Source organism: Nitrosospira multiformis (genome assembly GCF_003050865.1).
GTDB classification, from domain to species: Bacteria; Pseudomonadota; Gammaproteobacteria; order Burkholderiales; family Nitrosomonadaceae; genus Nitrosospira; species Nitrosospira multiformis_E.
Genome location: NZ_QAOK01000023.1, coordinates 1 through 54,062 on the forward strand (window position 1 = coordinate 1; position 54,062 = coordinate 54,062).

A 54,062-nucleotide genomic window follows, 5' to 3' on the forward strand; every position below is an offset into this window, starting at 1 on the left:
CGATTCCATAACCCGCGAAAACGGCGACAGCTGGAAATGCATCAGAAGCAGGATTTAGGCTTAACCAAACCGTCCGGAGAAATGGGGTAAAACCCCAGATACATCTGGCTTTAAAAGCACTTGATCTATAAGTCCCTTGTTTGTCTTAAACTTAGCCGAGAACGTATCCCAGTTAGCTGAAAGCACCAACTTAACGCCATGAAGGAATTTAAGAAGATCTCCTTTACCAATGGTCTTTGTTCCATTTCCGTGCCACTTAGATTGGACAAAAACTAGTGTATTTTTACTTTCATCATAAAAACATCCGTCTATACCTTGGTCGCGCTCGCCATCTAAGACTGCTAACGCCGCTTTATTGATTGGAATTCCGGTCAATCCACTAATTGCGAACGCAGTAAGTGCTCGGCTTAGTGCGGCCTGTCGGATTTCATTCGCTGGTTTCCCACTGAGATCAGTAACATCTATTGAAGGTATTATTGAATTCAGAAAGTACTGCTCTAACTGCCTAACATGAACATCTGACATATCGCTTCCTTAAGAACATTAGTTTGGTCCGTAAGGACGCAAGGTGGAATAGCCTCAAAGAATCTTGGATAAAGAAAACAATAAATGGGATCACAATCACAACCCCAACTCGCTCCAAATCCCGTCCACCCTCGCCTTCACTCCCTCATCCATCGCAATCGGCTTGCCCCATTCGCGGCTGGTTTCGCCCGGCCATTTATTGGTGGCATCCAGTCCCATTTTTCCGCCTAGGCCGGATACAGGGCTGGCGAAATCGAGATAGTCGATGGGCGTGTTTTCGACGATGAGCGTGTCCCGCGCGGGATCGACTCGCGTGGTGATGGCCCAGATGACTTCCTTCCAGTCACGGATATTGACGTCATCATCCGTGACGATAATGAATTTGGTGTACATGAATTGCCGTAAAAAGCTCCATACGCCGAACATGACGCGCTTGGCGTGGCCAGCATATTGCTTTTTCATGCTCACCACCGCCATGCGGTAGGAGCAGCCTTCCGGCGGCAGGTAGAAATCGACGATCTCGGTGAACTGCTTCTGCAGCAGGGGAACGAACACTTCATTGAGCGCCACGCCGAGTATGGCAGGCTCATCCGGCGGTTTACCGGTGTAGGTGGAGTGGTAGATCGGATCGCGGCGCATGGTGATGCGCTCGATAGTGAATACCGGGAAGGTTTCCTGCTCGTTGTAGTAGCCGGTGTGGTCGCCGAACGGGCCTTCCACCGCTGTCTCATCGGGATAGATGTATCCCTCCAGCACGATTTCGGCACTCGCGGGAACCTGCAAATCGTGCGTCAGGCATTTGACGATTTCGGTTTTGGCCCCGCGCAGCAGTCCGGCAAACTGATATTCGCTTAAACTATCCGGCACGGGTGTGACGGCGCCGAGTATGGTCGCCGGGTCCGCTCCCAGGGCTACTGCAATTGGATAGGGTTGTCCCGGATTGGCGAGAGTGAAGTCGCGGAAATCCAGCGCGCCGCCGCGATGCGCGAGCCAGCGCATGATGACTTTGTTGGGCGCGATCACCTGCTGGCGGTAAATGCCGAGATTCTGGCGGGTCTTGTGCGGCCCTTTGGTAACGGTCAACCCCCAGGTGATCAACGGGGCCGCGTCGCCCGGCCAGCAGGTCTGGATCGGCAGCTTGCCGAGGTCTACGTCTTTGCCTTCCCAGACGATTTCCTGGCAGGGCGCCTTTGAGAGCTCCTTCGGCGCCATATTGAGCACCTGTTTCAGTACGGGCAATTTCTCCCATGCGTCTTTCAGGCCTTTGGGGGGATCGGGTTCTTTCAGATAAGCGAGGAGCTTGCCCACCTCACGCAGCGCCTCGACCGAATCCTGCCCCATGCCCATCGCGACGCGCTTTGGCGTGCCGAACAGGTTTGCGAGCACCGGAATGGCGTGCCCCTTGGGTTTTTCGAACAGCACTGCGGGACCACCCGCTTTCAGCAGGCGATCGCAGATTTCCGTCATTTCCAGATGAGGATCGACCTCGACTGCTACACGTTTCAGCTCGCCCTGTCTTTCGAGTTGCGCCAGAAAATCGCGCAGGTCCTTGTACTTCATTTACGCCCTTTACGTCCTTTACGTTTTGGGTCCCGGGTTCCGGTGCCTCAATAAGTCGCTCTTACCAGGTAATCGCCAGATAATCCAGCGCGATACCGGCAAATATCGTCGCGCCTACCCAGTTGTTGTGAAGAAAAGCCTTGAAACAGCGCGCACGGTCGCGGTCGTGGATCAGGCCGTATTGATACAGGATCAGCCCCAGCGCTGTCACAAGACCGATGTAATAAACGGTGCCGAGATTGTGGATCAGGCCGATGGCAACCATGCTCCCGAGGAAAACCGCGTGGCACAGCATCACACCGGCCACGTCGAAACGTCCGAACGTGATGGCGGAAGTCTTGATGCCGATCTTGAGATCGTCCACCTTGTCCACCATGGCATATTCGGTATCGTAGGCGATCACCCACAAGAGGTTTGCACCCATCAGGAACCAGGCAAGGAACGGCACTTCCCCGGTCTGGGCCGCAAATGCCATCGGGATGCCGAAGCTGAAGGCAATGCCGAGGTAAGCCTGCGGCATGGCGAAAAACCGCTTGGTGAAAGGATAGCTGGCAGCGAGGAACAGGGCAACGAACGAAAGCTCGATGGTAAGCCGGTTCAGCGGCTGGATCAGCAGGAATGCCACGAGGCTCAAACCTGCGGCCAGCAGCAACGCTTCCCTGGTGCTCACCACTCCAACTGCGAGGGGCCGGCTCCGGGTGCGCTCGACATGCCCATCGAAATTGCGATCAGCATAGTCGTTGACGACACAACCGGCGGAACGCATCAGCACCGTGCCCAGCACGAATATCAACAGGATATCCAGCCGTGGCACGCCTTCCGCCGCCAGCCACAAGCCCCACAGCGTGGGCCACAGCAGCAGCAGAATGCCGATAGGCTTGTCCAGCCGCATCAGCTTTTCGTAATGCACGAAACGTTGAGTGAGTGTCACGCGAACTCCAGGATGGAAGGAAGAAGCACTTCAATAACCGATATAAAATTCACTTCCCGCACCAATGCCGGTTCAGTTAGCGCTGCCATAGATTCGCCATGGCATCTCATTGGCTATCTCATTGGCCAACTCATCGCCGCACGTCACGTCCAGCGACTGGAACACAGCCTTGACACTGAGTTCCCCCATAGCAGCGGCATTGAATAATGCTGGGTAAGCAAGGCGCGATTCTGCAGCCAGCGCGTGCGGAAAGAAAAGGGTGAATTATGCCGCATTATCCCCTGCAGCTGAATCTCCAGCCCCTTGGAGCCGAGGAAAAGTGATCTCTCTTTCAAATAAACGGCCTTTTCGGATTCATTACATTGAAATTCCCGCAGGATTGACTAAATTCAAAATGCAGAGCACCAGATAGACGAGCGGGACGTGTCCCAAAGGAAGAGCGTTGGATGATGGAAAAAGCCGCAAGATCGATGCCAACCACGAATAGCGAAACTTTCCTTTTTCCCACCTCGTTTGCCCAGCAAAGGCTATGGTTTTTCGAGCAACTGTATCCTGGCAGTACGGTTTATCACCTGAGCACAGTGTTGCCGTTCGACGGCCTGCTGGATCGCAAGGCCCTGGAAGAGAGCCTGGGCGATCTGCTCGACCGCCACGAGGCGCTGCGCACCACCTTCACTGCCCTGGACGGAGCCCCGGTACAGCTCATTGCACCGCATCTGCGCATTGAGATGCCCCTGGTGGATGTCAGCAAGCCAGCGGACGGGTGTCTGGAACGCGCCCGGGAAGCAGCCCGCACTGCACTGGCCGAGCCCTTCGATCTGGTCCGCGGTCCGCTGCTGCGCGCCACTCTGGTGCGGCTTGAGCACGATTATCACTGGCTGGTGCTGGTGCTCCATCATATCGTTGCCGATGGCTGGTCATTCGAAGTGCTGCATCGCGATCTGCGCGCGCTCTATGAAGCCAGGTGCCGACATGAGCAGGCAGCATTGCCGGCACTTCCTGTCCAGTACGCAGACTTTGCCTGCTGGCAGCGGCGCATTCTGCAAGGGGAGCGGCTGGATGCCCTGTTTGCCTATTGGCAGGCGCAACTGAAGGATGCTCCGGCACAACTCGCCCTGCCTGCGGACCGGCCGCGCCCGGTTCAATCCAGCTATCGCGGGGGACGGTGCGGCGTATCGATCGATGCAACACTGACAGCCCGGCTGCGCGCGCTGGGACAATCGCAAGGGGCAACCTTGTTCATGACACTGCTGGCTGCCTTTGGCGTGCTGTTGTCCCGCTACAGCGGCCAATCCGACCTGGTGATCGGCACTCCCATCGCCAACCGCACCCGCAGCGAACTGGAAGGATTGATCGGGTTTTTCGTCAATACGCTGGCCTTGCGCCTCGATCTCTCAGGCAATCCCTCGTTTACCACTCTGCTCGAGCGCGTGCGCAACGTGACAACCGCTGCTTACACCCATCAGGACATGCCTTTCGAGATGCTGGTCGCAAGACTCGCTCCCAAACGACACTTGAGCCAGACCCCGCTCTTCCAGGTAATGTTCAATCTGCAAAATGTTCCTGCTCCGGAGCAGGAGGAAGAGGTGGCAGACAAGCCGGGAACCCGCTACCGTGATGAGTTCGTCACAGCCAAGTTCGATCTTCTGCTTTCACTGGTAGACGATGGACACCGGGTGACAGGGTACTTTGAATACGCTGCAGACCTTTTCGACATCGAGGCCATCCACCGGATGGCGGTTCATCTCGAAACCCTGTTGATTGCCGTCGCCGCTGATCCGGCTGGATCGGCCGGTTCGGCTTGTGGCATCTCGAGCCTGCCTATTGTTACGCAGGCTGAACGGGCCCAGCTTCTGGTCGAATGGAACGCCACGCATACGGAATATCCCCGCAACGCATGCATTCAAGGGTTATTCGAAGAGCAGGCCGCTCGCCGTCCGGACGCCGTTGCCATTGTCCTTGAAAAGGATTGGCTCACGTACGGCGAACTCAATCTCCGTGCCAATCGACTGGCACATCGCCTGCGCCGGTTCGGCGTCGGCCCTGAGACCCTGGTTGGGGTCTGCCTTGAACGATCCTTTGAATTGATCATCGCGCTGCTCGGAGTTCTTAAAGCCGGGGGCGCATATCTCCCACTGGAGCCCGGCACCCCCCAGGCTCGGCTATCGGCAATGTTGCACGATGCAGGAGCGAAAGTTTTGTTGACTCAGCGAAAGTTTGCGGACGTATTGCGGGGGGTATTGCAGGGGGAAACCAATCAACTGATTTGCCTTGATGATGAGTGCGAAGAAACGGAGTTGGAATCCGCGAGTGATCCCGCAAGCGGCACCCGCCCGGACAATCTCGCCTACGTATGTTACACCTCTGGCTCCACCGGCGTTCCCAAGGGCGTAGCCGTCGAACAGCGCGCCGTGGTACGACTGGTAAAAGGCACGGACTATGCCACGTTCACTCCTGATGACGTGTTTCTTCAGTTCGCGCCGATTGCCTTCGATGCGTCTACGTTCGAGATCTGGGCATGTCTGCTCAATGGTGGAAAACTTGTGATCATGCCACCGGAGGCGCCATCTCTCGAAAAACTCTCGAGTGTCATCGCGCACCAGCGGATCAGCACTCTGTGGCTGACATCCGGGCTTTTTCACCAGATGGTCGATAATCATTGCGAAGAGCTGAATGCAGTGCGACAGCTTCTCGCGGGAGGTGATGTATTGTCGCCCGATCACATTCGCAGGATGGGCCAGCAAAATCCCCAGTGCATTCTGATCGCCGCTTACGGGCCCACGGAGAATACCACTTTCACGTCCTGCTACCGGGTGCCCGCGCCAGAACGGATTCACTGCCCCATTCCCATAGGTCGGCCGATTGCCAATACTGAAGTGTATGTGCTTGACGACAGGCTCCAGCCGGTGCCCATCGGTGTGACCGGGGAACTCTATATCGGAGGCGAAGGACTGGCACGCGGCTACCTCAACCGTCCGGAACTCACCGCCGAGCGCTTCATTGCCCATCCCTTCCGTCCCCAAGGCCGCGTATACCGGACCGGGGATTGGGTGCGCTACCTTCCCGATGGAAATCTCGAATTCATCGGCCGCCGCGACCAGCAAGTCAAAGTGCGGGGATTCCGCGTCGAACTGGGCGAGGTGGAGGCAGCTCTGCACGCATATCCCGGCGTGCGCGAGGCAGTGGCGACAATGCGCGAAGATGCGCCCGGCGACAAGCGTTTGATCGCCTATGTGGTAGCGGATGCGGAAGAACCGCCTTCTGCGAGTGAGTGGCGGCGTTTCTTGCAGGAACGGCTGCCCGGCTACATGGTGCCTTCGGCATTCGTAGCCATCCCTGCCTTGCCGCTCACCCCGAATGGCAAGCTCGACCGTGCAGCACTGCCAGCACCTTCGATCGTGAGGGAAACCGAAGCCGTTGCGCCGCGAACACAGGACGAGCAGCGCCTGGCGGATATATTCGCCGAGCTGTTGCGAATCCCAAAGGTCGGCATTCACGATAATTTCTTTGAACTGGGGGGTCATTCCCTGCTGGCAACGCGTGCAGTTTCGCGAATCCGCGACGTTCTGCACGCCACGGTCCCACTTCATGTCCTCTTTGACGCCCCCACGGTTGGAGAACTGGCGCTACGGCTGGGACCCCGCACAGCGTCACAGCCAATTCAGCGCCGTCCGGAAGGACCGTGCCCACTTTCTTTCTCCCAGCAGCGTCTGTGGTTCCTCGATCAGCTTTCACCGAACAGTGCTGCCTATAACATTTGCACTACGTTTGCCTTTAAGGGATTGCTGGATGCGACAGTACTCAGGCAGAGCCTGGGCGAGATCGTGCGGCGTCACGAAATCATGCGTACCACCTTCACTGCCATTGATGGGCAGGGCATCCAGGTGGTCATGCCGCCTTCACCGCCCCAGCTTACCGTCATCGATCTTCGCGAAGCGTCAGCGGCCGAGGCGCGCAGGATAATCAACACGGAAGCCGAAATACCGTTCGATCTCGTAACAGGACCGCTTTTTCGCACGACGCTGTTGCGCATCGGAGAGCTGGATCACCTGCTCGTGCTGGCAATGCACCATATCATTGCCGATGGCTGGTCCCTCGGCATTATTAAACAGGAACTGGCCGTTCTTGTTGAATCTTATTCCAGTCATGAAGCATCACCGCTGCCGGAGATTCCGATCCAGTATGGAGATTTCGCCTGCTGGCAGAGGCGGACACTCCAGGGAGAGCAGCTCAACGGTTTGTTTGGGTATTGGAAAAAACAGCTGGAGGACGCGCCGGAGCAACTTTGTCTACCAACAGACTACCCGCGCCCCGCGGTACAGAGTTTCCGCGGTGCTTCCTTGTCGGTGACACTGCCACCCAGATTGGCGAGAGGTCTGCAGGACCTTTCGCAGCGGAAAGGCGTCACTCTGTTCATGACCCTGTTGACAGCTTTTGGCGTGCTGTTGTCGCGCTACAGCGGACAGTCCGACATAGTGGTCGGCACTCCCATCGCAAACCGCACCCGCAGCGAACTGGAAGGGTTGATCGGATTTTTCGTCAACACGCTTGCCTTACGCCTCGATCTTTCCGGGGATCCGTCATTTGCCGTGCTCCTTGAGCGCGTGCGCAACGTGACAACCGGTGCTTACACCCATCAGGACATGCCTTTCGAGATGCTGGTCGCCAGGCTCGCCCCGGCACGCCATCTGGACCATTCTCCGCTCTTTCAGGTCATGTTCTCATTGGATAAGGAGAATTCCGGCAGCGAAACGCTATTACCCATCATGCCCATCAGCAGCGCCACAAGCGATTTCGTGGAAGCCCGGGGCGCTGCGAAGTTCGATCTCACCCTCGCAATGACTGAGTTCAATGATGGCATCACCGCTTCCTTCGAATATGCCACGGATCTCTTTGAACCAGCCACCATAAGGCGAATGCTCGACCATTTTCTGGTACTGGTAGACGGAATTATCAATAACGTGGAGCAGCGTCTATCCGGGCTGCCTCTGCTTTCCGCGATGGAGCAACAGCAACTGCTCGTGGACTGGAACGCTACCGCAACCCTGTTTCCGCGCGATTGCTGCATCCATACATTATTCGAACTCCAGGCAATGCGAAGCCCGGATGCCATAGCCCTCGAAGCGGATCATGAACGCCTGACCTACGAGCAACTGAATCATCGCGCCGATCAACTGGCCCGATGCCTGAGAGAGATTAAGCCTGGTACTCCGGTCGGGCTACTGATCGATCGCGGCATGGAAATGGCTGTCGGCATTCTCGGTATCCTGAAGGCGGGCGCAGCATATATTCCCCTTGATTCCAGGCTTCCAGCGGAACGCATCGCGTTCATTCTTTCCGATACTGCTGCACCCGCCGTTGTAACCCGGACTGAGTTCAGGCATCGGCTCGCAGGTTATAGCGGGAGGGTTATCTGCCCGGAGGACGCCAAGCCCGACGAAGCAGAAACAACGAGCGTCGAAGAGGCGGACGCCACGGGAAATGCCGGACCGGAGAATCTTGCATACATCATTTACACATCGGGTTCTACCGGAACCCCAAAAGGCGTCATGATTTCCCATCGGTCGCTGGTCAATCATGCCATTGCTATCTCCCGTTCTTATGAGCTTTGTTCCTCGGATCGGGTATTGCAAATCGCACCCCCCGCATTCGACGTGGCTGCCGAGGAAATTTTTCCTTCATGGCTGAGTGGAGCAACTGTCGTCGCATGGACAGATACAGGTCCTCCGGCCTTTTCGGATCTGATCGATCTGGTGGATAACCGTCACCTCAGCGTCCTGAATCTCCCGGCTTCCTACTGGCACGGATGGGTCGCCGAACTTTCCTCCCTGCGCTTGCCCGAAAGCCTTCGACTGGTTGTGGTCGGCAGCGAACCGGTGATTGCGGCACGGCTGGTGGACTGGCTCCGCCATACGCACGGAGACATCAATCTGATCAATGCCTATGGTCCCAGCGAAACCACAATCACAGCGATAATCTACAAAGTTCCGGCAGGCGGTGATTTCCGCAACCATACCGGAACCGGGTCTTCAAGCGTTGCGGTCTCTCCCGATCCCTCTGTCCGCTCTGTTCCCTCTGTCCCCATAGGGCGGCCGATTGCCAATACTGAAGTGTATGTGCTTGACGACAGGCTCCAGCCGGTGCCCATCGGTGTGGCCGGAGAACTCTATATCGGGGGCGAAGGACTGGCACGCGGCTACCTCAACCGTCCGGAACTCACCGCCGAGCGCTTCATTGCCCATCCCTTCCGTCCCGAAGGCCGCGTATACCGGACCGGGGATTGGGTGCGCTACCTTCCCGATGGAAATCTCGAATTCATCGGCCGCCGCGATCAGCAAGTCAAAGTGCGGGGATTCCGCGTCGAACTGGGCGAGGTGGAGGCAGCCTTGCATGCGTATCCCGGCGTGCGCGAGGCAGTGGCGACAATGCGCGAAGATGCGCCCGGCGACAAGCGTTTGATCGCCTATGTGGTAGCGGATGCGGACGAACCGCCTTCTGCGAGCGAGTGGCGGCGCTTCTTGCAGGAACGGCTGCCCGGCTACATGGTGCCTTCGGCATTCGTGGCCATCCCCGCCTTGCCGCTCACCCCGAATGGCAAGCTCGACCGTGCAGCACTGCCAGCACCTTCGATCGTGAGGGAAACCGAAGTCGTTGCGCCGCGAACACAGGACGAGCAGCGCCTGGCGGATATATTCGCCGAGCTGTTGCGAATCCCAAAGGTCGGCATTCACGATAATTTCTTCGAATTGGGGGGAGACTCGATTCTGGCGATTCAGATTGTCGCCAGAGCCCGATGCACAGGACTGCATTTCACGCCCCGCCAGATATTCGAGCAGCCAACGATTGCCGGATTGCTGACCGTCGTGAATACCGCCCCCATTCCGGCAGGAAAGGAAACAGTTCCGGGAACTGCCCCGCTTACGCCTATCCAGCACTGGTTTTTCGAGCAAAAACTGGCCAACCCACAGCACTATAACCAGGCGGCACTACTGCAAGTCTCTCCCGATATCGATGATGCTCGATGGGTATACACTTTCGCTCAGCTTCTGACGCATCACGACGCCTTGCGGCTGCGTTTCTTTCATACCGGGGAAGAATGGATTCAGACACTTGCGGATCCACCTGCCGAGATTCCTTATCGCCGCACCGACCTGTCGGAAATTACTCCACCGCACCGGGCCGCAGCTATAGCGACGCACGCAGCGAAGGTGCAGGCGAGCCTCGATCTTACCCGCGGGCCCCTGCTGCGGGCTGAGCTATTCGACTTTGGAGTGGACGAGAAACCTCTGTTGCTGATCGCAATCCATCATCTTGCCGTTGATGGCATCTCCTGGCGCATCCTGCTCGAAGACCTGGAAACCGTCAGCGCCGTGGCTGATCATCCGCCGCTTCTGCCATCCAAAACCACCGCTTTCACATTCTGGGCGCGCAAGCTTGCAGCATACGCGGGGTCAACGGAGCTTCGGGAAGAAGCGGCATACTGGCTAACCACGCTGCCTTCACATGCCGTCCAGTTGCCCACCGATCGGCCGGCCCCGCCTGAGGCCAACACAGCGGGCTCAAGCCGCATGGTGGTGGTTACTCTCGCACCGACGGAAACGGAACGCTTGCTGAGGGAGGCCGCCCAGGCTCATCACAGCACAGCGGAAGAAATACTGCTTACTGCTCTTGCCCTCACTCTTTCCCGGTGGACAGAATCGGACGTCACGCTTGTCGATCTGGAAGGACACGGGCGGGAAGCCATCTTCGATGAGGTCGACCTGTCCAGAACAGTCGGCTGGTTTACCACGATCTTTCCGGTGCCCCTTGATGTCAGCAGTTGCGCCGATCATGGCGCTGCACTGCGGCAAATCAAGGAACGCCTGCATGCGGTTCCCCGTCGGGGCATTGGTTACGGGCTGCTACGATACATGAGCGAAGGCGAGGCTGAACAATACCTGAAAAGACTGCCGGAAGCACAGATAAGCTTCAACTACCTGGGGCAGTTCGAGCATGCTGCCGATCCGGGCGCCAGGGAGGATGATCTCCGCGGACCGGCCTGCAGCGAAAGTGGTCGGCGCCGCTATCTTATCGATATCAACGGCGGAATTTTCGCCGATCGGCTGCACCTGTCCTGGATTTACAGCGAAGCGGTACATCACCGCGACACCATCGAGGCGCTTGCCACGGTATTCATGGAAAAACTGCGCGAATTGGTCAACTACTGCCCGTTCCAAGGGGAGAGCGCGCTTTCGCCAATGGATTTTCCACTTTCAAATCTTGACCACTCTCAGTTGAAGGGACTCCTCGCCGACAACCCGGATCTCGAGGATATTTATCCTCTCTCGCCAATGCAGGAGGGAATGCTCTTTCACACCCTTCTCGATCCGGATTCGGGAATCTATGTTGAACAACTCCATCATTGCTTCCAGAACGGTATCAACGTCGAAGCATTTGAGCAAAGCTGGCGGCGCCTGGTGGCCCGGCATCCCGTGCTACGAACGACGTTTCATTGGAAAGGCCTGAATACGCCCTTGCAGATCGTTCACCGGGATGCGCAACTGGACTGCCAATGCCTTGACTGGCGTGAAAGTCCACGAAAAGGAGAACAACTCCAAGAGTTCCTTCAAAACGACCGGAAGCGGGGTTTCGATCTTTCCAAAGCGCCGCCGATGCGCATCGTTCTGATACGCACCGCTGAAAATCAATTCGAGTTCATCTGGAGCCACCATCATGTTCTCCTGGATGGGTGGAGCGTGCCTGTTCTCTTCTCCGAACTGGGAGATTTCTATGACGCGATGGAACGGGGAATTCAGCATGATCCTCCGCCGCCGCGCCCCTACCGGGATTATATTGCCTGGCTGCGGGACCAGGACCGGAATGCTGCGCACGCTTACTGGAAGCGAAGGCTCGCAGGTTTTTCCGCAGCGATACCTTTGACCGTTGACCGGGTCCACCCAGGAGCCAAGGCAACTGAGGGATATGATGAAAAATATATTCGTCTGTCGACAGCCTTAACCTCCCGCCTGGAAACTTTTGCGCGCGAAAACCGGCTTACTTTAAATACACTGGTCCAGGCCGCCTGGGCGCTGCTGCTGAGTCGATACAGCGGGGAAAACGACATCGTGTTTGGTGTCATCGTGGCAGGAAGGCCCGCAGCCATTCCTGGTGTCGAATCGATGGTGGGTCTTTTCATCAATGCGCTGCCCTCGCGCATTTCGGTTTCCAGTTCCATGACCGTCCTCAACTGGTTACAGGAATTGCAAAAACACCAGCTCGAAGACAGGGAATACGAATACAGCCCCCTTGCGGAGGTGCAGCGCCTGAGTGAGGTCGCTGCGGGAATGCCGCTTTTCGAAAGCCTGCTGGTCTTCCAGAACTATCCGCTGCGCGGACCCACGAAGGGAAGTGAAACCGACGGCAGAACACGCTCCGTCGAACGTACCAGCTACCCACTGACGGCAGTTGCGGCGCCCGGTAAATCCCTCCTGCTCAAGCTCCTGTATGACCGTGCACGTTTTACCGACGACATAGTCATGCGCATACTCAACCACTGGCGCATGCTGCTGGAAGGCCTAACGGCAAACCCATCTGGTTCTGTGGCCGATCTATCGTTGCTCTCGAACGCCGAGCGGCGGCAGTTCATGGACTGGAACCGTAACGAGCGCAAATATCCGCACACCTGCTGCATACACGAGCTTTTTCTGGAACAGGCTGCGCGTACACCTGACGCGATCGCGGTCGTCTTCCGGGATTCCCGGCTCACTTATCGTGAAATCAGTGATCGCGCCCACCTCATTGCCAACCATTTGCGCAGCCGCGGGGTAGGCCCGGATATCCCCGTGGCTCTCTGCCTCGAACGTTCGCCTGAGATGGTGATCGGTGTAATCGCCATCCTTATTGCAGGGGGAGGCTGCCTGCCGCTCGATCCGGCATATCCCCGTGAACGGCTCGCCTTCATGCTGCAAGACAGTGGCGCGCCTTTACTGCTTACCCAGCGTACGCTGGTTGATCGATTACCTCCTCATTGCGTGCTTTACATGGACGAACCGCTTGCGACAGCGGAGACCACACCGCATGTCCGGCCGAAACCGGAGAATCTGGCACCGGAGAATCTGGCCTATATCATCTATACATCCGGTTCCACTGGCAAGCCAAAGGGAGTAGCTGTGCCGCATCGAACGCTTGTCAATCTGACGGCCTGGCAAAGCGATAAACCTGATCCTGCCGCAGTTACACTGCAATTTGCACCACTGAGCTTTGACGTTGCGTTCCAGGAGATTTTCTCTGCCCTTTGCACTGGCGCGACCTTGATCCTGGCTGAGGAAACGATGCGCCAGGATCCGGAAGCGCTATGGCAGTTGATAGAAGAAAAGAACGTCAACAGGCTATATCTTCCTTTCGTTGCGCTACAGCAACTGGCCGAGGCCGCCTCGCGGCTCGCAACGCTTCCGGCGAACCTGCGTGAAATCATTACAGCCGGGGAGCAGCTGCAGATCACCCCTTCCATCCGCAAGCTTTTCTCGCGGCTTCCCGCCTGCAAGCTGCATAACCAGTATGGTCCCTCGGAAACACATGTGGTTACCACTTTTACGCTCGCTGGCGCGGCAGACGGGTGGTCCCTTCTTCCTCCCATTGGCCGCCCGATCGCCAATACGCGCATCCACCTGTTCGACGCCGATAAACGTCTCGTACCCGTCGGCGTACCAGGAGAGATTCATGTCGGGGGAGACTGTCTTGCATGGGGATACCTCAATCGTCCCGAGCTGACTGCGGAAAAATTTATAACCGACCCTGACTACCCGGACCGCCGCCTCTATAGGACAGGGGATCTGGCTCGCTATCTTCCTGGTGGGGATATCGAGTTTCTCGGCCGTCTCGACCATCAGGTCAAGCTTCGCGGCTTTCGCGTGGAGCCAGGGGAAGTGGAGGGAGTGCTTGTTAACCATCCTGCGGTACGCGAGGCCGTCGTGACAGTGCGCGAGGACGATCCCGGCAACCGCAGGCTGGTCGCATACGTGGTGCCCCGGATTGAACTGCCTGCTGCCGCTGATCTTCGCCGGTATTTAGTCGAGCGACTCCCCGAGTATCTGGTGCCTTCGGCATTCGTTTTTCTGAAGAGCCTGCCAACGACCCCCAGCGGCAAAATAGACCGTCGCGCGCTGCCGGTTCCTGACCAGTCGCGGCCTGATCTGGGGCGCGCGCCCCTAATGCCGCGTAATGAGGAAGAAGTGCGAATTGCGCGAATCTGGGCAGAGGTTCTCAACCTGAATACTGTCGGTGTGGAGGATAATTTTTTTGAACTGGGTGGTCATTCCCTGTTGGCGACACGGGTGATTTCAAGAATCAGGGATGTTTTTGGCACGGAAGTTCCGTTACGCCAGCTGTTCGAGTTTCCAACTGTTGCCGGTTTTGCTCATGCAATCCGTCAGCAGTCAGGCAAAAATCCTGCAGAGCCGGGAATTCCTGCGGGATTGAGAATCGGTCCCTGTCCGTTGTCGTTTGCCCAGCAAAGGCTGTGGTTTTTCGAGCAACTGTATCCTGGCAGCACGGTTTATCACCTGAGCACAGTGTTGCCGTTCGACGGCCTGCTGGATCGCAAGGCCCTGGAAGAGAGCCTGGGCGATCTGCTCGACCGCCACGAGGCGCTGCGCACCACCTTCACTGCCCTGGACGGAGCCCCGGTACAGCTCATTGCACCGCATCTGCGCATTGAGATGCCCCTGGTGGATGTCAGCAAGCCAGCGGACGGGTGTCTGGAACGCGCCCGGGAAGCAGCCCGCACTGCACTGGCCGAGCCCTTCGATCTGGTCCGCGGTCCGCTGCTGCGCGCCACTCTGGTGCGGCTTGAGCACGATTATCACTGGCTGGTGCTGGTGCTCCATCATATCGTTGCCGATGGCTGGTCATTCGAAGTGCTGCATCGCGATCTGCGCGCGCTCTATGAAGCCAGGTGCCGACATGAGCAGGCAGCATTGCCGGCACTTCCTGTCCAGTACGCAGACTTTGCCTGCTGGCAGCGGCGCATTCTGCAAGGGGAGCGGCTGGATGCCCTGTTTGCCTATTGGCAGGCGCAACTGAAGGATGCTCCGGCACAACTCGCCCTGCCTGCGGACCGGCCGCGCCCGGTTCAATCCAGCTATCGCGGGGGACGGTGCGGCGTATCGATCGATGCAACACTGACAGCCCGGCTGCGCGCGCTGGGACAATCGCAAGGGGCAACCTTGTTCATGACACTGCTGGCTGCCTTTGGCGTGCTGTTGTCCCGCTACAGCGGCCAATCCGACCTGGTGATCGGCACTCCCATCGCCAACCGCACCCGCAGCGAACTGGAAGGATTGATCGGGTTTTTCGTCAATACGCTGGCCTTGCGCCTCGATCTCTCAGGCAATCCCTCGTTTACCACTCTGCTCGAGCGCGTGCGCAACGTGACAACCGCTGCTTACACCCATCAGGACATGCCTTTCGAGATGCTGGTCGCAAGACTCGCTCCCAAACGACACTTGAGCCAGACCCCGCTCTTCCAGGTAATGTTCAATCTGCTGAATATCGGGGAACGACGCTCTGATACTGCCTCCCAACCCCGGAGTGATGAACCCGATCCCTTGCCCGCTGACCAGTTGGACACCTCGGCAGCCGAATTTGATGAGCCCGCAAAATTCGACCTCACTCTGTATGCCATGGAATACGATCGAACCATCCGGTTCGAGGCCGTATATGCGCTGAATCTTTTCGAACTCGCTACCATGCAACGAATTCTTGGCCACTTTACAACGCTTCTGGAAAACATCGTTACCCATCCCGATTCACCGCTCTCCCGTTTACGGCTCACCCGTGACATAGCTTTGGGAAGGAACACTGTCGCACCCCAAATTCCTTTTAATCCGTTCCCGGAACAAGCGATCGAGCAGTCTATAGGAAGCCGCTTCCGGGAACAGGCGGAGCATTATCCCGATCACGTTGCGATCTGGATAAGTAATCATCGTTGGACTTACAGAAAGCTGGAAGAACTATCCAACCGGGTTGCCAATGCAGTTCTTGCCATGCGAGGGGAAGGCCCAGAGGGAATTGCGCTGCTCTTCCGCGACGGTGCGCACATGATCATCGCCATGCTCGGTGTACTGAAAGCCGGGAAAGCGTATATTCCCCTGGATCCTGCTCATCCAGAGGTCCGGATTGAACAACTCATCGGCAGTTCCAGCGCGGCCGCAGTCCTGACAGACGTGACCGGCTTTTCTTCGGCGCATGTCCGGTCAATTCTGCTTGCCGAGACTGAATGCTACGACGTGAGTCCGCCGCCTCCGGTTTCTCCAGATGCAGTGGCCTATATTCTCTACACTTCAGGTTCTACAGGAGCGCCGAAAGGCGTAGTACAGACTCATCGCAACGTCCTGAGTCAGGTGCGCGCCTACAGCAATAACCTGCACATATGCGCAGAGGATCGCCTCACATTTGTCTCTTCATATGGCGTGGATGCTGCCGTTCAGGATGTATTCGGCGCCCTGCTGAATGGCGCGACACTGTATCCTGTTTCGGTGCGAGAGGAGGGTGTGGGTGCGCTTGTCAATTGCCTTGTGGAACATGAAATCACAGTTTTCCATTCGACACCCACCGTATTCCGTCACCTTGTAAATGACATACCGGAAAATGCCCGTCTCGAAAAACTCCGCCTCATTGCACTGGGTGGGGAAGTTATGTATCGGCGCGATGTCGACCTGTTTCGGGTGCACTTCAGCCCGGATTGCCTTCTCGTCAATGGTTATGGTCTGACTGAATCAACCATGGCGCTACAGTATTTTATCGACCACAAAACGCCATTGGTGCGGGATTCCGTTCCAGTCGGCTATCCGGTTGATGGCATCGAGCTTCTCCTGCTGGATGAAACCGGGGAAGCGGCGGAGGTTTATTGTCCGGGAGAGATCGTATTGTGCGGTCCCTCTATTGCCCTGGGTTACTGGCGACAAGGCAGTATCGCGCCGTTTCCGGCGGGTACGAATGGACGACCTCTTTATCGGACCGGCGATCTCGGCCGCCGGCTTCCGGATGGCAGTATCGAATTCATCGGGAGACGGGATTTTCAGGTAAAGGTGCGTGGTTATCGCATTGAACCGGGAGAAATTGAAAATCAACTTCTGGCCTGCCCTGGAGTGAACCAGGCAGCTGTTATTGCGGAAGAATCATGCGATGGCAATGGTGAAAGGCTTGTCGGATATGTCTCCGCACAGCCCGGACACGCTCTGGCGCCAGGTGATTTGCGGCGGCATCTTGCCAGGCAACTGCCCGATTACCTGGTGCCGTCAACGTTTGTCATACTGAAGGAACTGCCCACAACCCCCAGCGGGAAGCTCGATCGCCAGGCGCTGCCCACACCGATAACGCTGACTGACAGCTTTGTTCCTCCGCAGAACGCTGCGGAGGCAAAGATTGCGGAAATCTGGCGGCAAATACTCGGCATCGAGAATATCGGTGTTCAGGACAACTTTTTTTCAATCGGCGGGCATTCGCTTCTTGCAACCCAGGTTATTTCTCGGCTGCGGGATGAATTCGGGGTGGAACTGCCGCTCCAGCAGATTTTTGAGACGCCCGTCATTGCGGATCTGGCGCTCGTTGTTACTGGCGCACAGTCGGAGAGCGTACCATTGCCAGCGATCCGGCCATTACCGCGATGGAGGCATCGCGCAAGCGTTTCCGCACTTGGAGAGGTCGAGCTTTCGGCAGACCTGAAAGCACTGCTGGACCGTTTTGTCTCTGCCGACAGTCCCGTTCAAACAGCACTTTAAGGAGATTAAGGAAACTAAGGAGGCAACAGTGGACATGATACAGCAACGGGAAAGTCCTGAAATAAACCTCGTCGAGACCAATGACGAGGTTACGCTCTACATAGGTGACGGCCAGGCCATGCAAGGATGGGAACAAGCACTCATGTGGGAATCAGCCGATATCCTTTGCGGGTTTGGCTCGGAATTCCTCGAAGTGGGCTTGGGTTTGGGCATTTCAGCCCTGCGGATCGCCGCCAACCCCGCGACCCGCCACCATACCGTAATCGAAAAATTTCCCAAGGTCATCGAGCTTTTTCGTGAACGTAATCCCTCGCCCCCGACACCGCTGGAAATTGTGGAGGCGGATTTTTTCGAGTATATCCATAAGATGAAACCGGAAAGCGTTGACGGCATTTTCTTCGACCCCTATCTCGTCCCCGTTTCACTATGGGATGAGGAAGAGTTATGGATGGAAGTAATGCCGGCGGTAACGCGCACATTGCGGCAAGGCGGAGTCTTTATCCCCTGCTTCTCTACCCGCCCGGTGCTGCGATGGCAATTCGTCCATCACTTTGACCGGATCATGGTCGAGCGGCGATCCTATGCCTCGTACGCGACGACCGATTACGTCACAAGGAATAGCGGTGAAGCCTATATACAGTGTTTCATCCGGGTTCGATAGAAGTCCTGCGCTCGATCAATGCGATCAATGCGCTATTGATCAGATGGATGCCAGCGGAGGCCTGACTCATAATCCCAAAATTCAACTGCGTTGATCGACGTGTTGACAGCAACGCAACCGACCATGTTTCTTTTTGGCTTAAAGAGCAGCAATTGCCAGGAATCCGCAAGAGCATGATCATCGGAGTCAAAGAGAATCTTCGGCTCGTTATTCACGATGCCAATCTCGAAGCTGTCCAAGGGCTTGGAAAGTCCTCGTCCCAGCGCTTTGATGTAGGCCTCCTTGCAGGTCCACAGCATGAAAAATGCGTCATCCCGGGCATCATGAGCCATCCCATCCAGCCAGGCCTGCTCGCCAGTTGCAAAATATGAGGAAATCGACCCGAGCGAACTGAAATCCCGGACTGTCTCAGCATCCACTCCTATCTCGGCTCCGCATGTGACGGCGTGGATTATGCAATCGCCGGAATGCGTTACATTGAACTGCACTGAACTGTCGGGATATTGAAGAAACGGTTTGCCGTACTGATTTTTTTTGAACCGAATCCGCTCAGGAGCAAAACCTGTATATCGGGCCATCAACGAGCGAAGAGAGGCGCGGGCTAGAATGGATTGTTCCCGATCCTGACGGAAGTGGAAGCGGGCAGCGTGCAGCTTCTCCTCTTCATCAAGAAGCGACAGGTGATAATCGAACGATATCCGCGTTTGCGCAACCGATACGAACCAGAGGTGGGCCGTTCGTTCGGGAAGTCCGATCACTGTGGAAGCTCCATCATTCATGTCCTATTCCCACATGTGCTGTTGTACGCCAAACGTATCCGCGTAGTTGCGCCGGTCCACAGAATGTGGCTATCAATTTTTTGGCGACCGCGACAACAGCATAGAAGCCCCCAACAATACCGTTAGCTAGTATCCGGCACGGGCCGCAGCATTATGAGATGGACTTACCCAACCGCATCAGCTTTTCGTAATGCACGAGACGTTGAGTGAGTATCACGCGAGCTCCAGGATGGAAGGAAGGAATACTTCGGTAACCAATATGGACTGGCCATGCAGTGTGAACAGGGAGCGGCGCGCCCACAGACTCGCCGGCTGTACCTGCAACTTGCGGCAGGCGCGGGTGAAAAGCGGATGAGCGGACGTCAGTTTCTTGAAGCGGAGCGGTGTACGCTTGACGATAGGATTGGTAAACAATACTGTCCCCAGCGACTTGTTGCCAAGTCCAATCAGGCTGCGCCATGCGCCGCGCAAATCTTTCCGTGCCACCACGGAATGGGCAAATACCACTGGCGTCTCGCCGCAATATAAATACACTTCCCGCACCAGCGCCAGTTCATCCCGCCGTAAATTCATCACTGCCAGCTCATCGCCGCAGACCGTTGCCAACGACTGGAACACGGGCTTGACGCTGAATTCCCCACAGCAGCGGCGTTGAATAAGCTGGGTAAGAGAGCCGTGATTCTGCAACCAGCTACGGGCGCGGGGCGATATGGAAGAGAGTGCAGGATGCCAGTCCGATAGCGGGGCAGCATTCATTCCGGAAGAGCTGAAAAGGGTGAATTATGCCGCATAATCCAGCCCGGCTGAATCCCCACCCACCTTTGCCTCCTTTGTCTCTTAACTTTCCCCTTGGAATAAAACTGGATCGTACCAATGCGGCAGGCGGGGCATTTGCCATCAAGGCCGCATTCGATGCGGCCCGTGGGCAATCCATGAGGGATTTCTTGAATGAGTAGAGGGTACGATAACGGATGATATGGGAACGACGGGAAATTCCTTGATCTCTTGCGGGGCTGTGCTTGTCAGTCAGGACTCATCGGCGAGCATTACCGGGATCGATGCCTGCCACACCTGCAACCGTTCCAATCAGCGTGGCGAACCGGACAGGCTTGCAAAGATACTTCTGGAAACCTGCATCGATCGCCTTGACTTGCGCCTCTCCCTCACTCAGCACAGAGAGCGCAACCGCAGGAATATCGCTGCCTTTGTCTGGCGAAAAATTGCGCACAGCCTGAATGAACTGGTAGCCATCAATGTGGGGCATGATGATGTCACTGACGATCACATCCAGCCTGTGCGCTTGGAGTTGCTTCAATCCCTCGGCGGCACTGAGGCAAACGATGACGTTGGCTTGATAGAAAGACAACATGCGTTTCGTAACATCCAAGGCTCCTGGTTCGTCATCCACGATCAAGACCTTGAGTCCGGAAAGAAGCGCCAGATCTTCTGTCTGCATCAGTGGCCTCTCTCGGATTTGATAATTTGCCCTTGCCATTGCCAGAAGGCATTGGTGGACGATCAAAGCAGACAGTATCACGAGCTACGTGCGCCAATCGTGCGGTATCGCACTCTACTTTTTCCTCCCCACGAGAATGCCGCAGGTTATACGTCTCGTCTTGAATCAAAGACAACGAGATCATCTTAAGTCCACTCCTTTTTTGGTACGGTAACGAACATATTTCTGGTCCAGGAATGGACAAAAATGCGGTTAGAAAAACACGATTTTCCACACGTACGAAAAATTCCATTTGCTCGGCGAGTGGCAGAATGAGTTACGCGCAACACGGGAGCGAGCAGACTTTATGGGCAGGGATAACGAGAACTGGCGTTCGCTTTGGACGCTTGAAATGATTTCGCGAATTGCGGTGCACCGATCCGGCGTCACGGCCAGAGTGGCGCGCTCACCAGATGATCCAGGGAAAGACCGTATCTCGCTTGAAAATACGGCTAACGTGGATTTGTCAGGCTGGGATCTGGACGAGCTTGCCGATGAAGTAATGGCGCTCTGGTTGGACGGAAATTTTGAGCGTGTTTGAAGGATGTGTCGGCATTATTGCCTTGGGGGCAATCCAGGTGGTCGCCGCAATCCACTTCACTCGGGCGAGAATGCACTAATAAGGGAACGTAGCGCGCCCATCAATGTCAGCGTCCATATCAGCAGCGCGAACCATCCCCAATAGTGCGGAATAACCACCAGGGATTCATCTCCCGCCGCTTTCGCCAGAGCAAGCGTACAGGCCGTGTACATTCCCATCGGAAAGACTCTGCTCCATGCCGGAGGATCATAAATCTGATATTGCCGGCCCAGTGCCAACCTGGACCAGGGAAAGACTTTAACGCACAGCGGTACAGGCCCGGTGATCCCGACGCACGTGAATTTGCGAATATCCATGATCAGCTGATAGGGAATCCACAATGTGCCAACGAACCAGGCAAACATCGTCATCCCCAGTGCACATTCCCGTATGTCGTTCCATGCGGGAAGGAGGGGTAAATGCGTGACAAAGTCCGCGCCTGCCAGCGTGATGATTGCGGCAGCGCCCATGCAGATCCAGTACGGCGCATCCCAATCGACAGTCTCGAATCGCCTGAAAAACAGGCAATAGGTTACCAGCGACACGATCACCAGGTACAGGATAAATCCAAGGATCCAGAACGCCCCCACTGTTACGTAAGCGTAATCAGGTGGTGTTGCTATTGCCTCGAGCAGATGAGTGGCGAGCAGGGCCACTGAAACCGTGCCCACCACAACCAGCAGCGTCGCACCGCTCACGATTTCGTGGATGGGTTTCGAGCGCGCGGAGACGAGGTTGACGATAACTGAATAAATGCATATGAACCAGCCGACCAGCGCCACCAGCCAAAGTGACGCTGCCAACCCGGCAGCATGCTCGAAGACAAACAGTTGCATACCAATCGTATTGGTTCCAACCACGAACGTCAGAAACAGCCAGGCGCGCTGCAGCGTCAGGAAATCTGCCTTCAGATCCGGCAGGAAAAATGCCATCCGCGCGACGAAGACGATGCATAGGGCCAGATAGAAAACCAGATTCAGTACGAAGAGCGCCTTTGCTATGGCGGAAAAGCTCATCGCTTCAAAGGCAAGCGATACGATACCGGTCGCCATCACCATGGCAAAGTAGGCAGGATGAAAATTCTTTATGCCGTTACTGATGATGGCCCGGTATCGGCTCATGATAGTGCCCGTTCATGAGGCGGAAATGATCAAGGTTTTCGTGAAAGCAACAGCAATAACATCGGTACGCCCAGCAAAGCGGTCAATACGCCCACGGGCAACTGTTGCGGCGCCCATAACGTGCGCGCCAGGGTATCCGCCAGTGTGAGAAAACTCCCCCCCAATAATACTGCCAGGAGCAGTAGCCAGCGAAAATTGCTGACTCCCAGCAGGCGAACGGCATGCGGCACAATCAGGCCGACGAAACCGATGACCCCCGCGAGCATCAGTGCTGCAACTGTGGCAAGGGAGGCGCAAAAATAAATCCCTATTTGCAACGGTAGCACAGCCACGCCCAAGGTTCTTGCCTTCATTTGACCCAATGTGAGAACGTTCAGGCTGCCGGAAAAAAGCAGGCTCACGGTGGATATGAGAATGAGCGTTATCCAGGCAGGCAACGGTTCTTCGGCACGCGAAACATCGCCCATCAACCAGAACAGCATGCCCTTGACATCGCTCGCGGGCGCAAGGGTAAGAATCAACGTTGTGAGCGCCCCGCAGCCAGCGGACAACACCACACCGGTCAGAAGCAGCCGGTAAAGATTCCAGTTGCCTGCGCGAAAACTAAGGCCGAATACAATGGCAACGGCCGCCAACGCTCCCGCCAGGGACGTCAGATTCGTAAGCAAAGTTCCCCATCCAAGGAGCATTGCAAGGAGTGCACCTACGGCTGCACCCCCGGAAACCCCCAGGATATACGGATCGGCGAGGGGATTGCGCAATAAAACCTGCAACAGCGCGCCCGCCAGCGCCAGAAGACCGCCACAGGCAAAGGCGGCCAGTACCCGTGGCAAGCGGAGTTGCCAGATAATCTGATGGGAGATGCTTTCGGTTGAAGACAGCAGCGCCTGAACGACGCTTGAAACCGGAATATGCACACTGCCGAACAGCAAGCCGGTGAAAAGGCTGCCCATAGCCAGCAAACCGAAAAAAATCAGCAGCAGGGGGTAGGAATATCTGGCGAAGGTCAGCCCTGAGGTCATGTCAACGCGCAGACATGTCCCCGCCGGAATGAAGCGAAGGCGAACAGTGCAACAATTCCTGGTTTCCGTCGGTCGTTTCAGTATGGGCAGCATGGGCTGCTCTTTGCCACCCTCTCGCTCTCCCTATACCCCCACCTCTGACTGCTATCGCAGGCTGATGACGGGCCACCCGTTTTTTTCCGCATGTGCCCTGAGTATTGCGTCAGGATCAACCGCCACCGGGCGGGTCACTTTTTTAAGGAGTGGCAGATCATTTAAAGAGTCGCTGTAAAACCAGCTTTCCAGGAAAGATAACCAGGTCAGGTTATGGTGGTCCAGCCAGCTTTCCAGGCGCACTATCTTGCCCTCCTGGAAACAGGGGGGGCCGGAAACCCTGCCCGTGAACTCCCCATCCTTCTGCTCCGGCTCGGTGGCGATGAGATGATTTATGCCGAACGCCCTTGCAATCGGCGCCGTCACGAAACTGTTGGTTGCCGTAATGATGACGCACAAATCGCCGCCAAGCATGTGCTGATTGACGAGCTTGCGCGCCTGCGGCGTGATCAATGGCAGAATTCTTTTTTCCATGAAATCCCTGTGCCAGGCATCCAGCTGGCTGCGCGGATGACGCGACAGGGGCTTCAACTGAAAATCAAGGAACTGCTGGATATCCAGAGTGCCGGCCTTGTACTGCTCGTAGAATTCGATATTGCGGGCCTCATGGACTTCTCGGTCGAACACCCCCTGCTCGATCAGGTGCTGTCCCCACTGGAAGTCGCTATCGCCTGCAAGCAGCGTATTATCGAGGTCAAACAGAGCGAGGTTCATGAGGCCGGCTGCAATAGCTCGCGTACCAGCGGAACAGTTATTTTCCGGTGACTCGCCAGTGAATATTTATCCAGTTCGTCAAGCTTCGCCATCAGGGAAGTCAAATCGCGCCGCTCATGCCGCAGCAGGTAGTCACATACCTCCTGAGGCAAAGCAAGGCCGCGGCTGCTGGCGTGATTTTTCATGGCTTCCATTTTTTCCTCATCAGTCAGTTCGTGAACCTCATATACCAGGCCCCATGCAAGGCGCGTAAGCAGATCTTCGCGCAGCTTCAACTGCCCGGGAGCAACAGAACCGCTTACCAGCAGGAACGCTCGCCCTTCGTCACGAATGCGATTATAGAGATGAAACAGTCCGATCTGGGCATCGGCGCCAAGGCGATCCACGTCGTCCACCATCACGCAATCTACCTCGCTGCCATTCGCAAAAGACGTTCTCTCGCCACACGCGAAATAAAGCGTGTTCATGTCATTGCGCTTGCACGCACTGGCCACACCCTGCAGCAGATGGCTTTTTCCGCAACCCGTTCCACCCCATAAATAAACAAAACGCTCGTGCTCCCGCGCCATTAGAATGTTATCCAGCGTTTGCAACAACTCGGCATTGCGGCCCGGCACGAAATTGGACAAGGCTGGTGGCGGAGGGATTATGTCCAGCGGCAATTGCTTCATCAACGAGGAGTCTGTTACTGGATTATCAGGATAAGAAACAGGTGATACGGACGCAGACGCAGATCGGGAGTATTGTCCGAAAAACCGCTTTCAAACTCGAACGGTCAGAGGAACGGTGTTGAGGCTCCGTGTTAGGTTCCTTGGGCGCCATTTGCGGTAAAATTGCGGCTTCAAACGCCACTCTATCTGTAACAGGACGAGAATTCAACTTGACCACATCCCAGCCTCCCGAAGAAAACCTTGCTCCTCTCTCTTACCGCGCCGCCGGTGTCGATATCGACGCGGGCGAACGCCTGGTGGAAAACATCAAGCCCTACGCAAAACGTACCCTGCGTCCTGAAGTGCTGGCTGGCATCGGCGGCTTTGGCGCGCTTTTCGAAATTTCCCGAAAATTCAACAATCCGGTACTGGTAGCGGGTACGGACGGGGTAGGTACCAAGCTGAAGCTTGCGTTCGAATCTGGCAAACACGATACGGTCGGCATCGACCTGGTTGCGATGAGCGTGAACGATATTCTGGTGCAGGGAGCAGAACCGCTGTTTTTCCTGGACTATTTCGCGTGTGGAAAGCTGGACGTGGATACTGCCACCCTGGTAGTGAAAGGTATTGCCGCCGGGTGCGAGCAGGCGGGATGTGCCTTGATCGGCGGAGAAACCGCTGAAATGCCGGGCATGTATCCGGAAGGCGAATATGATCTTGCAGGTTTCGCTGTCGGCGCGGTCGAGAAGGATCGAATCATCACGGGCAGAACCATTGAGGCCGGCGACGCAGTGCTAGGACTTGCTTCCAGCGGCGCCCATTCAAATGGCTATTCCCTGATCCGCAAGATCATCGAAAAAAATAATGTGGATTTGTCCGCCGATTTCCATGGCAAGGCGTTAATAGATGTAATCATGGCGCCTACCCGGATCTACGTGAAGCCTCTGCTCGAACTCATGAAGCATGTACCGGTTAAAGGCCTGGCGCATATCACAGGCGGCGGTCTGCTGGAAAATATTCCGCGTATTCTGCCTGAAGGCCTTACGGCGATACTGAAGAAAGAAACCTGGGAGATGCCTCCGCTTTTTGCCTGGCTGCAGCGGGAAGGCAATGTGGTCGATAGCGAAATGCACCGCGTTTTCAATTGTGGCATTGGCATGGCCGTCATCGTGGCGCCGGAGTATATCGATACCGCCACGCAGTTGCTGCAATCAATGGGGGAAATCGGGCGGCGCATTGGCACCATTCGCGAGCAGTGCGCGGACGAATCCCGGACGATCATCGAGTGAGCAGCGTGAAGCAACGAGGCACAGGCGGGATCTGAATCCTGCTGCTGATCCATGAAGTCACTCGTAATCCTTATCTCCGGTCGGGGCAGCAATATGCAGGCACTGCTGGAAGCGAATCTTCCCGCGCGGATAGCGGCGGTCATCAGCAACAAGCCAGAGGCGCCAGGACTCGAAATCGCGCGTAGCCGCGGCTATGAAACCATTGTGCTGGACCAAAGGTCATACCCGGATCGCGAGGTGTTTGACCAGAAACTTGCAGAGGTCATCGATGCCTACGCACCGGATCTCGTCGCCCTGGCCGGTTTCATGCGCCTGTTGGGGGGCAGTTTTGTCAGCCGCTATGAAGGCAGGCTGATAAACATTCATCCCTCGCTGCTGCCCGCTTTTCCCGGTCTGCATCCCCACAGGCAGGCGTTGAAGGAGGGCGTGAAGGTGCATGGATGCACAGTGCATTTTGTCACCGCCGAAACAGATCGGGGTCCGATCATTATACAGGCGGCTGTTCAGGTTATACCTAGTGATACCGAGGAAACGCTGGCCGCGCGCGTACTGCAACAGGAACATCGCATTTATCCTGAAGCCGTGCGCTGGTTTATGAAAGACCGGCTGAAGCTCTCTGATAACAGTGTTGAGGTGAGCGATGCCGATTTCGACGATTCTGTTTTATATTCACCGGGATTATCCAAATGAGATTTTTATTTCTAACCCTGTTGTCGGGAGCAGTTTTTTTTGCTTTTCCCGCTTTTTCCGCTTGCGCTGCCTGCGGCACAGAAGTGCCCTCGCGGGTCGATATCAGTTATTCGGTTACATCCGGAAGCCTCGAAGCGGACATGAATGACACGCTGAAAATCACTCAGGAAAACGGCGAGCGCCGCTACAGCCTGTACAGCGAGGGCAAGGCCAAAGGCCTGTTGGCGCTGACACAACCGGACACCCTGGTGCGTGACAGTGAAGGCATCATCACGACGCAAGGGATGCTGCGGCCGGAGCGGTTTTCGGATCAGCACGGAAACAAGGTGCCCAAAGTGGCGATTTTCGACTGGGGCAAGAAATTGATCACCCTTCAGCATAAGCGCGGGGAAGAGCAAAAAGTGCTGCCTGCCGATGCCCAGGATAAGCTGAGCCTGCTCTACAGCTTCATGTTTACTTCCGCCCCCGGCAAAATGGTAAACCTGCACGAAACCGACGGAAAACACCTGGAGCCGGTTTGCTATGCGGTCAGCAAGGAAACACTCGATACTCCAATGGGCAAGCTCAAAACGATCGTGCTGACCAAGCAACTGGGAAAAGAAGGGGATCGGGATAAAAAAATCTGGCTTGCCGTCGATCACCATATGCTGCCGGTCCGCGTCGTGGCTACCGAGAAAATCGGCATCGTGACGGATCAGATGGTGACAAAAATAAGCTATGGAGAGTCGATGAACGGTATAAAGCAGGGCCGCCTGCAATAGGCCCGACTGCGGCAAACCTGTAAAATCACCGGGACGTCGGAGAGGTTGTCCCAGACAGCGCGTGCCACCGGCCCGCATACCTCCTTTGTGCCTCCTGTCCTGCTATAGGACTGCTTTGTGTCCGCTTTTGGCTTCCCCCAGCAGTATCGATAATTGATGACAATACGTCTTACCCCTGCCCATCTCGACATGGCAACCGTTGCACTGCGCGCCGTACTTCCACTGCAGCATCCGGCTGATTCGTTACTGCGGCATTTTTTCCAGGACAATCGGAAACTCGGCGTGAACGATCGCGCGTTCATTGCTGAAACTGTGTTCGGTATTCTGCGCCACCGTTTTTTTCTGGAACGCGTCGTGGAAATTGCCACACCCCGCTCGCTCCTGCTGGCTTATCTGGCGAAATTCTCGGGAATGAACTTGCGCGAGCTGGTGCCCCTGGTGAGTGAAACAGAAGCAAAACGGCTTGGGGAAATGAAAGCCGTGTCGCTGGAATCGCAGCCACTTGGCGTCCAGGCCGAATTTCCGGAGTGGCTGCTGGAAAAATTGCGAGAATTCATGGACGATGGCGCTATCCTTGATCTGGGCCGCTCGCTGCAAGCACCCGCGCCCCTCGATCTGCGGGTCAATACGCAGCTTGCGACGCGCGAGGAAGTCATCGAGCTGTTGAGAAAAGATGGAATCGAAGGAACACCGACGCCCTATTCCCCGATCGGCATCCGCCTCACCGGGAAGCCCGCGATCAACCGGCATGAAGTGTTCATGAGCGGCAAGATCGAAGTCCAGGATGAAAGCAGCCAGCTGCTGGGTTATCTGCTTGCGCCCAGGCGCCGGGACATGGTAGTGGATTTCTGCGCGGGAGCGGGAGGAAAGTCGCTGATGCTGGGGGCGCTGATGTGTTCGCAAGGGCGCATCTATGCTTTCGATAATTCGGAAAAGCGGCTGAACAATCTCAAACCCCGCCTCAAGCGCTCTGGTTTATCAAACCTCCACCCTCAGCTTATCGCGAATGAAAACGACATAAAGGTGAAACGGCTGGCGGGAAAAATCGATCGGGTGCTGGTGGATGCACCTTGCAGCGGGCTCGGAACCCTGCGGCGAAACCCGGATCTGAAGTGGCGCCAGTCGCCGCAAAGCATCGAGGAACTCAAGCGTAAGCAAGCCGCCATTCTGTCATCTGCGGCCAACCTGCTTAAACCGGGTGGCAGACTGGTTTATGCCACTTGCAGCTTTTTACCGGAAGAAAACCGGGAAATCGTTGAGAATTTTATTGCGAATAACCCCCGCTTCAGCCTGCTGAATTGCGCCGAGTTGCTGCACCAGCAAAAAATTCCGCTCGACACCGGTGTGTTTATGCAACTCCAGCCCAGGCTGCATGGTACAGATGGTTTTTTTGCCGCCGCGCTGGAATCAGGAAAGGCTCAAATATGATGTCATCGGACCGTAGCTCCTCCATGAAGCAATATCTGGCCGGCTCCCTTGCCATACTTCTGGCAACCTCTGTCGCAGCGTTTGAATCCCCTTCCTATCGGAAGCCACCTCCAGTCCTGTCCGCATCCGGTACTGTACAGGTTGCTTTCACTCCAGGGCAGGATGCGGGGAAACTGATTGCGGACACCATCGATGGCGCTCGTACCCAGGTTCTGGTCCAGGCTTTCAGTTTTACCATCGCAGAATCGCCGATGCTTTAATCGCAGCCAGGCATCGCGGAGTGGATGTGAAAGTCATTGCGGACAGGGAGCAGACCGAAAAAATTCCGACCAGTCTGATTGCAAGAATGGCGTCACAAGGTGTGCTGGTATTCATGGACTCGAATCATAGCAGTGCCCACAACAAGGTGATGCTGATCGATGCAGGCAGCGCCCAAGCTACGCTGATTACCGGCAGCTTCAATTTCACCCATGCGGCGCAGCACAAGAATGCGGAAAACGTGCTCGTGATGCGGGGGAATTCCGCCCTGGTGGACCTTTACCTGGAAAACTGGCGGGATCATTTCAGCCATGCGCGGCCTTACCGCTGATTCAAGTGATTCAGGCGTGTAAGCATGTGCTTCCCTGAGCCGAAATGCGGCATGAGGGGAAAGTAATCTACGCGTGCTAGAATCTGCCGCCAGCCCATCCATTTCCGGCGCCGTCCATCTTCCTGTTTCAACGGATGCACTTCGACATTGAATTCCAGAGCCTGCTGAACAAACTGCTTGCTCATGCACAGCAAGTCCACGTCCTGTGGCAGCTTGCTGTGTTGACTGCGAGCATGGTAATGGCGTGGTTGTTGCAAAGGCAGTTCATGCGGCGCGCTCCGGCGCGTGTCAACGCCGGCGGGGCGCTAACCATCAGCGCACGCAGCCTGAGCCGGCTCCTGTTTCCATTTTTTGCGCTAGTCTTTACTGTCGTCGGCAAGTGGGCGCTGGACTATTGGTATCCGACGCCCCTGCTCAATATCATTATTCCGATTCTATTTGCGCTCGTTCTGATCCGGGCCGCAGTCTACATGCTGCGCAAGGTGTTTCGCCGCCAGGAGTGGCTGCGCCCGTGGGAACGATTCATCGGCTGGGCAGTGTGGATAGGATTCGCGCTTTACATCACAGGGCTTTTGCCCGAAATTCTGGCCCTTCTCGATGACGTTTCACTGCATGTCGGCAAGCAGCGCATTTCGATATTGCTGATCGCGCAGGGTTTCATCGCGTTCACCGTCAGCATGCTCGTGGCGCTGTCGCTTGCGAGTTCGGTTGAAACGCGCATCATGATGGCGAGGGCGCTGAATATCAACCAGCGTGTCATTCTGTCGAAGATCAGCCGCACCATTCTGATCGTCATGGGGGTGACGGTGGCGCTGCCCATGATCGGCGTGGACATTACGTTTCTGTCCGTGTTTGGGGGCGCACTCGGCGTCGGGCTCGGACTGGGACTGCAAAAAATCGCGAGCAACTACATCAGCGGGTTTATCATCCTGCTGGACCACTCCCTCCATCTCGGCGATATAGTCACGGTGGATAACCGCAAAGGTGAGGTGACCTCGCTCACTACGCGGTATGTGGTACTCAAGAGCGAAGAAGGCACCAATATCCTCATTCCCAATGATGTTTTCATTACTTCGGCTGTCATCAACCATCCCTACTCCGATCGCCGATTGCGCCTTGTCTTTCCGATGCGGATCAGCTACGACAGCCCGATCGAGGCCGCGATGAAAATCATGTCGGAAGCGGCAAAGAGGCGTCACCAGATATTGGCCGATCCTGCTCCCGCAGTGTATCTCAAGGAATTCGTCGATGGCGGGATCGTTCTGGAACTCGTCGCGTGGGTGGAAGAAGCGGAGAAGAATCTGCCCGCGCTGCGGTCCGACATCAACCTCGATATCTGGCGGACATTCGGAGAAAACGGAATCAAGCGTTAACTGGAGGCTTTTCAGCCACATCAGGCCCAGCCTCCCCTTTATAGCTTCTGCCTCCTCCTGCCGCCAAGTTGGAGAATTGTCCGGATTCCCGGCGTGGATGGTAATATTGTTCCAGAAGAAAATCCGTGATATCCGAACTGTTATGGGCGCCTTGGTTTTTTATACCGTTATCTATTTCCTTGGCTATTACGCGGCCCATATGTTGAATGAACTGTCAGGCCGGAAGCTGATCGCAAACCGCCGCATGGCAGGCCTGGTTCTCGCTCTCCTGGTTGGAACAGCGCATGGCTACAAGATCATCAGCAGTCCGCCGCCTCATCATGGAGACGGAGCAGGTTTTGCGCTCGGCCTGTACGTACTTCTGCCTCTGGCTATCATTACGATAGCTGTCCTCTATCTCAACTGGCAGGATCGTCAGGATAACGAACGTTGATTTTATTGAGGTATATGACGAGGTTAGCAGACGATGTGATCTACAGCATTTTCTTAGCGTGGAATTCGCCTTGACTCTTCTTGCCCCGCTAAAGGCAGGCTTTTCACCGCTGCTCCTTCAAATCTGCTGATCACGTCCGTAACAAAATGCTCGGAAAAGCCTGCGATAAAAGACCAGAATATCAGTTTTGCATATTCTTTGTGTCCTTCTCCATGTTGCTCGAAAATCGACAGGAAACTTTCCGAGGATGAATTGCTGTCAGGCAGAAAAACGGGAAACAGATCGCCAGATAGCAAACCGGAAAGAAAAAGTATAAAAAGCAAAAAAGCCAATACACCCCCAACCAGGGGAGAAAGAGCAGTGTAAACCCAGGACTCCGCTATCAACTCCAGATCGAACAAAGTCAAATCCTTCAGTCGGCGTTGGAGACCGACAAATCCGCCAATCACGCCACTGGCGAATACGAGCAGCGGCACTATATAGATGGACTCCCTCAAAAGAGCAGCAGCGGTCAATGAGAGGCCATAAAGAATAACCAGTGCGATGAAAAGACGCCGCGTAACAGAAATCAGCAGTCGAGCAGGAATATTTGACTTAACGGCTTCCGTGGCAGGGTTATCTGGCTCATCCATATGGAGCGCGGCTTTACGCGGTTTTTTTCTGGATGAACTCGATCTTGTAGCCGTCAGGATCTTCCACGAAAGCGATCACGGTGACGCCGTGCTTCATCGGGCCTGCCTCGCGTGTAACCTTGCCGCCCCGCTTCTTCACTTCCTCACACGCCTGGTAGGCGTTATCGACTCCGATCGCAATATGCCCGTAACCGGTGCCCAGGTCATATTTGTTGGTATCCCAGTTGTGGGTGAGCTCCAATACCGTTCCCTCAGCCTCATCCTGATAACCGACAAATGCGAGGGTAAACCTGCCCTCGGGATAATCTTTCCGGCGCAGCACCTTCATTCCCAGCACGTCCGTATAAAAAGCAATCGACTTTTCCAGATCGCCCACGCGCAGCATGGTATGAAGTATGCGCATTCAGATTTCCACCATCTCAAAATCTTCCTTACGCGCTGAACATTCGGGACAGGTCCAGTTCATCGGAACATCCTCCCACCTTGTTCCGGGCGGAATACCTTCCTGCGGAGACCCTTCGGCCTCATCATATACATAGCCGCAAATCAGGCACATATAGCAACGGTAGACACGCACTTCGGTCGTTTCGGTGGTAGTCATGATGAGTAAGGGTATTTGGGTTAAAATATCATTTTACGGTATTAGTTCATGTCTCAGCCACCCCCCATCGTACTTTCTTTTGCTGCCAGCGACTCTACCGGGGGCGCCGGTGTTCAGGCTGATATTCTCACTCTGGCCAGCATGGGATGTCATCCCCTTTCGGTCGTCACTGCCGTGACGGTGCAGGATACGGCCGGGGTAGATGATGTAATGGCGCTGGACCCAGAATGGGTGACGGATCAGGCACGCGCGGTTCTTGAGGACATGCCCGTGCATGTGTTTAAAATGGGTTTGCTGGGCAGCGTGGAAATTATTGCAGCGATTGCCGAAGTGGTTTCGGATTATCCCGACATTCCGGTCGTGCTGGACCCTGTGCTTGCGTCGGGCCGCGGCGATGAACTCGCCAATGAGGAAATGGTCGCTGCCATGCGGGAATTGCTGCTGCCGCAGGCAACCATCATCACGCCCAACAGCCTCGAAGCGCGGCGGCTGGCGCAGGATTATGAGGATGAGTCCGATATGCCGGATTTGCACCAGTGCGCAGCCCGATTGCTGCGTTTGGGATGTGAATATGTATTCGTTACCGGAACCCATGAAAACACTTCGCAGGTGGTGAACACCCTATACGGAACTACCGGCATCGTGCGCACGGATGCGTGGGATCGCCTGACTGGCTCATATCATGGATCAGGTTGCACACTCGCCTCTGCTATCGCCGCCACGCTTGCCAATGGATTGCCTATTGCAGAGGGTATATATGAAGCGCAGGAATACACCTGGCAGTCACTGAAAGCCGGGTTCAGGCCTGGAATGGGACAACATCTGCCAGACAGGCTATTCTGGACGCGTGATGAGAACAGTGTCGAGGATCGAAATCAGGCGATGTAGCGCTGCCTCGCGGCGAGAAATAACCGGTCTATATGCGATCACGCCAGATACAGGAGATACAGCGAGTCTGGTCGCGATGACACGGAACGCGCTTGCCGGAGGTACGCGACTGGTTCAATACCGCAGCAAAACGATGAATGAGGAACTGCGCCGGGAACAGGCGCGCTCGCTCGCTCATCTCTGCCGTCAGTTTGAGGTTCCCCTCCTCATCAACGATCATATCGATCTTGCCCTCGAGGTTGGGGCGGATGGGGTGCATCTGGGACGGGAAGATGCACCCATTTCTCAAGCCCGGCTTAAACTGGGTCATGAAAAGATCATCGGGATTTCCTGCTACAACGAACTTGGGTCTGCGATCGAAGCCGAGTGCAATGGGGCGGATTACGTTGCTTTCGGGGCTTTTTTTACTTCCGTCACAAAGCCCGATACCGTGCCTGCTTCCGTTGACCTGCTACAGCAGGGAAATCTTGAGATCAGTATTCCCATTGTCGCCATAGGCGGCATCAATAGCGATAATGCGCTGGAGTTGATCAGCGCCGGTGCGGATGCTGTAGCGGTCAGCAACGCTCTGTTTGGCGCACGAGATATCCGGTCCGAGGCCGACAAGTTTTCCGGGTTATTCAAGCGTCAGCCGTTTCATCCCTCATTGTCAAGGACCAGCCAATAATGTCACGTAACCAGCAATTGTTCGAGCAGTCGCAAAAATTCATTCCCGGTGGCGTTAACTCGCCGGTTCGCGCCTTCAAATCGGTCGGCGGTACGCCGGTTTTTTTCAGAAAGGGTGAAGGCGCCTATGTATGGGATGCGGATGACAAGTCCTACATAGATTATGTCGGTTCCTGGGGCCCTCTGATTCTGGGGCATGCCCATCCGGAAGTGATTGAGGCGGTCTATGCGGCAGCAAAAAACGGCTTGACTTTTGGGGCGCCCACCGAGGCGGAACTCGAGATAGCGGAACTGCTGTGCCGGCTGGTGCCCTCCATTGAGCAAGTGCGGTTGGTAAGCTCCGGAACGGAAGCCGCCATGAGCGCCATCCGGCTGGCACGCGGTTATACCGGGCGGAATCGCATCATTAAGTTTGAAGGCTGCTATCACGGCCATGACGACGCCCTGCTCGTGAAGGCAGGCTCCGGCGCCCTGACTTTCGGCCATCCAAGTTCCGCGGGTGTTCCCGCTGAAACGGCTTCCAGCACGGTTGTGCTCGATTACAATGATCTCGCCGGGGTTGAACAGGCTTTCAATCAGTTCGGCGCCGAAATCGCGGCGGTCATCGTCGAGCCCGTGGCGGGCAATATGAATCTTATCGCACCTCGCCCCGGCTTTCTGCCGGGTTTGCGCGAATTGTGTACGCGTCACGGCAGCGTGCTGATCTTCGATGAGGTGATGACAGGTTTTCGCGTCGGACTTGAGTGTGCCCAGGGGCTTTACGGAATAAAACCCGATCTCACCACGCTGGGCAAAGTGATCGGCGGGGGTATGCCAATGGCTGCATTTGGAGGCCGGCGAGAAATCATGCAATGCCTTGCGCCGGTGGGAGCCGTCTATCAGGCGGGTACGCTTTCGGGAAACCCGGTTGCAGTTGCTGCCGGTCTCGCTACATTGAAGCTGGTGCAGGCACCGGGATTCTACGACAGACTGACCGCCTGTACCCGCGCACTCACCGAAGGGCTGGTCACAGCCGCCAGGAAACATGGCGTGGTTTTCTGTGCACAGGCGGTAGGCGGCATGTTCGGCCTTTATTTCCGGGAAACGCTACCGGAAAGTTACGCTGAAGCGATGAGCTGCAACCGCGATGCTTTCAATGGATTCTTCCACGCGATGCTCGAGAAAGGTGTTTATTTCGCCCCGTCAGCATTTGAAGCCGGATTTGTTTCCGCGGCACACGGTGATGCTGAAATCAGCAAGACGCTAGCCACTGCTGAACAAATCTTCGCGCGGAAATAAAAACAGCGGGCAGTTGCCGCTGATAGCGAGGCAGTATCTTCCTTTGAAGATACTGCTCTGCGAACACAGGCTTAGGCTTGACTGCTGGGGTTGGACCGCATTCTGCCCCGCGCCCTCTCCGCGGCGGTCTTGCCGAACTCCGATCACGCGGACGGACGGCATCCTGCGCCTTATAGTCCTCCCGCTTTGATCAGCATCGCCTCTGCGATAACTTCGGAATCCCCTGATTTTTATTACTTGTGCAGCCCCGAAATAAACTCGGACACCGCCTGCATTTCTTTTTCGCTCATCCGCGTTGCGATCATGTGCATAACCTTGTTCGCATCGTTTGCCCGTTGTTCTGTCCGGAAGGCGCGTAACTGGGCAGCAGAATACTGTGCATGCTGCCCGGCGAGCCGGGGATAAACGGGAGGAATGCCGGCGCCATTGGGGGAATGGCAACTGGAGCAGGCGGGAACACCGGTTTCAAGATTTCCGCCCCGGTATATTTTTTCCCCTTCCTCCGCGAGTTCCTTGTTGTTAGCCACCCCGGGATGGGGTTTCTGCTTGGCGTAATAAGCTGCGAGATTCTTTACATCCTCGTCGGAAAGCGGTGCAACCATGGCTGACATCACCGCGCTTTCGCGCTCTGCCGGCTTGCCGTCCTGCGACTTGAAATTATTGAGCTGCTTGATGATATACTCGGCATGCTGTCCAGCCAGATTCGGATTCTCAGGAATCATGCTGGTGCCACTCTCACCATGGCAGGCGACGCAAACCTGGGTGGCGATTTCCTGACCTTTAGCCGCATCTCCTGCCGTTTTGACAGGCTGAGGAGGCGTTTCCGCAAAAACGTGGCTGGACAGGGCCAATACAGCCGATGCGATAATCATCGAAATTAGCTTGATGCCTTGCATTCCTGGGACTCCGAAGAAAGTAATTTGGTATTTTGATTTGACTGTGCATTTTAAGGCAAAGGTCGTATAACAACAACAATAACAATGACTTTATCCGTAATGAGAGCATTATTTTTTCTATTGTTGTTTATCAACCTCGCTTTCGCGTTATATATCCAGCTTGAACCGGACGAAAGCAGGACTCCCCTCCCAGCAGAGCTTCAAGCGAAAACCGGACCTTCATCAGAGGCCGCCCCGCCACCCCCGTCTATTTGCCTGGAATGGGAAGCCTTTGCCAAACCGGATGTGGTCCATGTCGAAGCAGCCATTTCCCGGCATAATCTCGATGGCAAACTGAAATCCCGGACCATGGGCATGGTGCCCTACTATTGGGTACACATTCCCCCGCTCACAAACAAACAACATGCCGACCGGAAGATAGGAGAGCTCAAGCGGCGCGATATTACCACCTACCAGATCGTGGAAGGCGACAGCAAGTGGAATAATGCGATTTCGCTGGGATTTTTTGAAAAAATCGAGGATGCCCGCGCCTTTCTGGCAGTCTTGAGGAATAAACGGGTCGTATCCGCCATTATCGGAGCAAGGAATGTCGAACAGGTCAAATTCGTCGCGGAAAACTCCTCGCCGGACCTGGAAGGGCAACTGGAAAAATTAAAGGCGGAATTTCCGAATAGCCGTATCACCAGGACCACTTGCGAGCCAAGTGCAGGAACGCATGGCAAGGCAAACAAGGCGGCGCAATAAAGAGCTTGGAAAAACCCTTGAATGCAGCATGCTCCTTTCCCGCTTCTCCCTCCTGTCATGCTCCTGGACGTGTGATTTTTAGCGAAGTATTCTTCCGCTGCGGTTTTTCTGACCTTGCTGCGGATCAGCAAGTCTTGCAATAAGATATTCCCATCCTCATCATATAAGCTTTTCATTCACATTTATTGGCTCATGGCCTTGGAATCTGTATGACGGTGCATCTCAAATCCCCTGATGAAATAGAGAAAATGCGGGTAGCGGGCAGACTTGCATCGGAAGTGCTGGATTACATCACGCCGTTTGTCAAGCCTGGAGTGACGACCGATGAGCTTGACAAGCTGTGCCACGATTACATGGTGAATGTGCAGGATACCATTCCTGCGCCTCTCAATTATGCCCCTCCCGGCTATTCGCCTTACCCGAAATCCATCTGCACCTCGGTCAACCATCAGGTTTGTCATGGTGTACCGGGGCATAAGAGACTCAAATCCGGGGATATCGTCAACATCGATGTAACCGTCATCAAAAACGGGTATCACGGTGATACCAGCCGGATGTATCTCGTCGGTGAACCCGGCATCCAGGCGAAGCGCCTGTGCAAGGTAACTTATGAAGCAATGTGGCAGGGTATTGAAATCATCAAACCCGGAAAACGTTTGGGGGATATCGGCCACGCCATTCAGCAGTATGCGGAAGAACATGGATACAGCGTGGTGAGGGAATTCTGTGGTCATGGAATCGGGGCAAAATTCCATGAAGAACCACAGGTGCTTCACTACGGCCGCGCCGGCGCAGGACTCGAACTCAAAGCCGGAATGATCTTCACCGTTGAGCCGATGATCAACGCCGGCAAGCCGCAGATTCGCCAGCTGGCCGATGGCTGGACCATTGTCACGAAGGATCACAGTCTGTCGGCGCAATGGGAACATACTGTACTCGTCACTGAATCAGGATATGAAGTGTTGACACACTCGGGTGGCACGCCGCCGCAGCCCACCCTTCGTTCCTGACGACCATGAACGGGCTGAATGCAAAACCTTTCAGCCACGAAGCGGTCAGGCAGAAGCTGCTGAGCGGCCGCAAGTCGTTGCAGCGTCGCTACCACGAAAACAGAAACGGCGCAGCCCTGCTGCGGGATCATAGTCACCTGGTAGACGGCATTCTCCGCCAGGTATGGCATGAAATGAACATGCCCGGCTCTATCGCCCTGCTGGCCGTGGGTGGATACGGCCGAAGACAGCTTTTTCCCTATTCCGACATCGACCTTGTGGTATTGCTTCCGGACAAGGGGAGCGCCGCCGAGGCGATGGACAATGCACTCGCGACGTGCCTGGAGCACTGGATAGGATTGCTGTGGGATATCGGCCTGGATATCGGCCATAGCATGCGCACCGTCGCGGAATGTGGCGAAGAGGCAGCCAACGACATTACCGTGCAGACCAGCCTGCTTGAAGCCCGCCCTCTTGTCGGCAACCCCCATCTGTTCGATCGATTCCTGCGGGTGATGGAAGCCATGCTCGCACCCCGGAAATTCTTCGTCGACAAGCAGCTCGAACAGCAGCAGCGTCATAAGCGATACCAGGACGCACCCTACAAACTCGAGCCGAACATAAAAGAGGGCCCCGGCGGATTGCGCGATCTGCAAAACGTACTGTGGATCAGCCGTGCCGCCGGATTCGGAAGAACCTGGCCGGAACTGGCGAAAAAAGGCCTCATCACCCGCCGCGAGGCCAGTCTCATCCAGCGTCAGCAGACTGTGCTGCAAGACCTCCGCATCCGGTTGCACTACCTCGGTGGCAGACGTGAAGACCGACTGTTATTCGATTACCAGAATTCCCTGGCCGAAGAACTTGGCATCGCTGGGAAGCCGCCGCGCCGTCCCGGAGAGATGCTGATGCAACGGTACTACCGCGCCGCGAGATCGGTGACACAGGTCAATACTATTTTTCTGCTTACCCTGCATGCGGAAATTTTTCCGGACAAAGAGGCAGTGACGACGATCCTCAACGAGCGGTTTCAAAAGCGTGGCAACCTGCTGGAGATACGCGACGAGGATATTTTTGAGCGAAATCCCGGCGCGATACTGGAAAGTGTTCTGCTACTGCAACAAAATCCCGACCTGAAAGGCCGAAGCCCCGCGACGTTGCGAGCGATGTGGCGATCGACGCCACTCATTACGGCTTCATTTCGCCGCAACCCGCGTCATTGCGCCATGTTCATGGAAATATTGCGTCAACCTCGGGGACTGACACGCGAACTCCGGTTGATGAACCGCTATGGCATTCTGGGGCGCTACATCCCCGCTTTTGGCCGAATTGTCGGCCAGATGCAACATGATCTCTTCCATGTGTATACAGTGGATGAGCACATCCTGATGGTCGTGCGAAATCTGCGCCGCTTCATGGCGCCCGAATTTGCCTATGAATACCCGCTCTGCAGCAGACTCATCAACGAATTCAAACGGCCTGAAGTACTCTATATTGCCGGATTGTTCCACGACATTGCCAAAGGTCGGCAAGGAGACCATTCCGTGCTCGGCATGGCTGACGCGAAGCGCTTCTGTGAACGCCACCGAATACCTGCAGAAGATACCGAACTGGTTGTCTGGCTGGTGGAAAATCATTTGCGCATGTCCGCCACGGCACAAAAAAAAGACATAGCGGATACGGACGTCATTGCGGATTTCGCCACAAGTATGCGAGATGAGCGGCATCTCATCGCGCTTTACCTGCTCACGGTGGCGGATATCAGGGGCACCAGTCCCAAGGTATGGAACGCATGGAAAAGCAAGCTGCTTGAGGATCTGTTCCACCGCACCCGGCAGTATCTTTGCGGCCAAATGGCGCTTACCGATATTTCACTGGAAAACCGCAAAAACAAGGTGCTGCAACTGCTACATGCGGATGATGGAACCAGACGCGCCTACGAGCGGTTCTGGTCGGGGCTCGATTCCAGCTACCTGATGATGCACGATCCTCGGGAAATTGCCTGGCACACCCAGCACCTGAGCCAGAGGATGAAGTCATCGACACCGATAGTCAAAACACGCACCGCCGAAACCGGGGCAGGGGTAGAGGTACTGGTTTATACGGCCGACCAGAAGGACCTGTTTGCCCGTATCTGCGGCTTTTTCGACCGTATCGACTATAATATCGTCCAGGCAAAAATCCACACAACCCGCGAGGGGTACGCGCTCGACAACTTTCTGGTACTGGACCCCTTCAATGGGGCAAACCATCATCCGCGGGAGTTTCAGTTCATTGAGCAGGAGTTGACACAGCTACTGGAGCAGCAGGCTTTACTGGCACCCCCCGTGAAAGGGCGCCTGAGCCGCCACCTCAGGCATTTTCCGATCACGCCGCAAGTCAGCATCGAGCCGGATGACAGTGGGGCCTATTATGTGCTGTCCATCACGGCCGGCGACCAGCCCGGGTTGCTCTCGCGCATTGCGCAAGTGCTCGTGCAGTTCGGGTTGAACGTCCACAGCGCCAGGATAAACACGTTAGGCGAGCGTGCCGAAGATACTTTCCTGATTACAGGAAGTATTTTGAGCGACTCCAGGTCAGTGATCCAGCTCGAAGCAAACCTGATAAAGGTGCTCCACACATCACCGCAGCCGGAGGCATCCGAAAAAGCGCCCGAAAAGCCTTCTGCCGGAGACCGGATTACCCCGCACTGATCTGCGCTGGTTCCTTATCGGATTCGGATGTCTCAGGTTGTAACTCGGCTTCCGAATATCCGAGACGTGCCCGTAACAGGTGCGCGGCTTCCACCATTTGCTTCAAGGCGGTCATGACTTCCCCCCATCCCCGTGTCTTCAGCCCGCAATCCGGGTTGACCCATAGCTGGTCGGGATCGATCACCTGGCAGGCTTTCTCCAGCAACTCCAGCATCTCCCGCGCACGGGGAATGCGCGGGGAGTGTATGTCATAGACACCCGGACCGATCTCGTTGGGATATTTGAAAAGGCCGAACCCGTCCAGCAGCTCCATGCGTGAACGCGACGTCTCAATCGTGATTACATCTGCATCCATATCGGCGATTGCCGGGAGGATGTCATTGAATTCCGAGTAGCACATATGGGTGTGTATCTGGCTATCATCCCTTACGCCCGAGCTGGCGACACGGAAGGCATGCACCGCCCATTCCAGGTATGCGTTCCAATCGCGCTTTTTCAATGGCAGGCCTTCGCGAAAAGCGGGCTCGTCGATCTGGATAATTGCAATGCCCGCCTTCTCCAGATCCACAACCTCGTCCCGAATGGCAAGGGCGAGTTGCAGCGCGGTGACAGAGCGCGGCTGGTCATCGCGCACGAACGACCACATCAGCATGGTGACGGGACCGGTCAGCATTCCCTTGACCGGCTTTCCGGTCTGGCTTTGCGCATATTGGATCCAGTCCGCCGTCATAGGCTCGGGACGGTAAATATCCCCGTATAGAATCGGTGGTTTCACGCAGCGTGAGCCGTAGCTTTGCACCCATCCATTCTCCGTGAAGACATAACCCCATAACTGCTCGCCAAAATACTCGACCATATCGTTGCGCTCGGCCTCGCCATGCACCAGCACATCGAGCCCGATTTCTTCCTGCTTTCTGATCGCCAGCCGTATCTCGTCGCGCATCGCTTCAAGATATTGCAAATTGCCGAGTTCTCCTTTCCTGAAAGCCGCACGCGCTTTGCGTATCTCCACTGTCTGAGGAAATGACCCAATTGTTGTGGTAGGCAAAGGCGGAAGTTGCAGCCGCTGCCGTTGCAGTTTCTGCCTGATCTTGAACGGGCTCTTGCGTCGGCCATCCTGTTCAGTCAGCCGATTCAAACGGTCCTGTACCACCGGGTTGTGGATGCGCGATGACTCCCGTCGAGCCTGTCTGGCTGCGGTGGAAGCATCCAGTTGCTGGCGTATCGAATGCTCACCCTGATTCAGCCCTTGCCCCAGGATAGAGACTTCTTTTAATTTCTGTACCGAGAATGCCAGCCAGTTTCTTATTTCAGCCTCCAGACTATTTTCCAGTTCCAGATCCACCGGACAATGCAGGAGCGAGCAACTGGGCGCAATCCAGAGCCTCTCTCCGAGGAAGGATCGGGCGTGCGACAAAACGGAGAAGGCGTGGGCGAGATCTGCCCGCCAGATGTTACGTCCATCGATAATGCCCAGGGACAACACTTTTCCAGCCGGGTAACCCTCCAGAAAAGCAACGAGTTGCCCAGGCGCCCGGCACAAATCGATATGGAGGCCTTCCACGGGTAACTTCTTCAATCGCTCGGCATGATTGTTCACGCCATCGAAATAAGTCGCTAAAAGAATTTTAGGGAGTCGCGCAAGTGCCGAGCGGCCTTGTGCTTGTCCGTCTGCCGCTTCCCGCAAACCAGCATAAGCGTGATCCAAACCCCGCAGCCAATCCTCGTCCAGGTCGAGGGCCAGCACAGGTTCGTCGATCTGTACCCATTCCACGCCTAGCGACGCAAGCCGGACGAGAATATCGCGATATACCGGTAACAGTTGTGGCAGCAAATCCAGGCGCCTGAATTCCTGTGCGTCCTGCCGGGCAACCTCTTTTCCAAGATACAGGTAGGTCAACGGCCCGATCAACACGGCCTTAGGCTTGATTCCGAGCGCCTGCGCTTCGGCAACTTCCCTGAAGAGTTGCTCGGAAGCTATACGAAAGCAAGTGTGGGCATCGAATTCCGGGACGATGTAATGATAGTTGGTGTCGAACCACTTGGTCATCTCCATCGCAGGCTGATCGGCAGTACCGCGTGCCATGGCGAAGTACAAGTCCAGCTCCGTTTCATCCTTGCCTGCTCCGAAGCGTTCAGGTATTGCCCCCAGCAGTGCAGTCATGTTCAGCATCTGGTCATAAAGGGCAAAATCGCCCGCGGGAATAAGGTCAATACCCTGCTCGCGCTGCAAAAGCCAGTGCCGCTTCCGCAATTCCGCTGCCGTGGTTTTGAGTTGCTCATCATCGATATCGCCGCGCCAGTATGCTTCGAGTGCGCGTTTCAGTTCCCGTTGCGCGCCAATGCGCGGAAATCCCAGGTTATGTGTCAGTGCCATTGGTCATTCTCCTCGATCGTTCGGTCCCACTTCAATGTGTTCTGTGGAGTTACTGACAATTTTGTGGCAGACCTGGTTATGAATCAAATGAAATGTTGTAACATATCAATGAATACGATTCATAAGTCTCTACGTGACGATGACTTCCCTCTCTCTGCTCGAACTCCGACATCTACGCACCCTCGCAGCCCTGGATGAAACAGGCAGCGTCTCGCGTGCGGCAAAACGCGTGCATCTGACTCAATCGGCCTTGTCGCACCAGATCAAAGTGTTGCAGAACCATTACGGCTTGCCGATAGTGCGCCGCCAGGGACAAAACATTGAACTGACCGAAGCGGGAAAGCATCTTGTCACATTGGCGCGCAGGGTACTTGAGGAAATACAGGCTACCGAACGAAATCTTGCCAAAATGTCGGAGCATGCCTCGGGTAGTTTGCGCATCGTGCTTGAGTGCCACACCTGCTTCGACTGGCTGATGCCGCTGATGGACGCCTTCCGCCAGAACTGGCCGGAGGTCGAACTTGATCTGGTTTCGGGATTTCACAGCGATCCCATCCAGCTTCTGGAAGAAGGCGGCGCGGACGTGGTGATCGGGTCGGAGCAGGTCGAGCGACGCGGTATCGTTCACCACCCGCTGTTTCGCTTCGAAATTCTTGCAGTTCTGGCGCCGGAACACCCGCTACGCGCGAAGAAAATCCTGCATGCACGCGACTTTGACGGCGAAACGCTGATTACCTATCCAGTACCGGAAGAGCGTATCGATCTTATCCGCAACGTGCTGAAACCAGCCGGCGTTCAACCTGAGCGGCGCACAGCCGAGCTTACGGTGGCGATCCTGCAACTTGTCGCCAGTCGGCGGGGTATTGCGGCGCTACCTAGCTGGGGCCTTAAAAACTATGTCGAGCATGATTATGTGACCGCGCGACGGATTGGTTCACAGGGACTGTGGAGCGACTTGTACGCGTCAACGCTGGCGGAAACCGCCGCACGGCCCTATCTGCGCGATTTTCTGGTTACTGCAAGGAATACGTGCTTTGCAACGCTGGATGGAATCATTCCCCTGGAGCCGGCGGAGCAATAGGTAACAGATGGGAAAAAAGCCGGGAGAAACAGTTGTGGAGAAGAAGCGGGGAAGAAGTATAAAGAGAATAAACGGGATAGACAGGGGGGTATAAGCAAGTACCTGGGTTTATCAGTAAACTGGCAGGCCCTTCGGAGATGAAGGACCTGCCAGACAAAATTTCCCTGGGATTTCCTCAGTGCAGTGTAACCGGCTCCTCTTCTTCGCAAGCGAGATCGGCGCAATACTTCTCATAAATGCCGTCCAGGAACCCCCACAGCGCCTCACATGCACGCATGGTCGCGGCGAGCACCTCGGCCTGCTTCTCCGGGGTGTCCGCAAACCGCTCGATCAACATCCATTCAGCCTGGGAATGATATACATCCGCTTCCTCGTGAACGCTGAAGAACTCATAGCTTGAAGGATCGCTCATTCCGTAGTATCTCTCCAGTCCATCAATTTTTACCGAAGCGATCGAAGGCACCTGCGATTCAAAGGCGTGCAACGCGGCAAGACCTGCGTAGAACGGCTGGTTCAGGCAGATATCGCGGAAGGTGAAAACCAGCCGTGCTGTTCCGGGCAGGGCAGAGGCCTGCGCAAGGTCCTTGTCGCTCGAACCCAGAGCCAGGGCGAAATTCTTCCACAGGGCCGGATGGTTCTTGTCACCATGCTCTTCGCTGATGAGGTTGTTGAGCACTTCCTGGCGCACACTGATGTCGCCGCTATTGTCTTCGCTATGAAAATGCGGCGTATTGAAATGTACAGCGCTCAGATAGGTCGGCTCGGCCAGCACATTGTGAAAATATTGTTCGGCATAACCGCGCAACTGCTCCTTGGTGAGCTTGCCCGCCGTCCAGGCCTGATAAAAAGGATGCTTCAACAAGTGCTTCGCATCAATGATGGAATCGACCTTTTGCTTGAAAGATGAGTGAGTTGTCATGGTTTTCCTCTAAAGCAGAGATGGTAATTCAGGGAATTTCCGGAGTAATCGGTTTGCATATCATCTACAAATAATGCGCGTAAGTCAAATTCGGTTCATTTTCTCGAACTGAAATCCTTCAATTTTTACCGTCTTTTGTGTAGGTCAATTTAAGGAACTATATGTAATAACCCGCATTTATTCCCGTCCCAGAGCATATGCGTCTTATTAATACTTGAATTCTATGATCTGGCGTTTTCAGATTTAACTCATGTCAAAAAGTCTTCCCTCTTGTTCTGAAATCAACGGGATAGCAGGATCTCATCCCTTCTCAGGCTTGGGTCAAGCCACATATCCCATGTATCCTGTAAAAGTATGACCGGCATCCGATCATGAATTGGCTGCATCAGCGCATTGCACTCTGTCGTGATGATGGCACAGCTCTCTTTCGTCTCTCCCGTATCGCTGTCCCAGGTTTCCCATACGCCGGCAAACGAGAATGGTGCGCCGTCCCGGCTCGATATAAAATACGGCTGCTTGCGCCTGCCCTCCGTTTTCCATTCGAAGAACCCGGAAGCGGGGATCAGGCAACGCCGCTGGCGGAAGGACTGCCTGAACATGGGTTTTTCGGCCACCGTCTCTGCCCTGGCATTATTCAATACGGGCAGCTTCTTCATATCCTTGAGCCAGTAGGGAATGAGGCCCCAGCGCATCATGGAACCCATGCGGCCACTGTCAGTATCGCGCACGGCGAGGATTTCCATGGTTGGCGCAATGTTGTAGCGGGGCTTCAGTTCCGGTATGAATGAAGCACGGTACCAGTCTGCCAACACAGGATCAGGATGATTCAAGCCGTAGCGTCCGCACATTTTCAGCTATCCTTCCAGAACAGGTTACACTTTTTTCATATTGCATCAGGCCGCACTCCTGGCAAACATTCTGCCCCTTGGGCTCATGACATCCCCCTGCCCCGTCTTCATAGGGCTTCAATCTCCGCTCCTAATACCACACTTGCCCCTGCTGCATCCCATTCCTGCGGGGTCGCCTGTTCCTGAGTGTTTAACCCTGGTAACGCCTCTTCCCGGTTATCCCTGAGCATACCCTCGAACGGGCTTCCGAATGCCGCCAAGGGCTTGTTGCTGGTACAATCCTGATGAGCTATCAAGTGCAGGAGTCGTAATCAGGATTTCCAGGATTTCCAGGATTTCCAGGATTTCGCGCCTTTCACTCAGGCCGCGCGCCTCCACTTTGCAAGCCTTTTATCGGGCTGAAAATTTATTCAACGCTTTTCTTAACTGAAACGCAGCTTTATTTTCTCAAGCAGGGTTGCCATGGATGAGCAATCGAGCCTGCTGGCGCTGTTTACCAGCAGCTTTCTTGCTGCCACGTTACTTCCGGGCGGCTCGGAAGCAGTACTATTTGGCGTGCTGACAGCTTACCCCGAGCTTTACTGGCCCGCTCTGGGGCTTGCTTCAGTTGGCAATACCATGGGGGGCATGAGTTCCTATGCGATAGGCCTCTTGCTGCCCGATGAGAAGTCACTGCTTAAAAGATTAGGGGGAAGCAAGCGGGGTTTGATCTGGGTACGCAAATATGGCAGCCCGGTCCTGCTGCTCGCCTGGGTGCCTGTCATTGGGGATGTGCTATGCGTGGCAGCAGGATGGCTTCGGATTAACTGGATATCGACCATGCTGTTCATGGCCCTGGGAAAGTTTGCCCGGTACTGGGCCATCGCCGCTGCGATCAGCCTATAGACAATCTATGGACGACTATGGACGAAATATACGGTCGCTTCAGTCCCGCTTCATGAGGCCCAAGCGCCATCGATGGGCTCAGGGAGCGGGCCACCATTGGCCAACGTTCCCCTCGTCGATATCAATCAATCGATCAATTTGTCCGGATTTATTTTGCTTCGGCGCTTTCCAGCAGCTTCTGCAGTTCACCGCTCTGGTACATTTCGGAAACAATGTCCGATCCTCCGACAAACTCTCCATTAACATAGAGCTGCGGGATGGTAGGCCAGTTTGAGTAATCCTTGATGCCCTGGCGAAATTCCGGTTCCGCGAGCACATCCACTGCAAAAAGATCATCCACGCCGCAAGCGTTGAGGACTTTTACTGCGTGGGCCGAAAAACCACACTGTGGGGCTGCCGGCGAACCTTTCATGTAGAGCACCACGGGATGCGTGGTGACTTGTTGCTTGATGATTTCCTGCGTATCCATATCTGACTCCTCAAAAAACGTTAGCTCTGCAAATCGGATTATCGAGGGAAAGCCCTCATGGCAATTCTTCGATATATCTTATTATTATTGCATTTTAGCAGCTTCTCCCGGGAAACTCCTAAACCATCCACCGCTTACCCGCATTATTCCAGCAAGATCGGGATGGGAGAACATGTCCCTGAAGCCTGCTTCACCCAGGAGGCGTCTGCAAGCTTCCGCCTGATCGTAACCGTGCTCCAGCAGCAGTGAGCCTTCGGGCGCCAGATGAGCGGGAGCGGAAGCAATAATCAACCGGATGCAGTCAAGACCTTCTCCCTGGGCTACGAGTGCAATCTGGGGCTCGAAGCGCAGATCACCCTGGGCCAGATGAGGATCGTCCCTTGCTACATAAGGCGGATTGGATACGATCAGATCAAAGCTTTCGCCGGCCACTCCATCGAACCAGTCTGCCTCCATAACGCGCACATTATTCAGCTTGAATCGCGCGGCGTTGGCGTTGGCAACGGCAACCGCGGCGGCTGAAACATCGACTGCGGTAACCTCCGCCACCGGACGATGCCTGGCCAGGGTCAGCGCAATAGCGCCGCTGCCCGTCCCTAAATCAAGAATCCTGCACTGGCAATGCGGAGGAATCCGCGCCAGCGCGAGATCGATCAATAATTCGGTTTCGGGTCGAGGAACGAGTACCGCAGGCGTGACGTTGAACTCCAGACTGTAGAACTCACGCGTGCCCGTCAGATAAGCAACCGGTTCGCCCAGGGCCCGCCTGTCTGTCAGCAGGTAAAACGCTTGCGTCTGCTCGGCGGTCAGTTTCTGCTCGGGATGAGCAAGAAGGTAGGCATGATTTACGTTGAGGACGTACTGCAACAGCATCCGCGCGTCGATATCGGCAATGTTTCGGCGGGCTTGCCCCAGCGCTTCGAAAATTGTGATGGACGACACCGGAACGGAGAATCTACTCCGCCATTGCCGCCAGCTGCTCGGCCTGATGCTCGGCCAGCAGCGCGGAGCAAAGCTCGTTCAAATCCCCATCCATGATCTGCTCGATCTTGTACAGCGTCAGGTTGATGCGGTGATCCGTTATCCGCCCCTGGGGAAAATTGTAAGTGCGGATACGTCCTGAACGGTCACCCGTACCTACCAGGGACTTGCGCGTTGCCGCCTGTTTGCTTTGCTGCTCCTGCATCTGCTTGTCGCGGATGCGCGCAGCCAGCACGCTCATCGCCTGCGCCTTGTTTTTATGCTGGGAACGGCCATCCTGGCATTCGACCACGATTCCCGTCGGCAGATGAGTAATGCGCACGGCAGAATCCGTCTTGTTGATATGCTGGCCCCCTGCTCCGGAAGCGCGAAAAGTGTCGATTCTCAGCTCGGCAGGATTGAGCGCGACATCCTCGATCTCGTCTGCTTCGGGCATCACCGCAACGGTGCAGGCGGAAGTATGGATGCGCCCCTGCGTCTCGGTCGCTGGCACCCGCTGCACCCGGTGCCCACCCGATTCAAACTTGAGTCTGGAATAGGTGCCCTCACCGCTGATTTTGGCAATGATTTCCTTATACCCGCCGGCGTCGGACGGGCTTTGCGAAATGATTTCCACCTGCCAGCGCTGGCGTTCAGCAAAGCGTGCATACATGCGAAACAGGTCGGCCGCAAATAGCGCAGACTCGTCTCCCCCGGTACCGGCCCGGATCTCCAGAAAAATATTGCGCTCATCGTTCGGGTCTTTGGGCAGCAATTGCTTCTGCAATTCCGCACCATAACGCACCAGCCTCTCTTTGGCATCCCGTATTTCGGCATCGGCAAACTCGCGCATGTCAATGTCAGCAGCCATCTCCTGCGCGGTATGAATATCCTGCTCGCTTTGCAGATAAGCGTTATACAAGTCGACCACGGGCGCAATCTCCGCACGTTCACGCGCCAGCTTGCGGTATTGATCGAGATTGACCATGATGCTTTCGCTGCTCAGCAGACGATTCAACTCCTCCAGGCGCACGCTGAGTTGCGTGAGCTTGGCAGCTATACTTTTATTCATTCTGAGGGATGAAGGTGATACAGGCGGCTGATCAGGTCGACCAGATCGTCACGCTCGTCCTCAGCGGCGTGGTTGAGCGCGTAGGAGGGTAAATGGAGAAACTTGTTGGTAAGCCCGTTGCTCAGGGATTCGATGATTTTCTGCGGATCCTCACCTTTGGCCAGCAGTTTTTTTGCACGTTCCAGTTCATGACGTCGGTAACGCTCCGCCTGGTCGCGCAAGGCGCGTATGGTGGGCACAACGTGGCGCGATTCCAGCCAGTGCATGAAATTGACCACATTCGAGTCGATAATCGCCTCTGCCTGCGCCACCGCTCCCTGCCGGGAATCCAGACCTTCCTTGACGATATCGGCAAGGTCATCTACTGAATAGAGGAACACATCATCCAGCTCCGCCACCTCAGGCTCCACGTCTCGCGGCACAGCCAGATCCACCATGAAAATCGGTCGGTGCTTGCGTGCCTTGATCGCCCGCTCCAGCATGCCCTTGCCAAGAATGGGGAGCGTGCTCGCGGTACAGGTGACGACAATATCGTGAAGCGCCAACTGGTCGGGAAGCTCGTTCAGGGTGATGACTTGCCCGTTCAACCGATGCGCCAGGGCCTGGGCCCGCTCGACAGTCCGGTTGGCGACAGTGATGCGCTTCGGATGACGGGCAGCGAAATGGCTCGCACATAGTTCGATCATCTCGCCCGCACCGATGAATAACACGCGCTGCTCGCCGATGTCCCCGAAAATGCGCTCCGCCAGCCGGGTGGAGGCCGCTGCCATGGAAACGGAATTTGTGCCGATTTCGGTGGAGCTGCGAACCTCCTTCGCAACAAAAAAGGTGCGCTGGAACAGCTTGTGCAACAGCATGCCGAGCGTCCCTGCGTGCTCAGCCGATTTTACTGCATCCTTCAACTGGCCGAGTATCTGGGGCTCGCCCAGCACCATGGAATCCAGTCCGCTTGCAACGCGAAAGGCGTGCTTCACGGCTTTTTCCCTCGGCAACCTGTAGAGATACGGCTCAAGCTCACGAGTCGGCAACTGGTGAAAATCCGCCAGCCAGTGGGTGGCTTCGTCCGGTTTATCGGTACTGCAATAAATCTCGGTGCGATTGCAGGTAGAAACAATCGCCGCCTCTCTCACCGGACGATGGCTTACCAGATCGTGCAACGCATCCTCCATGGCGTCCGCTGGAAACGACACCTGCTCGCGCACATCCAGCGGCGCGGTCTGGTGGTTGATGCCGAAGGCAAATAACTGCATCGAAGACACGTTAGCTCAGTACCGGCTGAATTTTAAAATTTCGTGATTATAGTATTACAAGCATTTGAATACCAACAATTGGAAGAGTTTCGGGTCCAGAAAAAAATATGGGAACAGTGTCAAGCGGGATCAGTAACCTGTACGTCAGGGAGGGAAACTTCATAGTTCAATTCGATTGATTGGGAGGGCAAGGCCGCAAGCTTCCTCAATGTAGTGCACTGTGGGCTCAAGGGGAACATCATTCCCAACATTAAGAATCTTTTCCAGGAAATCCCCGTGACTGGTATCCTGAGTCACAGCCCATTGTGCAATAGCTGGTCTTCAGATTACCTTAGCCATGCTTGAGATCAATATCCGCGGAATCACCAAGACGAGTAGAGAGGATTGTGCGCGCACTAAAGCACAACTCTATCATTTAGCCCAAGAACCCCATGAACTCACCCTCCGATGAATCGCCGATCGAATTGAAGGCACCCGCCCTTGAGGTTGCCGCACCGATTGTTACCGAAAAAATATCTCTCCTTGACACTGAGCCAAGGGAAAGGAACTCAACGGCTCTTTGGATACTTGCATTCATCGCAGTCATTGCCGCGCTATATCTGGCGCGGGCTTTCCTTGTTCCACTATTGTTTGGCATCCTGGTAAGTTACACATTAAGCCCGGTGGTGGATTGGTTTGAACGCTATCGTATTCCGCGCGCGTTGGGGGCGATATGTGTACTGGGAGTGCTCGTCGGGGGCACCTCCTGGATGACACTCTCTTTAAGCGCCGATGCGGCGATAATGGCTGAACAACTTCCGGAGACGGCTCGCAAGCTGCGGCAGAGTTTAAACATTTTGCGCGATGGGAACTGGAGCACATTGCGCCATGTTCAGCAAGCCGCGGACGAACTCGGGCGCGTGGCTGTCGACGCCGGTCTGGAATCAGCAGCAGACCGCGCAGTCATAATCAAGGAATCGGAAAATAGTACATGGCTGCGCGATCTTATGCTCACGCAGTCAGCGCTGCTGGTCACGTTTACCGCACAAGCCCCGGTAGTATTGCTGCTTACTTATTTTTTGCTGGCCGCAGGCAGCCATTTCCGACGCAAACTTGTACGGTTTGTCGGCCCGACGCTTTCCCAGAAGAAAGATGCAGTACGGATACTTGAAGAAGTAGACAGTCAAATCCAGCGCTACCTCCTTGTCATGTTGATATCGAATGTTTTAATTGCCGTCATGACCTGGCTGGCGTTCGAAATGCTGGGACTGAAGCATCCCGCCGTATGGGGGGTAGCTGCCGGAGTGCTGCATTTTATTCCGTACCTGGGAACTGTCGGAGTTGCGCTCGCCTGCGGCGTTGCCGGGATGCTGCAATTTGGCTCGCTTGGCCAGGCATTCTTGCTGATAGCGGTATTTTTGCTTATTTCAGGCGTGGTGGGAATGGTGTTTACCACATGGCTACAGGGCAGATTTGCACGCGTGAATCCTGCAGTTCTGTTCATCGCACTGTTATTCTTCGCCTGGCTGTGGGGCATAGCAGGTTTACTGCTCGGAGCCCCATTACTGGCTATTGTCAAAGTAATCTGCGATCGAGTCGAATCGCTCAAACCGGTGGGCGAACTCCTGGGGCAGTAATCAACTTTTGCATTGACGGATGGGCGCCCCCGAAGAGGCAAGGCGCTAGAGGCTGCTAATGCAGCACTCAGAGCATGGAACAATAGCGACACTACCAACTTCCGCCGCGAGCTGTTAAGCAACTTAAGGTAATTTTTTTTAAATGTGGCCTACCGAACAGTATGAGCTGCTAAAAAACGTTAATCTGATTTCCAATGCCGTAGCGATTTACTGAAATAACGGCAAATCATCTCAATATCAGCAAATCATCATCTCTTAAATTTCGTAGAAAAAGGAGATCGACTTATGAATAAGGATCAAGTGAAAGGAACCGCGAAAGACATCGCAGGAAAAATTGAGGAAGAGGCCGGAAGGGCGGCAGGAAGTAAAGAGCATGAGGCTAAGGGCCTTGGCAAACAAGTTGCCGGCAAGGCACAGAAGAAATATGGAGACGCCAAGGAAGCCGTGAAGGACGCGGCAGACAAGCTTTAAATCAACTTTCCAGACATCCCCTTCCTCTCAACCAAAACCCGCTTCGGCGGGTTTTTGGCTATTTGATTCAGCCTGCAAGCCTTCCCCTTCTTTTTCTGAAGAAGACTTACATCACTCCAGAGTTGTCGGCCTGTTGGCTCCGGTAATAATGGATCGGCATATCTCAAGGAGTTCAAGGGATCAGGGCAGAGTGCCCATCCATTTCACTTGCGTTTCACCTTCCTGCTGACTTCCTCCCAGGTGGCCCCTTAATAGAGGTCATGGATGCTGCCGAGCATCCTGTGCACACTATAAATTCTGTAACAAACCGTCCATACAATCGAGCCCGAAAATGGCTAAATATATTCCCTATGTAAGAACCGAACAAGGCTACATAGAACGAAGTTCTTACGCTATTTTCAACTCCCCGGGTAGCAGTTCCAGCAGTTGCGTAGCTCCCTATATACATGAAGAACAGCTTGTCGGATGGCCTGAATCGAAGGTGTACTGGGCTGCTAAAGTTGGACCGTGGGTCTGGCTCCCCTCGATCTCTGTCGGATCACATTCCTGGTCGATAACAGGCCGACAATAAAACCGAAGCGATGGGCATGTCAGCAGTACGTGGATAGGGTGTTTATTCGTTCGAGGACAGCTTTTCGCTGAGCTCTTCAAGAAAACCTTGCTGCCCAGGACGAATGCGTCGCTTTCCTTCGGGAATGTCAAACCACTCCGCTCGATCCACCTCCGGGAACTCCCGGATTCTGCCGGAGCCTTTCGGCCATTCCATGCTGAAAGCATTTGAGATCAACCCTGAGGAGTCCCAATCGCTTTCCGTAGCCCAGGCGTCCACCCGCTTCCCGCTGGGTTGCTTGCGCTGTGTAAGTGGAAGGAAGGGGCCTGATGGACGATGCCCGGTTTCCTCGAAAAACTCCCTCAACGCAGCCTGAAGCGGTTCTTCATCCTCCTCGTATTCGCCCTTTGCAATCGACCATGCACCGAGATCCTTGTTTTTCCAGAACGGACCTCCAGGGTGGACAAGCAGAACCTCCAGCCGGCCATTCCGTCTGCGATAGAGCAGAATACCCGCGCTTTTCTTACTCATGCTGATGATAATTCGACTGCCCGCTACAGGATCAATCCGAAGAGCGTATTAAATGTTTTGAAGTACTCAACAACCACCAGCTAAAGCTGGTGGGTTAGTGTTACGGACTGAAAGTCCGGATACGCGTCGACTAAACGACGCGTCCTAATCGGGTTCCATCTTGAAATCATCGTCAGGCCTCGGCTCGAAATGATGC

Annotated in this window: 45 protein-coding genes; 22 read left to right on the plus strand and 23 right to left on the minus strand. The window is 55.3% G+C overall.

Annotated features, from left to right (window positions below):
* Positions 1-60 precede the first annotated feature (60 nt).
* The 3 genes from C8R21_RS15665 to ubiA all read right to left on the minus strand — a co-directional run bounded on the left by C8R21_RS15665 (position 61) and on the right by ubiA (position 3,016).
* A complete protein-coding gene (locus C8R21_RS15665) occupies positions 61-525 on the minus strand; it encodes a hypothetical protein (RefSeq protein ID WP_146162480.1) in 465 nt (154 codons plus the stop codon).
* 96 nt (positions 526-621) lie between these two features.
* Entirely contained in the window at positions 622-2,085 is a 1,464-nt protein-coding gene (gene ubiD, locus C8R21_RS11525; protein WP_107762834.1) for a 4-hydroxy-3-polyprenylbenzoate decarboxylase, read from the minus strand.
* Between the two features lie 61 nt (positions 2,086-2,146).
* Positions 2,147-3,016 carry a 4-hydroxybenzoate octaprenyltransferase gene (gene ubiA / locus C8R21_RS11530; RefSeq protein ID WP_107762835.1) on the minus strand — a complete coding sequence of 290 codons (870 nt, stop codon included), beginning with the start codon at positions 3,014-3,016 and terminating at the stop codon, positions 2,147-2,149.
* A 446-nt stretch (positions 3,017-3,462) separates the two neighbouring features.
* Here ubiA and C8R21_RS11535 point away from each other — a divergent pair, with 446 nt between their 5' ends.
* Positions 3,463-17,775 carry a non-ribosomal peptide synthetase gene (locus C8R21_RS11535; protein WP_107762836.1) on the plus strand — a complete coding sequence of 4,771 codons (14,313 nt, stop codon included), beginning with the start codon at positions 3,463-3,465 and terminating at the stop codon, positions 17,773-17,775.
* 34 nt (positions 17,776-17,809) lie between these two features.
* Complete coding sequence (locus tag C8R21_RS11540; protein ID WP_146162483.1) at positions 17,810-18,436, plus strand: class I SAM-dependent methyltransferase; 627 nt, start codon at positions 17,810-17,812, stop codon at positions 18,434-18,436.
* Between the two features lie 32 nt (positions 18,437-18,468).
* Here the strand turns inward: C8R21_RS11540 and C8R21_RS11545 are convergent, their stop codons facing one another.
* Positions 18,469-19,215: a 4'-phosphopantetheinyl transferase family protein gene (locus C8R21_RS11545; RefSeq protein WP_107762838.1), complete on the minus strand. Its 747-nt coding sequence runs from the start codon at positions 19,213-19,215 to the stop codon at positions 18,469-18,471.
* 213 nt (positions 19,216-19,428) lie between these two features.
* The gene (locus C8R21_RS11550; RefSeq protein WP_074975132.1) at positions 19,429-19,971 is read right to left on the minus strand and encodes a chorismate--pyruvate lyase family protein; all 543 of its coding nucleotides are present in this window, start codon (positions 19,969-19,971) and stop codon (positions 19,429-19,431) included.
* Between the two features lie 26 nt (positions 19,972-19,997).
* On the opposite strand from C8R21_RS11550, the gene C8R21_RS15925 reads away from it, so the two are divergent.
* On the plus strand, positions 19,998-20,171 hold the full coding sequence (locus C8R21_RS15925; protein WP_181258921.1) for a hypothetical protein: 174 nt from the start codon (positions 19,998-20,000) through the stop codon (positions 20,169-20,171).
* Between the two features lie 77 nt (positions 20,172-20,248).
* Here C8R21_RS15925 and C8R21_RS11555 read toward each other — a convergent pair whose 3' ends face one another.
* Positions 20,249-20,671, minus strand: coding sequence for a response regulator (locus C8R21_RS11555; RefSeq protein ID WP_181258922.1), 423 nt, complete (start codon positions 20,669-20,671; stop codon positions 20,249-20,251).
* A gap of 346 nt (positions 20,672-21,017) precedes the next feature.
* Here C8R21_RS11555 and C8R21_RS11560 point away from each other — a divergent pair, with 346 nt between their 5' ends.
* Positions 21,018-21,251 (plus strand): hypothetical protein, encoded by a 234-nt coding sequence (locus tag C8R21_RS11560; RefSeq protein ID WP_107762840.1) that lies wholly within the window; start codon positions 21,018-21,020, stop codon positions 21,249-21,251.
* Positions 21,252-21,307: 56 nt separating this feature from the next.
* Here the strand turns inward: C8R21_RS11560 and C8R21_RS11565 are convergent, their stop codons facing one another.
* The 4 genes from C8R21_RS11565 to hda all read right to left on the minus strand — a co-directional run bounded on the left by C8R21_RS11565 (position 21,308) and on the right by hda (position 24,911).
* Positions 21,308-22,411, minus strand: a complete 1,104-nt coding sequence (locus C8R21_RS11565; protein WP_107762841.1) for a tellurite resistance/C4-dicarboxylate transporter family protein — start codon at positions 22,409-22,411, stop codon at positions 21,308-21,310.
* Between the two features lie 29 nt (positions 22,412-22,440).
* On the minus strand, positions 22,441-23,433 hold the full coding sequence (locus tag C8R21_RS11570) for a FecCD family ABC transporter permease (protein ID WP_107762869.1): 993 nt from the start codon (positions 23,431-23,433) through the stop codon (positions 22,441-22,443).
* Positions 23,434-23,577: 144 nt separating this feature from the next.
* Positions 23,578-24,240: a histidinol-phosphatase gene (locus C8R21_RS11575; RefSeq protein ID WP_107762842.1), complete on the minus strand. Its 663-nt coding sequence runs from the start codon at positions 24,238-24,240 to the stop codon at positions 23,578-23,580.
* Positions 24,237-24,911, minus strand: coding sequence for a DnaA regulatory inactivator Hda (hda, locus tag C8R21_RS11580; RefSeq protein ID WP_074975125.1), 675 nt, complete (start codon positions 24,909-24,911; stop codon positions 24,237-24,239). Before hda ends, C8R21_RS11575 begins: the two co-directional genes overlap by 4 nt.
* A 209-nt stretch (positions 24,912-25,120) precedes the next feature.
* Between hda and purM the strand changes: the two genes are divergently transcribed.
* The 8 genes from purM (at position 25,121) to C8R21_RS11615 (ending at position 31,453) form a co-directional block, all read left to right on the plus strand.
* On the plus strand, positions 25,121-26,179 hold the full coding sequence (purM, locus tag C8R21_RS11585) for a phosphoribosylformylglycinamidine cyclo-ligase (RefSeq protein WP_107762843.1): 1,059 nt from the start codon (positions 25,121-25,123) through the stop codon (positions 26,177-26,179).
* 51 nt (positions 26,180-26,230) lie between these two features.
* A complete protein-coding gene (purN, locus tag C8R21_RS11590; RefSeq protein WP_107762844.1) occupies positions 26,231-26,869 on the plus strand; it encodes a phosphoribosylglycinamide formyltransferase in 639 nt (212 codons plus the stop codon).
* On the plus strand, positions 26,866-27,630 hold the full coding sequence (locus C8R21_RS11595; RefSeq protein ID WP_107762845.1) for a DUF3108 domain-containing protein: 765 nt from the start codon (positions 26,866-26,868) through the stop codon (positions 27,628-27,630). Before purN ends, C8R21_RS11595 begins: the two co-directional genes overlap by 4 nt.
* A 162-nt stretch (positions 27,631-27,792) precedes the next feature.
* Positions 27,793-29,058 (plus strand): RsmB/NOP family class I SAM-dependent RNA methyltransferase, encoded by a 1,266-nt coding sequence (locus C8R21_RS11600; protein ID WP_375136005.1) that lies wholly within the window; start codon positions 27,793-27,795, stop codon positions 29,056-29,058.
* 23 nt (positions 29,059-29,081) lie between these two features.
* Entirely contained in the window at positions 29,082-29,318 is a 237-nt protein-coding gene (locus C8R21_RS16455) for a hypothetical protein (protein ID WP_258192373.1), read from the plus strand.
* A 26-nt stretch (positions 29,319-29,344) separates the two neighbouring features.
* Positions 29,345-29,647, plus strand: coding sequence for a phospholipase D-like domain-containing protein (locus tag C8R21_RS16460; protein WP_258192374.1), 303 nt, complete (start codon positions 29,345-29,347; stop codon positions 29,645-29,647).
* A 134-nt stretch (positions 29,648-29,781) separates the two neighbouring features.
* Positions 29,782-31,020, plus strand: a complete 1,239-nt coding sequence (locus C8R21_RS11610; RefSeq protein ID WP_107762847.1) for a mechanosensitive ion channel family protein — start codon at positions 29,782-29,784, stop codon at positions 31,018-31,020.
* Between the two features lie 142 nt (positions 31,021-31,162).
* Positions 31,163-31,453, plus strand: coding sequence for a hypothetical protein (locus C8R21_RS11615; protein ID WP_258192375.1), 291 nt, complete (start codon positions 31,163-31,165; stop codon positions 31,451-31,453).
* A gap of 53 nt (positions 31,454-31,506) precedes the next feature.
* On the opposite strand, the gene C8R21_RS11620 is transcribed toward C8R21_RS11615, so the two are convergent.
* Genes C8R21_RS11620 through C8R21_RS11630 form a run of 3 tightly spaced genes read right to left on the minus strand, consistent with a single transcriptional unit; the run spans position 31,507 to position 32,686 of the window.
* Positions 31,507-32,085 (minus strand): hypothetical protein, encoded by a 579-nt coding sequence (locus tag C8R21_RS11620; RefSeq protein WP_107762849.1) that lies wholly within the window; start codon positions 32,083-32,085, stop codon positions 31,507-31,509.
* Positions 32,086-32,098: 13 nt separating this feature from the next.
* A complete protein-coding gene (gene gloA, locus C8R21_RS11625; protein ID WP_107762850.1) occupies positions 32,099-32,488 on the minus strand; it encodes a lactoylglutathione lyase in 390 nt (129 codons plus the stop codon).
* On the minus strand, positions 32,489-32,686 hold the full coding sequence (locus C8R21_RS11630; RefSeq protein WP_011381910.1) for a rubredoxin: 198 nt from the start codon (positions 32,684-32,686) through the stop codon (positions 32,489-32,491). It lies immediately after the preceding gene.
* A 48-nt stretch (positions 32,687-32,734) separates the two neighbouring features.
* Here C8R21_RS11630 and thiD point away from each other — a divergent pair, with 48 nt between their 5' ends.
* The 3 genes from thiD to hemL are packed head-to-tail and all read left to right on the plus strand — an operon-like array spanning position 32,735 to position 35,518.
* The gene (thiD, locus tag C8R21_RS11635) at positions 32,735-33,574 is read left to right on the plus strand and encodes a bifunctional hydroxymethylpyrimidine kinase/phosphomethylpyrimidine kinase (RefSeq protein ID WP_107762851.1); all 840 of its coding nucleotides are present in this window, start codon (positions 32,735-32,737) and stop codon (positions 33,572-33,574) included.
* Positions 33,537-34,241, plus strand: a complete 705-nt coding sequence (gene thiE / locus C8R21_RS11640) for a thiamine phosphate synthase (RefSeq protein ID WP_107762852.1) — start codon at positions 33,537-33,539, stop codon at positions 34,239-34,241. The genes thiD and thiE overlap by 38 nt, the downstream gene beginning before the upstream one ends.
* Positions 34,238-35,518: a glutamate-1-semialdehyde 2,1-aminomutase gene (gene hemL, locus C8R21_RS11645; RefSeq protein WP_107762853.1), complete on the plus strand. Its 1,281-nt coding sequence runs from the start codon at positions 34,238-34,240 to the stop codon at positions 35,516-35,518. The genes thiE and hemL overlap by 4 nt, the downstream gene beginning before the upstream one ends.
* A gap of 233 nt (positions 35,519-35,751) precedes the next feature.
* Here hemL and C8R21_RS11650 read toward each other — a convergent pair whose 3' ends face one another.
* Positions 35,752-36,414 (minus strand): c-type cytochrome, encoded by a 663-nt coding sequence (locus C8R21_RS11650; protein WP_107762854.1) that lies wholly within the window; start codon positions 36,412-36,414, stop codon positions 35,752-35,754.
* A gap of 84 nt (positions 36,415-36,498) precedes the next feature.
* On the opposite strand from C8R21_RS11650, the gene C8R21_RS11655 reads away from it, so the two are divergent.
* The 3 genes from C8R21_RS11655 to C8R21_RS11665 all read left to right on the plus strand — a co-directional run bounded on the left by C8R21_RS11655 (position 36,499) and on the right by C8R21_RS11665 (position 40,837).
* Positions 36,499-37,158, plus strand: a complete 660-nt coding sequence (locus C8R21_RS11655; RefSeq protein WP_107762855.1) for an SPOR domain-containing protein — start codon at positions 36,499-36,501, stop codon at positions 37,156-37,158.
* Between the two features lie 209 nt (positions 37,159-37,367).
* Positions 37,368-38,168, plus strand: a complete 801-nt coding sequence (gene map, locus C8R21_RS11660; protein WP_107762856.1) for a type I methionyl aminopeptidase — start codon at positions 37,368-37,370, stop codon at positions 38,166-38,168.
* 5 nt (positions 38,169-38,173) lie between these two features.
* Positions 38,174-40,837 carry a [protein-PII] uridylyltransferase gene (locus tag C8R21_RS11665; RefSeq protein WP_107762857.1) on the plus strand — a complete coding sequence of 888 codons (2,664 nt, stop codon included), beginning with the start codon at positions 38,174-38,176 and terminating at the stop codon, positions 40,835-40,837.
* Here C8R21_RS11665 and metE read toward each other — a convergent pair.
* Positions 40,824-43,214 (minus strand): 5-methyltetrahydropteroyltriglutamate--homocysteine S-methyltransferase, encoded by a 2,391-nt coding sequence (metE, locus tag C8R21_RS11670; RefSeq protein ID WP_107762858.1) that lies wholly within the window; start codon positions 43,212-43,214, stop codon positions 40,824-40,826. The two genes, C8R21_RS11665 and metE, sit on opposite strands and share 14 nt — an antisense overlap.
* 139 nt (positions 43,215-43,353) lie before the next feature.
* Here metE and C8R21_RS11675 point away from each other — a divergent pair, with 139 nt between their 5' ends.
* A complete protein-coding gene (locus C8R21_RS11675; RefSeq protein WP_219906651.1) occupies positions 43,354-44,295 on the plus strand; it encodes a LysR family transcriptional regulator in 942 nt (313 codons plus the stop codon).
* Between the two features lie 175 nt (positions 44,296-44,470).
* Here the strand turns inward: C8R21_RS11675 and C8R21_RS11680 are convergent, their stop codons facing one another.
* The 3 genes from C8R21_RS11680 to C8R21_RS15670 all read right to left on the minus strand — a co-directional run bounded on the left by C8R21_RS11680 (position 44,471) and on the right by C8R21_RS15670 (position 46,358).
* Positions 44,471-45,214 (minus strand): 4-aminobenzoate synthase, encoded by a 744-nt coding sequence (locus C8R21_RS11680; protein ID WP_107762859.1) that lies wholly within the window; start codon positions 45,212-45,214, stop codon positions 44,471-44,473.
* A 281-nt stretch (positions 45,215-45,495) separates the two neighbouring features.
* Complete coding sequence (locus C8R21_RS11685) at positions 45,496-46,062, minus strand: SOS response-associated peptidase (RefSeq protein WP_107762860.1); 567 nt, start codon at positions 46,060-46,062, stop codon at positions 45,496-45,498.
* A 107-nt stretch (positions 46,063-46,169) separates the two neighbouring features.
* Positions 46,170-46,358, minus strand: a complete 189-nt coding sequence (locus tag C8R21_RS15670) for a hypothetical protein (protein ID WP_146162482.1) — start codon at positions 46,356-46,358, stop codon at positions 46,170-46,172.
* A 166-nt stretch (positions 46,359-46,524) separates the two neighbouring features.
* Here C8R21_RS15670 and C8R21_RS11690 point away from each other — a divergent pair, with 166 nt between their 5' ends.
* Positions 46,525-46,947 (plus strand): YqaA family protein, encoded by a 423-nt coding sequence (locus C8R21_RS11690; protein WP_107762861.1) that lies wholly within the window; start codon positions 46,525-46,527, stop codon positions 46,945-46,947.
* Between the two features lie 148 nt (positions 46,948-47,095).
* On the opposite strand, the gene grxD is transcribed toward C8R21_RS11690, so the two are convergent.
* From grxD to hemA, 4 genes are all read right to left on the minus strand, one after another.
* A complete protein-coding gene (gene grxD, locus C8R21_RS11695) occupies positions 47,096-47,416 on the minus strand; it encodes a Grx4 family monothiol glutaredoxin (RefSeq protein WP_107762862.1) in 321 nt (106 codons plus the stop codon).
* Positions 47,417-47,500: 84 nt separating this feature from the next.
* Complete coding sequence (gene prmC, locus C8R21_RS11700) at positions 47,501-48,358, minus strand: peptide chain release factor N(5)-glutamine methyltransferase (protein ID WP_107762863.1); 858 nt, start codon at positions 48,356-48,358, stop codon at positions 47,501-47,503.
* 13 nt (positions 48,359-48,371) lie between these two features.
* Positions 48,372-49,448: a peptide chain release factor 1 gene (gene prfA, locus C8R21_RS11705; protein ID WP_107762864.1), complete on the minus strand. Its 1,077-nt coding sequence runs from the start codon at positions 49,446-49,448 to the stop codon at positions 48,372-48,374.
* Positions 49,445-50,698: a glutamyl-tRNA reductase gene (gene hemA, locus C8R21_RS11710; protein WP_107762865.1), complete on the minus strand. Its 1,254-nt coding sequence runs from the start codon at positions 50,696-50,698 to the stop codon at positions 49,445-49,447. Before hemA ends, prfA begins: the two co-directional genes overlap by 4 nt.
* A gap of 431 nt (positions 50,699-51,129) precedes the next feature.
* Here hemA and C8R21_RS11715 point away from each other — a divergent pair, with 431 nt between their 5' ends.
* Together C8R21_RS11715 and C8R21_RS11720 are read left to right on the plus strand one after the other, a co-directional pair.
* Positions 51,130-52,314 (plus strand): AI-2E family transporter, encoded by a 1,185-nt coding sequence (locus C8R21_RS11715; protein ID WP_107762866.1) that lies wholly within the window; start codon positions 51,130-51,132, stop codon positions 52,312-52,314.
* A 285-nt stretch (positions 52,315-52,599) separates the two neighbouring features.
* The gene (locus C8R21_RS11720) at positions 52,600-52,785 is read left to right on the plus strand and encodes a CsbD family protein (protein WP_107762867.1); all 186 of its coding nucleotides are present in this window, start codon (positions 52,600-52,602) and stop codon (positions 52,783-52,785) included.
* 613 nt (positions 52,786-53,398) lie between these two features.
* Here the strand turns inward: C8R21_RS11720 and C8R21_RS11725 are convergent.
* Entirely contained in the window at positions 53,399-53,866 is a 468-nt protein-coding gene (locus C8R21_RS11725; RefSeq protein WP_107762868.1) for an NUDIX domain-containing protein, read from the minus strand.
* Positions 53,867-54,062 lie beyond the last annotated feature (196 nt).

Excerpts from the sequence above, each read along its gene's own strand:
- C8R21_RS15665 (WP_146162480.1), bottom strand. The coding sequence starts at position 525 with ATGTCAGATGTTCATGTTAGGCAGTTAGAGCAGTACTTTCTGAATTCA.
- ubiD (WP_107762834.1), bottom strand. The coding sequence starts at position 2,085 with ATGAAGTACAAGGACCTGCGCGATTTTCTGGCGCAACTCGAAAGACAG.
- C8R21_RS11535 (WP_107762836.1), top strand. The coding sequence starts at position 3,463 with ATGATGGAAAAAGCCGCAAGATCGATGCCAACCACGAATAGCGAAACT.
- C8R21_RS11540 (WP_146162483.1), top strand. The coding sequence starts at position 17,810 with ATGATACAGCAACGGGAAAGTCCTGAAATAAACCTCGTCGAGACCAAT.
- C8R21_RS11545 (WP_107762838.1), bottom strand. The coding sequence starts at position 19,215 with ATGAATGATGGAGCTTCCACAGTGATCGGACTTCCCGAACGAACGGCC.
- C8R21_RS11550 (WP_074975132.1), bottom strand. The coding sequence starts at position 19,971 with ATGAATGCTGCCCCGCTATCGGACTGGCATCCTGCACTCTCTTCCATA.
- C8R21_RS15925 (WP_181258921.1), top strand. The coding sequence starts at position 19,998 with ATGCCGCATAATCCAGCCCGGCTGAATCCCCACCCACCTTTGCCTCCT.
- C8R21_RS11555 (WP_181258922.1), bottom strand. The coding sequence starts at position 20,671 with ATGCAGACAGAAGATCTGGCGCTTCTTTCCGGACTCAAGGTCTTGATC.
- C8R21_RS11560 (WP_107762840.1), top strand. The coding sequence starts at position 21,018 with ATGGGCAGGGATAACGAGAACTGGCGTTCGCTTTGGACGCTTGAAATG.
- C8R21_RS11565 (WP_107762841.1), bottom strand. The coding sequence starts at position 22,411 with ATGAGCCGATACCGGGCCATCATCAGTAACGGCATAAAGAATTTTCAT.
- C8R21_RS11570 (WP_107762869.1), bottom strand. The coding sequence starts at position 23,433 with ATGACCTCAGGGCTGACCTTCGCCAGATATTCCTACCCCCTGCTGCTG.
- C8R21_RS11575 (WP_107762842.1), bottom strand. The coding sequence starts at position 24,240 with ATGAACCTCGCTCTGTTTGACCTCGATAATACGCTGCTTGCAGGCGAT.
- hda (WP_074975125.1), bottom strand. The coding sequence starts at position 24,911 with ATGAAGCAATTGCCGCTGGACATAATCCCTCCGCCACCAGCCTTGTCC.
- purN (WP_107762844.1), top strand. The coding sequence starts at position 26,231 with ATGAAGTCACTCGTAATCCTTATCTCCGGTCGGGGCAGCAATATGCAG.
- C8R21_RS11595 (WP_107762845.1), top strand. The coding sequence starts at position 26,866 with ATGAGATTTTTATTTCTAACCCTGTTGTCGGGAGCAGTTTTTTTTGCT.
- C8R21_RS16455 (WP_258192373.1), top strand. The coding sequence starts at position 29,082 with ATGAAGCAATATCTGGCCGGCTCCCTTGCCATACTTCTGGCAACCTCT.
- C8R21_RS11610 (WP_107762847.1), top strand. The coding sequence starts at position 29,782 with ATGCACTTCGACATTGAATTCCAGAGCCTGCTGAACAAACTGCTTGCT.
- C8R21_RS11615 (WP_258192375.1), top strand. The coding sequence starts at position 31,163 with ATGGGCGCCTTGGTTTTTTATACCGTTATCTATTTCCTTGGCTATTAC.
- C8R21_RS11620 (WP_107762849.1), bottom strand. The coding sequence starts at position 32,085 with ATGGATGAGCCAGATAACCCTGCCACGGAAGCCGTTAAGTCAAATATT.
- gloA (WP_107762850.1), bottom strand. The coding sequence starts at position 32,488 with ATGCGCATACTTCATACCATGCTGCGCGTGGGCGATCTGGAAAAGTCG.
- C8R21_RS11630 (WP_011381910.1), bottom strand. The coding sequence starts at position 32,686 with ATGACTACCACCGAAACGACCGAAGTGCGTGTCTACCGTTGCTATATG.
- thiD (WP_107762851.1), top strand. The coding sequence starts at position 32,735 with ATGTCTCAGCCACCCCCCATCGTACTTTCTTTTGCTGCCAGCGACTCT.
- thiE (WP_107762852.1), top strand. The coding sequence starts at position 33,537 with ATGAGAACAGTGTCGAGGATCGAAATCAGGCGATGTAGCGCTGCCTCG.
- C8R21_RS11650 (WP_107762854.1), bottom strand. The coding sequence starts at position 36,414 with ATGCAAGGCATCAAGCTAATTTCGATGATTATCGCATCGGCTGTATTG.
- C8R21_RS11655 (WP_107762855.1), top strand. The coding sequence starts at position 36,499 with ATGACTTTATCCGTAATGAGAGCATTATTTTTTCTATTGTTGTTTATC.
- map (WP_107762856.1), top strand. The coding sequence starts at position 37,368 with ATGACGGTGCATCTCAAATCCCCTGATGAAATAGAGAAAATGCGGGTA.
- C8R21_RS11665 (WP_107762857.1), top strand. The coding sequence starts at position 38,174 with ATGAACGGGCTGAATGCAAAACCTTTCAGCCACGAAGCGGTCAGGCAG.
- metE (WP_107762858.1), bottom strand. The coding sequence starts at position 43,214 with ATGGCACTGACACATAACCTGGGATTTCCGCGCATTGGCGCGCAACGG.
- C8R21_RS11675 (WP_219906651.1), top strand. The coding sequence starts at position 43,354 with ATGACTTCCCTCTCTCTGCTCGAACTCCGACATCTACGCACCCTCGCA.
- C8R21_RS11680 (WP_107762859.1), bottom strand. The coding sequence starts at position 45,214 with ATGACAACTCACTCATCTTTCAAGCAAAAGGTCGATTCCATCATTGAT.
- C8R21_RS11685 (WP_107762860.1), bottom strand. The coding sequence starts at position 46,062 with ATGTGCGGACGCTACGGCTTGAATCATCCTGATCCTGTGTTGGCAGAC.
- C8R21_RS11690 (WP_107762861.1), top strand. The coding sequence starts at position 46,525 with ATGGATGAGCAATCGAGCCTGCTGGCGCTGTTTACCAGCAGCTTTCTT.
- grxD (WP_107762862.1), bottom strand. The coding sequence starts at position 47,416 with ATGGATACGCAGGAAATCATCAAGCAACAAGTCACCACGCATCCCGTG.
- prfA (WP_107762864.1), bottom strand. The coding sequence starts at position 49,448 with ATGAATAAAAGTATAGCTGCCAAGCTCACGCAACTCAGCGTGCGCCTG.
- hemA (WP_107762865.1), bottom strand. The coding sequence starts at position 50,698 with ATGCAGTTATTTGCCTTCGGCATCAACCACCAGACCGCGCCGCTGGAT.
- C8R21_RS11715 (WP_107762866.1), top strand. The coding sequence starts at position 51,130 with ATGAACTCACCCTCCGATGAATCGCCGATCGAATTGAAGGCACCCGCC.
- C8R21_RS11720 (WP_107762867.1), top strand. The coding sequence starts at position 52,600 with ATGAATAAGGATCAAGTGAAAGGAACCGCGAAAGACATCGCAGGAAAA.
- C8R21_RS11725 (WP_107762868.1), bottom strand. The coding sequence starts at position 53,866 with ATGAGTAAGAAAAGCGCGGGTATTCTGCTCTATCGCAGACGGAATGGC.